Origin of the sequence: Chelativorans composti, from assembly GCF_039541695.1 — a bacterium.
GTDB classification, from domain to species: Bacteria; Pseudomonadota; Alphaproteobacteria; order Rhizobiales; family Rhizobiaceae; genus Chelativorans; species Chelativorans composti.
Genome location: NZ_BAABGS010000012.1, coordinates 113,196 through 168,207, shown reverse-complemented (window position 1 = coordinate 168,207; position 55,012 = coordinate 113,196). Strand labels below are relative to the sequence as shown.

The following is a 55,012-nucleotide window of genomic DNA, read 5'->3' as shown; positions in this document are numbered from 1 at the left end:
CCGATGAACAGGCCATGCTCCACGACTCCAGGGATCATGTTCAGTTCGTCTGCGAATGCTTTTGTAGCCGGAATACGGCCAAAAGATGCGTCGACAATGAAATGCCCACCGTCCGTAACAAAAGGCTTGCCATCCTTCATGCGCAGGCGGATCTCGCCGGTGAGGCCAAACTGGCGGCCAATGTGCTCGATCGCCAGAACCGTGGCCTTGAGACCAAAGGGATTGACCTCGATGGGTAGCGGGAAGGCTCCAAGCGTCTCGACCACCTTGCTCTCGTCCGCAATGACGATCATCCGGGAAGACGCCGCGGCAACGATCTTCTCGCGCAGCAACGCACCGCCGCCGCCCTTGATGAGAGCCAGGTGGGGGCCGATCTCGTCGGCGCCGTCGACGGTGAGGTCAAGGCTCGGCTCGTCATCCAACGTGGCTAGCGGAATACCGAGGCTGCGGGCCAGTTCCTCGGTGCGCACCGAGGTCGGCACGCCGACCACCTTCAGGCCGCCGGCCACCTTCTCCGCAAGAAGACGCACGAATTCCTCGGCCGTGGAGCCGGTGCCTAGACCAAGCTTCATTCCATCCTGGACATAGTCAAGCGCAGCACGGGCGGCCGCGATCTTCAACGCCTTGGGGTCAGCTGCCATCGTTCCGTTCCTGTTGTTCGGCTGGATCACTATCTTTTTTCACCGCTTCGGGCAAATGGTTCCACCCGCTGTTGCGCATTTCCCCCATCGGGGCTATCGCCTTCCACAGCTAAGATGCGCAGAAGGATCCGTCATGACCAAGCCGATCATCGTCTTCGACCTCGACGGGACGCTGGTGGAAACCGCGCCCGACCTGCTCGACAGCCTGAATCATTGCCTTCGCCATCTCAAGCTCCGGGAAGTCGACCCGGCCGAAGTCCGCAACTATGTCGGCAACGGGGCGCGGGTGATGATCGAACGCGCCTGCGAGGCACACGGTCACCGCCTTGGCCCGGACGAGCTCGAAGACGTCTTCCAGATCTTTCTGGAGCACTACCGGGCGAACATGCCCGGGAGGTCATATCCGTTCCCCGGCGTCATCCAGGCGATCGAAGCTTTCCAAGGAGCGGACTATCTCGCCGCCGTCTGCACCAACAAGCTGGAGGGCCTGTCACGGCGGCTGCTCGAGGGCCTTCGCATCGACCACTATTTCAGCGCCATCTGCGGCGCCGACACGTTCGCGCACCGGAAACCGGACCCGCGGCACCTGCTTGCAACCATCGCCATGGCTGGCGGAGACCCGGAACGCTGCGTGATGGTTGGCGATTCGCGCACCGACATCGATACCGCCAAGAATGCCGGCATTCCGGTCGTGGCCGTGGACTTCGGCTACACCGACCAGCCGGTGCACATGTTCGGGCCGTCGAAGGTGATTTCGCATTTCGACGAGCTGACGGTTGAGCTGGCCGAGCGGCTCATCCAGTCCGTCCGATCCGAGACGGCCTGACGGTCCGCCCTCCCCGCGATCAGGCACGCACGGGGCCAGCCGGCGCGCCTCCCTCCCCAACCAATCAAACAGAAAAGCCGCAGACCTTGCGGTCTGCGGCTTCGATCTGCAACCCGACTGTCCGGATCAGAACTTGTAGTTCACGCCGGCGCGGACGGTGTGGGTCGGGAACTTGATGTCGACGCCATCAACCTTGGTCTTGCCCAGGTCGGTGTACAGGTACTCGGTCTTGACCGACCAGTTGTTGTCGACGGCGTACTCTACGCCAGCACCGGCCGTCCAACCAACCTTGGTCTTGTTGAAGCGCACATCGTCACCGATGCTCTTGATGTTGCCGTAAGCAACACCACCGGTCACGTAGGTCAGAACCTTGTCGGTCGGCGTGAAGCCAACGCGAGCGCGGGTCGTGCCGAGCCACTTGTGCTTGACGCCACCCTTGTCATCCGGATCCTTGACCTCGGCCTTGGCGTTGGTAGCCTGAATATCAGTCTCGACACCGTAAACGAAGCTGCCGGACTGGAAGTTGTAACCACCCTGGGCACCGCCGATGAAGCCGCTGCCGGTGACATAGGCCGACTCACCCTCGAAGGAGCCCTTGGCCTTGCCACCGGTGTAGCCGGCGTTCAGACCGACATAGCCACCGGTCCAGTCATGCTGTGCCTGAATAGCAGGCGCCGCCGGAGCGGCGTCATAAGAATAAACGGCATCCGCCGCATAGGCAGCCGAAGAAGCAAGCGCAACCAGCGCAGTGGTAATTACGAGTCTCACGGGAACCCCCACTGAATGTTTGATGACCTGTAGTTACTACCTCTGCTGATTTTTTCCACCCCCAGATGGAGTAGGATTACCTACAACCTGGGAATGTGGTTATTTATATGTAAATCACCTGAAAAATCCAAGAAGATCGATGGTCCAGCCGCCCCTCTCTGGCAGCAAAATGAGGGAGTACCAGCAGGTTGCGAACATCGCCGCGTCAGGCCATCCAGCCGCCTGGCCATGTCTTTCAGAGAGCTTCGGCGCGGAGGTGCATGTGTTTCTCATGCGGTGAAACTGCAGACGCGTCTCTCGCGCGGAAAATAGCAGAAGGGCGGAACCTTGGTTCCGCCCTTCTGAAGATCGTTGCGAGATGCAGGATCCCGGTTTCCCGGATCCGCTTAGTTGCAGCGCGCCGTGTAGATGCGGCCGTGGCGATCGCGATACTCGCAGTAGCCGTTGCGGAGGTTGCGAACCAGCAGGCCGCCGAGCGCACCGGCGCCCGCGCCGATCACGGCACCGCGTCCACCGCCAACGATTCCGCCAACGACCGCGCCCGTGGCGGTGCCAATCGCGACGTCCTTCTCGGTGGTCGTGCATCCGGTCAGGGCCAGAGCAGCGACGGCTGCGATCACGATACTACGCATTTTTTCCTCTCTCCTTCGTGGATCGGTGACGCCAGCCCATCCCGACGCCACACATCATGCAGTTTCTTGCCAATCCAGCAGGCCGCCCGGTCACCGACAGCCCGCATCCGGAAAGACCACCGGCAGTCCAGCCGTTCAAGCGCCACAGGTGTCACCGGATATTTCCGCCGAGCCCCTCCGTGGAAAGACTGCCAATAGAATCGGCAGCGGACGACGCGTGCGCAAAGCTTTCCGGCGAGGCCTGCGCCCCGATGTCGGGAGCATGCTTTCGCACCTGAATGATCGTCACAGCGAAGCTGGCCCACACAAGCGCGACAAAAACAAACATCGCCACCTGCCGGCCAAGTCCCGTGTGTCTTTCCATCTCAGTGCCCCCACGCGTCGGCTAACAAATATATTAGCAAATGATTTATGTCCATCGCGGCCGCCCTTCCTGTCCTGACAGAATCGGCGCCAGGCACCCCTCCCCGGGCATCCCGTGCGCCGAGAGCGGGCAGCCCTGAAGACGGAAAGTCTGCGAACCGGGGAGCGCACATGGACCTGAGCAGCGGTCCGACAGCCGTGATTCCCGTGCGAGACCAGCGCTCCGCCATGTGATAGCACCGCGGCAAGGGCCCGGGGACAAAGCCGTTTCCGGCAACAAAATCCACAGCGTTGCGAAGGGCCTTGACTTGGACGGAACCGAAGCACTATATCCGGGCCGTTCCTGAAACACGGAACGCCATCACACGATGGTTCGTGGGGGATTAGCTCAGAGGGAGAGCGTCCGCTTCACACGCGAAAGGTCACTGGTTCGATCCCAGTATCCCCCACCATTTCCTCCTCTCCTCCTCAAGCATTCCTGACCTCCCGCAAAGCAGATGTGCTTTCACGCTTTCCTGCGTCCGCACGCCCTCGCCGCCCGCGCCATGACCACCTAGCACGGTTTCTTTCGCACGGGCTGGAATAGATTCGCGCAAAAGGATTCGGCTGCCGCCCTTCCGGAGGGAGGCCTATCTGCGTTTCCGGGTATCAGCGTTCCAAGGCATTCACACCGAAGGCGTAGCAGCGCAACCGCAAGAAATGAAAAGGCCGGAGAACGCGTCCCCGGCCCGGCATTCCCATCCCGCGGGCAACCGATCCGTCAGGAGCCCGCCGAGCGCAGGTCCGCAACCGCGGTCAGCGCCTTGGCGAGATGCGCGTCGCGGCCGTAGATATCGTCGAAATACCCGATGTTTCCCGAGGCATCCGGCCAGGCGGTGAAATAGGCCACGTAGACCGGGATCTTCACCGGGACGTTGCGGCGGCTGTTTTTGCCGCCGGCGATCATCTTGCCGACCTCTTCCTTGCTGACGCCGAGCACGGCCGCGGCCATCGCACGCGGGTCCTCGAGCCGTACGCAGCCGTGGCTGAAGGCGCGCACGTCACGGCTGAAGAGATGCTTCTGCGCTGTGTCGTGCATGTAGATGTCGTGGCTGTTGGGGAACATGATCTTCAGTTCGCCCAGGGAATTGCTCGGTCCCGGCTTCTGGCGCACGCTGAAGGGCACGTTGCTGCCGTACTGGTTCCAGTCGATCGAGGCGGAGGACACGCGCTTGCCGTTCCGGTCGAACACCTCGTAGCCGGCCCGGTCCAGGTAGCCCGGATCGCTGCGCAGGCGTGGCAGCTTCTCGTTGACGAGGATCGAGCGCGGAACGCCCCAATAGGGGTTGAATTCGACGTACTCGATCTCGTCATGGAAGAAATAGGTCTGGTTGGTCGTGGAGCCGACCACCGTCCGCATGTTGAGCTTTTCCTGGCCGTTCTCAAAGAATACAGCCGTGAACGACGGGACGTTCAGCACCACCCGCGTGGAACCCAGATGGGACGGGTGCCAGCGCAGGCGCTCCATGGACAGGAGAATCTTCTGAATCTTCGCTGAGCGGTTCTCGCCGGCCAACATCGAAACGGTGCGACGGCCGATGATACCGTCGGGGTTCAGGTTGTGCTGGCGCTGGACGGCCTTGATGACCGGCACCAGCTCGCTCGAATAGGTGTCCGATCCGGCCAGGGCTGCCAGCACGGCGCCGTGCTCTTCGCGAATGTTTTCGTCGGCGCGGCGGTCGATGAGACGGAGAAGCTTGGGAAAGTCCGGATGGCTGCCGCCCGGCTTCAGCAACAGGTTGGCATCGACGACCACCTCGTCGTCATCGGCCGCCTCGGCGCGCAGACGGGCGAGTTCTGCCTTCAGGGCGGCGAACTCCTCATTCTGCGGATGCAGGGACTGCAGATAGCGCTCCGGCGAACCCGATCCGGTCAGGATTCCGAGCACGACCCCGGGATCCATCGCCTTCGGCTTGAAATCGTGGAAGCCGGAGAGCTTGTTCGGGTCAACCCGCCCCACGCGGGCGTCGCGGGCATAACGCAGGGCCTTTGCCGACAGCGCGAGCTCGAAGCGCAGCATTTCCTGGAGTCGGCGCGAGCGCCCTTCCTCGTCCGATGCCTGCGCGAGACGCGGCTTCGAGACAGAGTAGTCGGACCCGTTCAGGCCGTATTCCTCGGCGCGGTCGAGCAGGTCCAGGACTCGCCCTGCCCGTTCGGTCGGCCCGTTCGCATCCACCCAGACGAACTGCGGATGCTTGGCATAGTGGGAAACGACAGCCTCAGCGACCGCCTTCTCGACGCGCAGGTCGAATGCCTGCAGAGCGTCCAGGGCGGCGCGGAACTCCTGCTCCGCCTCGCTCGCCGCGCCTGTTTCCGGCAAAGGCTTGAGCGCGGCCTTCAGGGACGCTAGGTCAAGGGCGACCAGCGCTGCAGGCTTGTAGTTGTAGAACGACGGGGCGGAAACCTTCTTGACAGGCACGGGCTTCATCGCCCGGGTGGCTCCGGCAGGGGTGGCAGGCGGCGAAACTTCCGCCTGCGGCTGAACCGTCCGTTGCTGCTGGGCGCGTCCGCCGAACAGCCGGTCGAAGAAGGTCTGGGAACTGGCCGGAAAAGCTACAGCAGAAAGGACAGCGGCCAATGCCAATACCGACGCCGCGCCCTTCATTCTAACCGTCCTTGTCATCTATTGCGCCCCTGCGTGTCGCCGACCTGCCCGCGAAGCACGCCGGCCGGCATGCACGTCAGGCTGATCCATCGGACGTTAACTACGAGTCTAAGGTGAATGAACAGTAAGCGCCCCCGCGCCTTACGGCGTTCTCCAGTCACAATTTCGTGACAACGATCAACTTTTGCGAGCCAATCCCTTTTCCTCGAGCTCCCGCAAATATTCGGCCCAAAGCTCATCGCGCTTGCGGGCCAGTTCCTCCAGATAGGCCCAGGTGTAGAGGCCGGTCGAGTGGCCGTCGCTGAAGACGATGCGGATAGCGTAATTGCCGATCGGCTCGATGTTCGTGATGGTGACGTTTTCCTTGCCCGTGACCAGGACGCGCTGTTCCGGGGAGTGCCCCTGCACCTCGGCAGACGGCGACAGAACCCTCAGCATTTCCGCCGAAAGCCCGACAGGTTCCTCGCCCGGAAAGGCCACGGTCAGGACATTTCGCTCCCTTGATACCCTCAGCTCGCTCGGCGCTCTCACAATCCCGCAATCCTTCAAGACTCGTGCTGGCAACATGTGCAAACAATGATAGAACATCCGCACCCGGTTGAAAAAGCCGGTGCAATGGCCACATTGGGCTGCGGAGGAAAAACAAGGGCCGGCTGCGAAGCCGGCGAACGGCGGTTGGGAGGAAAGAAGGCGGCGCCATGACAGAAGTGAAGCCCGGAAGCAGCATGATCGACCCGTTCGGACGGGCGATCACCTATCTGCGCGTTTCGGTCACCGACCGGTGCGACTTCCGCTGCGTCTACTGCATGGCCGAGAACATGACCTTCCTGCCGAAGAAGGACCTGCTCAGCCTCGAGGAGCTCGAGCGACTGTGCACCGTCTTCATCGAGAAGGGCGTGCGCAAGCTCAGACTCACGGGCGGCGAGCCCCTGGTGCGCAAGAACATCATGCACCTGGTGCGCCAGCTCTCCCAACATCTGAAGACCGGCGCCCTGGAGGAACTGACGCTCACCACCAACGGGTCGCAGCTTGAACGTTTCGCGGAAGAGCTCGCCGATTGCGGCGTCAGGAGAATCAACGTGTCGATCGACACGCTGGATCCGGAGAAGTTCCACGCCATCACCCGCTGGGGGCACCTGGACAAGGTGATGCGCGGGATCGACGCGGCGCAGGCGGCGGGCATCCAGATCAAGATCAACGCCGTTGCCCTCAAGGGCTTCAACGAACTCGAACTGCCGGACATGTTGCGCTGGGCGCATCGCCGCGGCTTCGACATGACCATCATCGAGACGATGCCGATGGGCGACATCGACGGCGACCGGACCGAGCAGTACCTGCCGCTTTCGCAGGTGCGGGCGCAGCTCGCGCGCGAGTTCACGCTGACCGACATCGACTACAAGACGGGCGGCCCCGCGCGCTATGTTCGCGTCGAGGAAACCGGCGGACGCCTCGGGTTCATCACCCCCCTCACCCACAATTTCTGCGAAAGCTGCAACCGCGTGCGGCTCACCTGCACCGGCACGCTCTACATGTGCCTCGGCCAGGAGGATGCGGCGGACCTCAGAACGCCGCTCAGGATGTCGGAAAGCAACGAGCTTGTCTCGCAGGCGATCGACGAGGCGATCGGTCGAAAGCCCAAGGGCCACGACTTCGTCATCGACCGTCGCACCAAGCGGCCTTCAATCGCCCGCCACATGAGCGTTACCGGCGGTTAGAACAAGGGCTTCGGCACCGGCTACCTTACCCTCTTGCAAGAGTCCTGAGAGCACCGCCGCGATCCGCATCACGGCCGCGCTTCAGGATGAGACCGCGCGCCACGCGCACAACCCGTTCCCAACCACGATGCCATCGCCGCCAGTGTCTTGCCGACCCTGCGGCCCCTTCGCTTCGGCTTGCTTCCGCGCCTCGGGTAGAGTCCGGTGCATAATCCTATTTGCCGGTTCATGGCCCCGCTTGCCGAGTCACGGACAGAAAGATAAGCATTGCTTATCATTTCGGTTTGGAGCTTCCGCCTTGTCAGCCAATGTTCGCGGCGCACTGTTCCTGTGCATTGCAATGGCTTGCTTCTCGATCAACGACACTCTGGTCAAGGTGGCGCTGGGATCGCTGACGCTCGGGCAGATCATCTTCCTGCGTGGCATGATGGCGACGGCCATGCTGGTGGCGGTGTTCCACCGGTCGCTCCGGCTAGAACAGCTCCGGCTGATGCGGCACCCGGCCGTGGTTCTGCGCACCATCGGCGAGCTCACCGCAACCTTCTTCTACCTGATCTCGCTGATCTATCTCACCGTCGGTTTCATGACGTCGATCTTCCAGGCGCTACCCCTGGCGGTCACCGCGGGCGCCGCACTGTTCTTCGGCGAGCCGGTCGGCTGGCGGCGCTGGCTGGCGGTCACCGTAGGCTTCGTCGGCATGCTGATCATCGTGCGGCCGGGTCTCGAGGGTTTCAACGTCTGGTCACTGGCGACGCTTGCCTCGGTGTTCTGCTCGGCGCTGCGCGACCTCAGCACACGAAACGTACCGAAACAGCTCAGCACGGCCGTGCTTTCGACGGTCACAGCATTCCTGGTCGCCATCGCCGGCTTCATCGCCATCGAGCCGCTGGGAGGCTGGCAGCCGGTATCGGCGGAAGTGTTGGCGATCGTGTTCGCCGCGGCCGTTTTCCTGATCGCCGGTTATCACTATCTCATCGTGGCCATGCGCGAGGGTGAAATCTCATTCATGGCGCCGTTCCGCTACACCGGCCTCTTGTGGGCGACGTTCCTCGGCTTCGTGGTCTTCGGCGATATTCCGGATCGCTACACGATCATCGGCGCGGCGATCGTCGTCGGGTCGGGCCTCTACGTCATCTACCGCGAGCGCATCACCAAGAGAGCCATGGCGGTAGTGAAGTCCACCAGCACGAGCGTGGTTCCCGATGGACTCTAGGACCGAACAGACACGCGGCGCCGCAGCCGCAGGAGAGGTGCGCTTTCTCGATGCCTCGACCCCGCCGCACATCATCACGCTGATCTGCGCCACGGCGACGGCGGCGCTGTCGACGAACCTGTTCCTGCCTTCGCTGCCGGGCATGGCTGCCTATTTCGGAACCGAGTACAGCGTCATCCAGCTCACGGTGTCGCTCTATCTGGCGGCGCAGGCGGTGCTGCAGCTTGGGATTGGGCCGGCGTCGGACCGGTTCGGGCGGCGGCCGGTGATGCTGTTCGGCTTTGGCGTGTTCCTTGTGGCGACGCTCGCGGCGCTGTGGGCGCCCAACATTCACGTGCTCATCGCCTGCCGGCTGTTCCAGGCGTTTGCCGTCTGCGGGATGGTTCTGGCGCGGGCGATCGTGCGCGACACATCGGAGCCGGCCGATGCGGCGAGCAAGCTTGGCTATGTCATGATGTGCATGACCGTCGCGCCCATGGTGGGCCCGATGATCGGCGGCTTCCTCGACGAGATGTTCGACTGGCGGGCCTCGTTCTGGCTGATGGCTGCAATCGGCGTCCTCACGATCGCGATCGTTTACAAGGACCTGGGCGAAACCAACGCGAACAAGATGCCAAGCATGCTGGCCCAGATGAAGGCCTATCCGGAGGTGATCCGGTCGCGCAGGTTCTGGGGCTACTCGATCACGGCCGCCTGCTCGTCGGGCGCGTTCTTTGCCTTCATCGGCGGCGGACCGTTCGTCTCCACGGAGGTGCTTGGCCTGTCGCCCACCCAGTACGGCATGTATTTCGCCAGCATCAGCATCGGCTATGCGTTCGGCAACTTCCTGTCCAGCCGGATCACCCGGCGGGTCGGCATCAACCGTATGATGCTTGCGGGCAACAGCCTGGGCTTCAGTGCCATGCTCCTTTGCGTCGGCCTGTTCCTCGCGGGGCTCCACCATCCGCTTTCGCTGTTTGCCCCGATGATCCTGGTCGGCCTGGGCGCGGGCCTGACGCAGCCCAGCGCGGCAACCGGCATGGTGAGCGTGCGCCCGCGCCTCGCCGGCTCGGCCTCGGGCCTCGGCGGAAGCATCCAGATCGCCGGGGGCGCGGGCTTTGCGACCATCGCCGGCACCATGCTGGACAGGGACGCCGGGGTCTACCCGCTGCTCACGGTCATGACCGCGGCGCTTTTCATGGCTATCCTGTCGACGCTCTACGTGATCCGTGTATCGCGGCAGGTGGGCGAGGAAATGTGAACCGTTCGAGGGTGAACCATCGAGGGGCGAATGCCGATGCGGGTTGCAGGGGTCGTCATAGCCGGCGGACAGTCCACCAGGATGGGCGGCGGCGACAAGTGCCTGAAACTGCTCGATGACCGGCCGTTGCTCGCGCATGTGGCCGAACGGCTGCGAGGCCAAAGCGAAGCGCTGGTTCTGAACGCCAATGGCGACCCTGCCCGCTTTTCGCCCTGGATGACGCAGATCGTTCCCGATGAAATGCCCGATCTCGGGCCCCTCGGCGGGATCCACGCCGGCCTGAAGTGGGCTGCAGCACATCCCTCCGGCTTCACCCATATCGTCACCGCCGCCGCCGACACGCCATTCTTTCCCCTGGACCTCACGAACCGGCTGACGGAGACGGCCGCAGGCATGGATCGCGTCGCGCTGGCAGCCTCGGCCGGACGGGTGCATCCTGTCTTCGGGCTGTGGCCGGTGACCATGCTCGAGGCGCTCGGGGCGTTCCTGGCGCGGGCGGGCGCCGCCTCCGTCCGGCGTTTCGCCGAGGGGGAAGGACGGGCTGCCATCGCCGAGTTTCCGCTGGAAGATGGGTTCGACCCCTTCTTCAACGTCAACACGCCTGGCGACCTCACCCTCGCCAGGGAGATTGCGGCAAGAAGGAACACAAAGCTTTGAACAGACGCATCTTCGGCATCACCGGCTGGAAGAACTCCGGAAAGACCACCCTCACCGAGAGGCTCGTCAGCCATTTCGCGGCCCGCGGCCTCAGGGTCGCCACCGTGAAGCACGCCCATCACAGTTTCGACATCGACCACGAGGGAACCGACTCCTGGCGGCACCGCCATGCGGGCTCCGTGGAGACGGCGATCGTCTCATCGGCGCGGTGGGCGATCGTGCATGAACTCAGGGGAGCGACCGAGCCCGGACTGGATGAAATCATTTCAAAATTAAGCCCTTGCGATCTAATTCTCGTCGAGGGGTTCAAGAATGACGGTCATCCCAAGATCGAGTGTCGCCGCGCGGGAGCAAAGGAGCGGACACCGATGGCGGGACGCATCTCGAACATCGTCGCCATCGCGAGCGACGATCCGCTGGCCGAGCCCGCCGACCCGCCTGCATTCTCGCTCGACGACATCGAAGGCATCGCCAAATTCATTGCGGATTTCCACGGAATCCCGAGGTAGTCCCTCATCTGGGCTTTGCACGATTGCATTTCCCGCTTAAACGTTAGAGGTATCACTCTCTACGCCAATAATCGGAATGATCTGGCGCGGGAGCTACATGGGGAATGCAAATGAAAATGATAAAGTATTCTATTGCCGGTCTGATGGCAGCGGCCACTCTACTGGGCGCGAATATGGGTAGTGCTCAGGAAAAGCTGAAGATCAAGATCGGCACCGAAGGTGCCTATGCGCCGTTCAACTATCTGGACTCGGGTGGGGAGCTGAAGGGCTTTGACATCGACATCGCGAAGGCACTCTGCGAGGAGATGGAGGCCGAATGCGAGTTCGTGACCCAGGAGTGGGACGGCATGATTCCCGCCCTGCAGGCGGGCAAGTTCGACGCAATCATCGCCTCCATGTCCATCACGGAGGAACGCAAGCAGCAGGTCGATTTCACCGACAAGTATTACAACACCCCGCCGGCGATCGCCGTGCCGGTGTCTTCGGACATCAAGGGCGTGACGAAGGAAGACCTGGCGGGCAAGGTGATCGGCGCGCAGGCGTCCACCACGCACGCAGCCTTCGCCGAGGCAACCTACACGGACAGCACCATCCAGCTCTATCCCACGGCCGAGGAATACCAGCTCGACATGGCCAATGGCCGTCTCGACGCCGTAGTCGATGACGTCATCGTGCTCGACGAGTGGCTGGATTCCGAAGGTGGCGAGTGCTGCCACATCCTCGACACCGTGACGCCGCCGGTCGAGATCTATGGCGAGGGCATCGGCATCGCGCTGCGCAAGGGCAGCGACGAGCTGCGCGAGAAGTTCAACGCCGCGATCAAGGCCATCCGCGAAAACGGAAAATACAAGGAAATCAACGATAAGTACTTCGCATTTGACGTTTACGGCGGTTGATTTCAATGGCGGCCCGACGGTAGTACCGGTCCGGGCCGCCATTTCATTTGAGTATTCTATTGAGCCGCGCTTGCCAAAGTCGCGGACCAGGCGATTGTAGTTTTTGACGGAACGGACAATGGAGCGCGTGCTTGAATTGGTCAGCTTTGGCTCCTCGGGCTGGGGGGATGAGATTGCATCCGGCGTATTGGTCACAGTCTCGCTGGCACTTGCCACCCTGCCCTTCGGCCTGGCCCTGGGCTTCCTCATCGCGCTCGCGAAGATCTCGGGCGACCGCTACCTCAAGCTCTCGGCCGACATCTTCACCACCATCTTCCGCGGGCTGCCGGAGCTGCTGACACTCTTCCTCGTCTATTACGGCGCGCAGATCGCGCTCCAGCACATGCTCATCTATGTCGGTGTGACGGGAGGCTTCGAGATCAACGCCTTCGTCGCCGGCATGGTCGCGCTCGGCGTCGTCTTCGCGGCTTACGCGAGCGAAGTGTTCGTCGCCGCCTTCACCGCCATCCCGAGAGGGCAATACGAAGGCGCGGCCGCTCTCGGTCTCGGTCGCCGGCAGACGCTCCGGCTGGTGATCCTGCCGCAGCTCATCCGGGTGGCCCTGCCCGGTCTCTCCAATCTGTGGCTGATCCTGCTCAAGGAAACTTCGCTGGTTTCGGTAATCGGCCTGTCGGATCTGCTCCGGCAGTCCAGCATTGCCGCCCGCGTATCCCGCCAGGCGTTCCTGTTCTACCTGATCGCCTGCCTGATCTACCTGGCGCTCGCGATGCTGTCATCCATCGCCTTCAACCGCATCGAGCGCAAGGTCGCCACTCCGGGGATGACGCGATGATCAGCACGCACTACATCCCGCCGCAGCCCGCTCCGCCCGCCGTTCGAGCAAAATGGAAAGGCAAGCGTATTGCCGGGGTGACCGTGCTGTCACTCTGGATTCTGGGCGCGATCGGCCTTGCCGCCTTCCTCATTGCCTCGTGGGATCCGGAACTGGTGCGGCGCTACGGCCCCAACTATCTTTCCGGTCTCTGGATCACCGTCCAGCTGGTCGTTCTGTCGGCGCTTGCGGGCGCCGTGCTTTCGGTGCCCATCGCGGTCGGGCGCAACTCGCACAACAGGATCGCGCAGGCGCTCAGCTACGGCTATGTCTATTTCTTCCGCGGCACGCCGCTGCTGGCGCAGACGTTCCTGATCTACTACGGCCTCGGATCGTTCCGGCCGCAGTTCGAGGCGGTGGGACTTTGGTGGTTCTTCCGCGACGCCTGGTACTGCGCGCTGCTTGCCTTCACGCTCAACACGTCGGCCTATCAGGCCGAGATCCTGCGTGGGGCGATTGCCGCGGTGCCGCGCGGCCAGTGGGAAGCGGCAGCCGCGCTGGGCCTGCCACGCAGCCTGACCATCCGCAAGATCATCCTGCCGCAGGCGATGATCGTCGCGCTGCGCCCCTACGTGAACGAGATCATCCTGCTGCTCAAGGGATCGGCAATCGTCGCGATCATCACCGTGTTCGACCTTATGGGCGAGACGCGGCGCGCCTATGCGCGCACCTTCGATTTCCAGACTTACATCTGGGCCGCCCTGATCTATCTTTCGCTGGTGGAGCTCCTGCGCATGAGCACGGAAAAGATCGAGGCGCGGCTCACGCGCCACCTCAAGCGGTCGTAAGGCAGGTCGAGGCGCGCGACCGCCCTGCCCGGCCCTGCGCAGGAACGGCCGGATCGGATCTGGGCATTCCGGACGGGAGAAAGCCTTCCAGCGGACTGCCCTTCGCAAGTGAAGAATGGAAGAATCAATGGCGAAAGTTGCTTTCATCGGTCTGGGTGTAATGGGCTATCCGATGGCCGCGCACCTCAAGAACCGCGGCGGACACGAGGTTACCGTCTACAACCGGACGCAGGCCAAGGCGGCCAAGTGGGTGGAGGAGCATGGCGGATCGTTTGCCGCCACACCGCGCGAAGCGGCCGAGGGCAAGGACTTCGTGTTCTCCTGCGTTGGCAATGACGACGACCTGCGTGAAGTGACGATCGGCGAGAACGGTGCCTTCCATTCGATGAAGCCGGGGTCGGTCTATATCGACAACACGACGGCCTCTGCCGAGGTGGCGCGGGAACTCGCGGCAGAGGCTGAGAAGCGCGGGTTCCACTTCATCGACGCGCCGGTCTCCGGCGGCCAGTCGGGCGCGGGAAACGGCATCCTCTCGGTCATGTGCGGCGGCGACCCGGAAGCCTTCGAGCGCGCCAAGCCGGTGATCGAATGCTTCGGCCGAACTGTGCGGCTGATGGGCCCCAACGGCAACGGCCAGCTCACCAAGATGGTCAACCAGATCTGCATCGCCGGCCTGGTTCAGGGCCTGTCGGAGGCGCTGCACTTCGCCAAGAAGGCCGGACTCGACATCGACGGGGTGGTCGAGGTGATTTCGGGCGGCGCGGCCGGCTCATGGCAGTTGCAGAACCGGTACAAGACCATGGTCGAAGGCAAGTTCGACTTCGGCTTCGCGGTGGACTGGATGCGCAAGGACCTTGCCATCTGCTTCGAGGAAGCAGCCCGCAACGGCGCCAAGCTGCCCGTCACCAGGATCGTTGACGAATACTACAAGGAAATCCAGGAGATGGGCGGCGGCCGCTGGGACACGTCCTCGCTCATCGCCCGGCTGGACCGGTCGTAGTTCCGGACGAACAGCGGCCGGTACCATGCTGCAGCCGGCCGCTCCCACCCGCGCAATTTTCCGTAACGGGGGCTTGCCCCAGGTCCGCGAAGCCCTTTCTTTCCGCCGACCTCTCTCCCACGCCCTGCAAGACGATCTGGCTCGTTCGCCGGTCCCGCGCGCAGGTCCTCCAGGGAAGCGATGCGAATCTTCGGCCGAGCGTTGCAGCGAAGACGCTTGCACTCGGTCCGCGGCTGTGATGGAAACGAACGGTTCTCCTCCTTTCCGGCAGTCCTCCCATGATATTTGAAGTGTCCGTCCAGATCCTCCTGCTGCTCGCGCTTGCGGGGTTCATCGCCGGCTTCATCGACGCGATCGCAGGTGGCGGCGGCCTCATCACCGTTCCCGCTCTTTTGCTGGCGGGACTGCCGCCGGTCGAGGCTCTGGCGACGAACAAGCTGCAGGGCATGTGCGGATCCGGCTCATCCGTCCTCGCCTACGCATCCAACGGACATGTCGACATCCGCAAGCAGTGGCTGTCGGCGCTGGCTTCGGGGCTCGCTTCGGTGGCGGGGGCGCTGCTCGCCACTGTCCTGCCCGCCGATGTGCTGAACGCCCTGCTGCCGATCCTGCTCATCGGCATCGCGATCTATTTCCTGATCAAGCCAAACATGGGGGACATCGACCGGGCGCAGAGGATGGGCCCCACCCTCTTCGCCCTCACCATCGTGCCGCTGATCGGGTTCTATGACGGCGCTTTCGGCCCCGGAACCGGATCCTTCTTCATGCTGGCCTTCGTCTCGCTGGCCGGATACGGCGTGCTGAAGGCCACCGCTCATACCAAGACACTCAACTTCGCCTCAAACGTCGGTTCGTTCCTCACCTTCGCATTCGTCGGCGCGATCCACTGGAAGATCGGCTTGATCATGGGGGTGGCGCAGTTCGCCGGCGCGCGGCTCGGGGCCATGTTCGCCATGAAAAAGGGCGCGACCCTCATCAAGCCGCTGCTCGTGGTCGTGTGCATTCTGCTGGCGGTGCGGCTGCTGCTCAATCCGGAAAACCCGATCCGGACCTTTATTGGCATATAAGCCGCGCCGCTTCGTAAACTGCCTCTTGTTCAACTATAGCCAAGAGGCCGACATGAAATTGAACGCACCAACCCAGGTCATGTTCTTCGTTGCGCTGGTCATAGCTGTTGTTGCCCTGCTGGCCGCATTCGCCGTCCTGCCGGCCCTGCCGGTACAGCCGTTCTGGATCATGACGGCGGCCTACGTCGTGCTGGCCATCTCGACGATCGTTCCAGGTCTATAGTGAGGAGTGACGTTCTGCGCCGAATGCGCAGGTCCATTCGGTCGCTCAGCCCGATTACGCGTTGCCGCTTCATGTGACGGCGTTGGCCTGCACACGCCGTCGCGCACGCTCCTGAAGCGGAGCCCACCTCCCCGTCTCTTCGGGGAAACCGTGACCGCCTGTGCGGGGACACCGCGACCCCCGGTGTTACCGTCGCGGACGCTGGAGGCCGCGCGATGATATGCGGCAGCCTCGCCTGAGCGCAGGTTCTGGTCAGACGGCCATCCCGCATGTTCTTCATCAAACGGCCCTGTGTCTGGCTACAACAGGCTCATGCCCGAGGCATCGTCGTGCCCCGTGCGTCAAGCCGTTTCGCCCGGCAGGTTCAGCCCATTCCGAAGCCCGGACAACGCAGATTACGGCGACCGGCTCACATTCGCCCGCAAAAAATCAGACAACGGATATCTTCCGCTAACCATCTGGTAACGCTGCCCCTTTATATCTGTGAACACGGCGGCCGATGAAGCCTCCCGCTCCGGATCAGGTCTCGCGTACCGGAGCAGAACGCCCTTCCATCGGCAGGTCGGCGTAAGCGTAAAAGTACATGCGTTCAGCGTAGCGGGGCCGTAAGGCCCCTCTCGCATTTCTGGCCTCGTTTCAACCTTTCGGAGTGATAAGGCCCTGATGTCGAGGCCGATCAGGCGGCTCCCGGGGATGCGGTAGCACCACTAGAGCAATTGTTTGTCGCAGTTCCAGGACCTGCTCTAGTAGGATGCCGCCTCGCCAACGTCTTCGCCTGCGGCTTGAGTCGCATCCACAACATTGGCCGTGTCGCGTCCCACGCCGCGAATCGTATTCGAGCAGCCGGCAATCAGGCCGGCAGCAAGTGCCAGCAAAATGACACGCTTGAACAACATCGAAACTCTCCTTCCGTTCGCTGGTGACGTCACTGGAACGCCGGCAAACGGAAAAGGTTCGCGGTCATTTCATTTCTGCACGATCATCTTCCGCGCCGATGACCGCGCACGCCCCGCGACCATTCATCGGCAGAAAAATCCGCTGGGTCTGACCAATTCATGCCTTCATCTGTCGATAACGGGTTCAACGATCCGGCGGATCGGGTGACACTGTCCAATGATCGAATCCGCAGCAGGTTCGCCCATGAACAAGATTCCGAGTTCCAAGATACGGTTCTGGATGGTGGTCATCCTGGCAGTGCTCACCGCGGCTCCCGCAGGTGCCGACGGCGAAATCCTCCGGATCATCACGCCATCCGACCGTGAGCGGCTGGACAGGCATGAGGCCGTGCGCAACGAGGCTCTCACGGAAGCCCGCGCCGGTGGCGCGCCGGAGGACGTGGCGGTGCTGGAGGCGCTGCTCGCAAAGCCTCACCTCTCCTTTTCGGATGCAGATCTCGCCGGCGAATGGGAATGCCGCACGATCAAGGCCGGCGGACTCGTGCCGCTCGTGGTCTATGGCTGGTTCCGATGCCGCGTGAACGACGACGGAGCGGGCTGGATGCTCGAAAAGCTCAGCGGCTCGCAGCGCACCAAAGGACGCTTCTTCACCGATGGTGACGACAGGCTGATCTATCTCGGCTCCTATTTCGTGGCGGGAGACAAGCCGCCACCCTACGGGGCTGGCGAGGATACGGATCAGACCGGATATGCCTTCCGCACGGGCGAGAACGAATGGCACATCGAATTTCCACTCCCGGCGCGCGAATCAAGGCTCGACATCCTTGAATTCCGACGCACTTCTGCCCCATCTAGGAAAAACGAGCGCTGACAACAGCGGGACAGCCGAAAGAACCACATTGAACATCCATGACAGCTCCATGGCCAGCCACGTGCCGGCGCAGTATTACAAGACGAACAAGCCACGCCGGCTCTCGACCATCGTCGAAGAACTGAGCGCACGAGCCATAGGCCCGGTTTCCGTGCAGCAGATCCGCGACGCGCTCGGCGACCGCAGCTTCTCGACACTTCTCCTTTTCTTCGCAGCGCTGAACCTGCTGCCGCTGCCGCCGGGAACCACACTCGTGCTGGGACTGCCGCTGATGCTCATCTCCATGCAGATGATCACGGGAAAGCGGGCGGTGTGGCTGCCCAGGTTCCTGCTGACAAAATCGCTCACGGCGGAACAGTTCCGCAAGCTTGCCGAGAAGATGCTGCCAAGGCTGCGCCAGCTCGAGGAAATCGTCAGGCCACGCTACTGGCCGTTCAGCAATCCGAAAACAGCGGAACGGGTGATCGGCATCGTGGCCCTCGTGCTCGGTACGCTGGTGACGCTTCCCATTCCCTTCGGCAACTGGTTCCCGGCACTTGCCTGCGCACTGCTCGGCATTGCGCTTTCGGAACGCGACGGACTGATGCTGATTGCCGCCGGCATCACCATTCTCATTTCGTTCGCCGTTCTTGGCGCGGTGTTCGGAACAGCCGGCTTCATGGCGAGCATGTTCTTCCGATAGATCGGCCGCGCAGAGCGCTTCCGCGAGGGCTGCGCCACCCACTCCGCAAAGCAATCGTTCGGATATTGTGGTCCATTTACACAGCCACGCTCAGCCGCCGTGTCCGCTCGGCGGCAGGCACCTCAGACATCATCTCGAAGGTTGCGCGGATATGGTCCGCCACTGCCCGGACCGGCGCCGAGGCTTCCGGCGCCACCAGCATGCCGATGTGGTAGTTCCCCATGGGCGGAAGGCCGTCGTCCTCCGTAAGCTCCACGAGCTCGGGGCCGAGGAACGACTTCGGGAGAGGCGCGATGGCAAGGTCGGCCAGAATTGCCGCCCTCTGGCCGGCGGCATGGGCGCTCATGTAGGCAATGCGGAAGGAACGGTTGGCTTCCGCCAGAGCCTTGAGGGCTGAAGCGCGCCAGGCGCACCCCTCCTCCCAGATCGAGATCGGCAGCGGATCGCGCAGGTGCGCGCAGCCGCCGCGCGCGCCAGCCCAGACGATGGGCTCGCTCAACAGTATCTCCGCCGACGGATCGGTCACGGCGTCGGTGCAGGTGATCAGCGTGATATCGAGCATGCGGGAGGCCATGCGGTGGCGCAGATTGGTCGAAGTGTCGATGATGACATCCACCGCGATCGCGGGATGCGAAATTGCGAAGCGCTTCAGCACATTCGGCAGGATCCGCTCGCCGTAGTCGTCGGGAGATCCCAAGCGCACTGCCCCGCTGATATCCGAGCGCACGAACTTCGATACCGCCTCGCGGTTGAGCGCCAGCAGGCGCCGGGCATAGGTCAGAAGAACCTCGCCGTCGGCCGTCAGCGTCACCGAGCGGGCATCCCGGTTGAAGACCGGCCTGCCGATCGTTTCCTCCAGCTTCTTGATCTGCATGGAGACCGCCGAGGGCGTGCGGAACACCGCAGAGGCGGCCGTCGTGAAGCTGCCGGTCTCGGCAATCGCCACGAAGGTGCGCAGGACATCAAGCTCCAGGAGCGGCATCGGCTGGGCGAACGGCGCGTTCATTTCTAACCTCTTCAATTTCATTGATCTAAAACATCAGATCGTTTCGTTTGATTGAATCTCCATGAACGCGCATAGTCAAGTCCATCCGATGTAACGAAAGGATACAGAGATGCTGGTGGTTCACTTCATCGCGCAGATCATCGAGCGTCACCGGCGTCGGTGGCGGCAACGGCAGACGGAATACCTTCTCGGGAGCCTGCCCCCGGAGGTACGCAAGGACATTGGGTGGCCGACGACAATTCCCTGGCCCACGGAGCAGCCGCGGGGCAAGGAATGCAGGGCGGACTGATCCATGCGCTGCCGACCGGTTCGGTCCGGGGCCTCCACCAAAATGCCCCGGACCGATTTCTCCTGCCGGAGCCGCCAGGTTTCATGGCAGCGTCCTGCCCGGCGGGCCGCACCCGATGGCATGACGGTCTTCCTGAACGTCCACGAAAACCGAGAGTGTGGAACGCTCCGCTCAGTCCGTCTCGCTCCTCAAGCTTCCGCCATACCTGCCAGTGCTGACGTGCCCGTGCGGCCACACAGCCTAAGGCTGCCAGCGCAGCATCCGGTTTTCCCAGATCTTCTCGCCGATCAGACAATCATAGGACGCCTTGGCCTGAACCTTCACGATTTCCGCCCTACGCCGTTCGCGTTCCGGTGGCTGGCCGGCAAGCTCGATGACCAGCTTGCGCCGAACGGCCTCAGGGAATTGCGTCCAGTCGTTGAGGGGAATCGTGAACGAGCCGGGACCGCCCACCACGCATTCCTTGTAGTAAAGATCGAGGTCCTCGACGTCATAACTCGACCGGTAGCCGGAGGACGTCATGAGCGGCAGACCGTTGATGGTGACGCCGGCGTTCAGAAGCCGCTCACGGGCCAGAAGCACGGGACGGCCCTCGTTGTTCGGCCCGTCGCCTGAAATGTCGACCACCCGCCGCAGGCCCGCGAAGGTGCTTTCACCGAAGAGATCGAGCGCGAAGTCCATGGCCGCTGAGATGGAGGTGCGGCGGGCACTGTTGGACGGATTGACCGTCAGCCGCTCAGCCACCGCCTTTGCATCCTCAGCGGAGCCGATGAGCGTCCAGGGCACCACGACGCGCTGTGACAGCGCGCCCGCCCATTCGAAATAGGCAAGAGCAATGCGTCCGTGGACACCGTTCTGTATGGCCCTGATCACGGTGTCGTGTGTCAGCGCTTCCGCATAGCCGCGGCGCTGGATCTCCAGTTCGCCGGGAGACATGGAGAGCGAAACGTCGACCGCCAGGATGAGCTCGACGTCGACAGGCTCCTGCGCCCTCGCCGGCGAGGCCGCCAGCAAAGTGCACAGAATTGCTGCCCTCCAGGCTGCTCGATACGACACCATGCCTGAAATCTGGTGCAAGCTGCGACCTGTGGCAATACGCCACAGCCGCGCACTCTCCGGAAGAGCGATCACTTTTTTGCTACCGCCGTAGCAGTCAATGATGGGAGGGTCAGACCTGGGGCGCCCGGCCGCGGCGCGTTTCGCCGAGACGCCTTCCACACCGGCATAAGAGACGAGAGCCGGCCCGGGGGCTGGGCCCGCCCCCGTTTGCTCGGCACGAAAAAGACCGCCCGCGGAGGCGGGCGGCAAGTGAATGAAGGTCAGAAATCGGAAAAGAGACGAGGAAAAGGACTTATTGCTCGGACGGAGCAGCGGCGGGAGCTTCATCCGCCGCCCCGCGGAGACCGGCAGGCGAGGCCTTGCCGTGCGGGCCAAACTTGCCGTGCGGCGCGAACTTGCCATGCGGACCATGCCAACCGCGATGATGGGCGCGCATGCCGTGGGGACCAAATCCCGGGTGGCGCGGCCCCATGAAGCGATGGGCGCGCTGGAGCTCCTCGGGGCTCAGCTTGCCGTCATCGTTGGTATCCATGAGGGCGAGACGCTTGGCATTCTGCTTCTCGAGCTCCTCGATGGTAACCTTGCCGTCGCCGTCGATGTCCAGCATCCGGGACATGGCGCGGGCACGGCGCTCCAGATCACGCTTCTGGATGTAGGCTGCGAGTTCATCCTGCGACAGCACACCGTCGCCGTCGGTGTCGGCGGACTTCAGCGCGTCAATGCGGCGCTTGGCAAACTCGTCGGGGGAGATGAACCCATCCTTGTTCGCATCCAGCGCCTCAAAGCCGCGCGGCAGGCGCTTCTCGGCGGCAGGTTTGTCGGCGGGCTGCTCAGCGTTTCCCTGCGCCAGCGCGACCGGCCCAGCAACCATCGACAGAGCGACTGCGGACATGAGGATCTTGCGAAGCATATGTGTCTCCAATTCTTTCCGCCGAACCCGGCGGTTTGGCGTCCCTATGGCTGCTGTTGTAGCGGGGCGAACATTACAGCGATGTGGCCAAATCATTACAATTATGTAAGATGCGCCCGGTCAGATGCGCCTTCCGCTACCGGACGCCACCTCGCGGATGCCTTCGTGTTGACACGGAGGCGGCCTATTCGGGGCCATCATCAAGCAGTATTAGAATGAGAGCATATTGATCATGCCCAAGCTTTCCACTCGCATCACCGGCATCATGCCTTCCGGAAAGGACGGTTGGGAGGTCCACTTCGCGGCGCTTGCGCGCAAGCAGGCCGGTGAGCCCATTCTCATGCTGTCGGTGGGCGATCACGATTTCGATACACCGGAGGGTACGGTCGAGGCGGGCGTCGAGGCTCTCCGCAAGGGGCATCACCATTACATCCAGCTTGCTGGCCTGCCGCGTCTGCGCACGGGCCTGGCGAAGCTTTCAACGCAGTGCACGGGTGTGGAGACCGCGCCGGAGGAGATCATCGTCACGCAGGGCGGCCAGGGCGCGCTTTTCGGCGCCTGCCAGGCGCTTCTCGACCAGGGCGACCATGCGATCATCATCGCGCCCTTCTACGCCACCTACCCCGGCACGATCCGCGCCGCCGGCGGAACTTTCACCGAGGTGCTGGCCCTCGCTGAGAACGGTTTCGAGCCGGACCCGAAGGACATCGAGGCCGCTATCCAGCCCAACACGCGGATGCTGCTCATCAATTCGCCAAACAACCCGACCGGCACCGTCTATTCGCGCAAGACCATCGAGGCGATCGCCGATATCGCGAAGCGCCATGACCTGTGGGTGGTGTCCGACGAGGTGTACTGGACGCTTGCCGCGGGCCGTGAGCACATATCGCCGCGCTCCATTTCGGGCATGAAGGAGCGGACGCTGGTGGTGAACTCGCTCTCCAAGAGCCACGGCATGACCGGCTGGCGCCTGGGCTGGCTCACCGCGCCGGAGGAAGTGATCCGCTACCTCACCAACCTCAACATTGTCTCGAGCTACGGCATGGCGGACTTCATCTCCCATGCCGCGGCGGAAGCGGTCGAAAAGGGCCACGGAGTCGAGGAGATCGCCGAGCGCTACAAGGCGCGGCGCAAGATCTTCATGGATGCACTCAAGGGGGCGAACAACATCTCCATTCGCGGGTCCGAGGGCGCAATGTATGTGATGGTCGACGTATCGGCCGTGGAGCCGGACGCGGAAACCTTCGCATGGGGCCTGCTGGAGGCGGAACAGGTGGCCGCCATGCCGGGCACCAGCTTCGGTGAGGCCGCGCAGGGCCACCTGCGCTTTTCCATGTGCCAGGAAGAAGAGGTGCTGAAGGAGGCTGCACAGCGCGTGCGCCGCTTCGCCGAGAATTACGTGAGGCGTCAGAGGGCGGCGGAGTAGCCCGGAGGCCACTCGCCCCGGCCGACGGCTGGGGCGGCCCTCCTATTCTTTCCACGGGCTTGGGCTGGCCCAAGTCCAGGAAGGTGTTTCCCCCGACGTTTGGAGGGAGATTACGCCGGCAACCCTGGGAGCAGATATCCGGCGCCAGTTAGTTGCAGAAGCGCCGGTTTCCTTCCCCCACGCCATTGATCCCCCCACCAGTAAAGATTGCGCAGGATGCCGTGCGCGCCCGCTTCTTCAGCCGAAGCCCTCAGTCGCGCCTGAACAGCGGAAAGCGCGGCGGCTCCGTCACGCAGGTGTAACCGATCCGGCAGGATTGCCCGTCCCTGGTGGAGACCCAGGCATCCTTGGTGTAGAGCCCCATCGGGCAGTGCTGCTGCCCGGAGACATAGCGGTCATAAGTGTATTGGCCGGTGGTCAGAACAATGGCGCCCGCCCGCTGCACCAGAGCTTTTGCCTCCTCGCAGGTCATCTGCCGCACGTCGGGACGGCGCCCCTGTGCCGCAGCCTGCAACGGCGCAAACAGCGTAACCGCCGCGAGGCTCAAGCCCGCAATTCCGAAAAGCCCCTTCTTCATAGCCTTCCGTCGCAAATTCCCACTCATGGACGGTCTCTCCTTCTTGGCTGCCGCGAGGCAGACACCTTGCGATGAAATCCCACGCCCCGACCGACAATTCAATCTTCCATGACGTGAACCCGGCGCCGTTGTTCCAGAGCAATCCGAAGCACGCCCTCGAGGGACGACTTGTCTGCCGGGCCTCGCATACCCATCTAAGAGATTGGACGTGTGCTCCTTCACGCCGGCCCATTGGTTCCCGACCGGAACCATGGACCGGTTGGAACGTTATGCTTCATAGCCGAGTTCCGTTCTTTTTTTGAGGCCAGCACAACCGGAAGCAATGTCAGAGACACCAAGCCTCCTTACTTCCCTCGCTCCCACTGCATTCCATCCGGACAGCATTGCGCTATTCCTCGACTTCGACGGAACTCTCGCTCCAATCGCCGAACATCCCGACGCCGTTGCCGTTCCTCCGAAGACCATGAAGGCCCTGGCGGCCCTGGCGGAGCAGGTGCCACTCGCCATCCTTTCGGGAAGGCCGATCCACGATCTCGACCGCTTCCTTTCGCCGCTCATGCTCCCCGCCGCGGGCGTCCACGGTCTGGAACGGCGCAGCGCCGACGGGACAATCCATCGCGTTCCGATCGCGGACGATGCACTCGAGGCCGTGCGCGAGGCGCTGTCGCCCTTCGTCATGAAAAATCCCGGCCTTCTGCTGGAGCACAAGCCGGGTTCCATAGCGCTTCACTTCCGCAAGCGGCCTGAGCTGGCGGAGGCCTGCGCGGAGTGCGTCCGGGAAGCCACCGCCGCCCACGGGGACGCGCTCACGGTGGTTCCCGGCAAGATGGTGCTCGACATCAAGGCCGGAGCCGCGACCAAGGGCGACGCACTTCGGGCCTTCATGAACGAGGCGCCTTTTGTTGGGCGCAGAGCTTTCTTTGCGGGCGACGACGTGACGGACGAAGCCGCCTTCTCGGCGCTTCAGGCGTCCGACGCGATTACCGTGAAGATCGGGCCCGGTGAAACCGCTGCCCGCTACCGCTGCGCGGGACCGGAGACCTTCGCCGAATGGCTGATGTCACTGGCCCGCACCATGCAATCGCTTGAAAGGGAGAATGAGCTTACTCATGGGAAAAGCAAGGGACGTTGAGCCTCAAGGATATAATCCATGTTTTCGCTTTGAGGAGACGATCCATGCCGGTCCGGAGGAGATCGCTCGATGAGCAGGCTTGTGATCGTCTCCAATCGCGTTGCGGATCTGACCAATACGGCCCAGGCGGGCGGACTTGCCGTGGGCGTGGGCGATTCCCTGCGTCAGCGCGGGGGTGTCTGGCTTGGCTGGGATGGTCAGCGGTTGAAGTATGAGGAACCGCCTGAACCCCGCATCCGGAAAATGGGTCCGGTAAGCCTCGCAACCATTCCCCTCACCCAGCAGGACTACGATGAATATTATCTCGGCTTTTCCAACAGCGTCCTCTGGCCCCTGTTCCACTACCGGCTGGACCTCGTCGACTACAAGTCCGAATTCCTGGAGGGCTACCGGCGCGTGAACGGCAAGTTCGCCGACGCGCTGATGACCATCCTGCAACCCGACGACGTCATCTGGATCCATGACTACCACCTGATCCCGCTGGCGTCGGAACTCAGGCGGCGCGGCTGCACGCAGCGGATGGGTTTCTTCCTGCACATCCCGTTCCCGCCGCCCGAAATCCTTGCCGCCGTGCCCCGGCACAAGTGGCTGGTGGAATGCCTGCTCGATTTCGACGTGATCGGCTTCCAGACCAATACCGACCTCGGCAACCTGCAGCATTACGTGGCCGACCAGCTCGGCTGCGAGATGAGCGGCAACGTGATCCGGACCGGAGAGCGGGAAGTCATTTCCGGCTGCTTCCCCATCGGTATTGATGTGGACGCCTTTTCGCAGATGGCCCAGCGGCCCAACGAGGAAGTACAGATCGAGACCCACCGACGGCGGGTGCTGCGACGCAAACAGATCATCGGCGTCGACCGGCTCGACTATACCAAGGGCCTTCCCGACCGGCTGCGGGCGTTCGAGCGGCTGCTGGAACTCTATCCCGAGCACGTGAAGAACGTGGCGCTGATCCAGATCGCCACGCCGACACGCGAGGAGGTGGAAGCCTACGCCGACATCCGCCGCGAACTCGAAGCCCTTTCCGGCGCCATTAACGGCCGCTATGCCGACTTCAACTGGACGCCGGTGCGCTACATGTACCGCACCGTGCCGCGCGACGCGCTGGCCGCCCTGTTCCGCGTGAGCCAGGTTGGATTCGTAACGCCACTGCGCGACGGCATGAACCTGGTCGCAAAGGAATATGTGGCGGCGCAGTCGATGGACGATCCGGGCGTGCTGGTGCTCTCGAAATTCGCAGGCGCCGCTGAAGAACTGCGTGAAGCCCTGATCGTAAACCCCTACGATAGCGACGACATGGCGCGCGCGTTGAACAGGGCGCTGACGATGTCGCTCGAAGAGCGTCAGGAGCGGCAGCAGGCGTTGATCGATCGCATTCGCGAGAAGGACGCCAACTGGTGGCTCAAGAGCTTCATGGACGCGCTAGAGAACCGGAACCCGGTGCCGGCCTAAGCGGCTGTCTCTCTCTATCCAAGACCCATCCGTGGAAGGGCTGCGCGAGCCCTTCCTTTCTTTCGTGACGGATGGCCGAATGAGGGCCGGGACCGGCCGCGAGCCGGTCCCGGCGCCGCGAGCCCCTGTCAGGACTTGTCCTTCTTGTCGGGCAAATGCTTGTGGCTCGTGGACGCAAGCTCCTCCAGCTCCTTCTTCGTCATTGATTTTTCCATTTCCTTCGAGGCGCCCTTCAGCTTCTTCTTCGGAATCTCGCCACGCTTGGCAGCCAATGCTGCCCCGGCGGCCTTCTGCTGCGACTGGGATCGTGCGGGCATGGTGTCATTCTCCTTTTCCTGTGCCCTCCAATCGCCGCGACAGACCAATGTTCCAAAGAGATCACTGGCGATCATTTCGCCAGCGGAACAGTCGAGCTGTCCGCGGATTGGGTCCGCAGATCCATTCCCGCCGAAAGGAGCCATCGATGAGCGAAACGACCCTGCCGCCCCAGCACCAGGATCACCAGCCGGGAAACGAGCATGAGATGCGTCCGAGGCCTGAATTCCACCCGCGCCACCCCGGATCCGGACGGCTCAAGGACAGGATCGCCGTCATCACGGGCGGCGACTCCGGCATCGGACGCGCAACGGCAGTGCTGTTCGCCCGCGAGGGCGCAAAGGTTGCCTTTCTCTACAAGGAGGAACGGGAAGACGCACTGGAAACGGAACGCCTCGTCCAGGAGGAAGGCGCGGATGTATGGTCCATGGCCGGAGACATCGGCGAGCCGGAAGTCGCCGAACGCTTCATCGCCGGGGTGGTCGAACGCTGGAGCCGGATCGACGTGCTGGTCAACAATGCCGGCGAGCAACACTACCAGGAGACGCTGACGGACATTACCGACGAACAGCTGGAGCGGACCTACCGGACCAATGTTTTCGGGACGTTCTACGTCACCCGTGCCGCCCTGCCCCACATGAGCAAGGGCTCGTCCATCATCTGCACCACCTCGGTGACGGCCTACAAGGGTCAGGAGGTGCTGATGGACTATGCGACAACGAAGGGAGCGATCCTCGCCTTCGTGCGGGCGCTGTCCGGCAATCTCGCCTCACGCGGCATCAGGGTCAACGGCGTGGCGCCGGGGCCGATCTGGACGCCGCTCATTCCGGCGTCCTTCCCGGCCGAACACGTTGCCTCCTTCGGCGCAGACGTGCCGCTCGGCCGCCCGGGCCAGCCGAACGAAGTAGCGCCCGCGATGCTGTTCCTGGCCTGTGAGGATTCCTCCTACATGACCGGGCAGGTGCTGCATCCCAACGGCGGAACGTTGCTGGGCGGCTAAAGGGCCACGAAGCGCACAGCCGCTCGGATCCGCCTGTCGGGGATCGCGGCTCCGGACGGAAAACCGGGACCCACTTTTCGAGGAACCGCTTTTAACGGATACGCACGTTCACGAAGCGGGTGTCGCCGTTGGGAGAGACAATCAGGAGATAGGCGTTGCGACGTCCCTGGTTCTTGAGATCATTGATCAGGTCAAGGGCCTCGCCGGGGCTGGAAACCGACTGCTGATCTACCTCGGCGATGACATCGCCCACCGTGATGCCCTGCTCGGCAGCCGAAGAGCCCGCCTCCACCTTTGCAATCACGACGCCGGTCACGTCTTCGGACAGGCCGAATTCAGCGCGCGTCTCGTCGTTGATTTCGCGGATTTCCATGCCGAGTACGGTCACGGATGTGAGCTGCTCTTCCGTGTCGCCGGACTGATCGTCCGACGAATCGCTGGTCTTCGCCTCGCTTTCCTCGAGCTGTCCTAGAACGACCGTGACGGTCATCGGCTGCCCGTCGCGGAGGATCTCGACCGTCACCTCCTCGCCTGCCGGGCTGTCGGCGACGACGCGGCTCAGGTGGCGGACATCCCTGATTTCCTTTCCATTGAAGCGAAGAATTACGTCGCCCGCCGCAAGGGCGCCGCCATCGGCGGGCCCGCCCTTCTCGATGCCGCTGATGAGCGCCCCGGCGGCCCGCTCGAGGCCGAGACTTTCAGCGATCTCGTCGGTGACGGACTGGATGCGCACGCCCAACCAGCCGCGCCGCGTCTCGCCGAACTCGCGCAACTGTCCCGCCACGTGCTGGGCAAGGTTGGACGGAATGGCGAAGCCGATGCCGATCGACCCGCCGCTCGGAGAGACGATGGCCGTGTTGATGCCGATCACCTCGCCCTTCATGTTGAACAGCGGACCGCCGGAGTTGCCGCGATTGATGGCGGCATCGGTCTGGATGTAGTCATCATAGGGGCCGGAACCGATCTGGCGGTTCTGGGCGGACACGATGCCGATCGAGACGGAACCGCCAAAGCCGAAGGGGTTGCCGATCGCCAGAACCCAGTCGCCAATCTTCATCTGGTCGGAGTCGCCGAAGGGAACTGCCACCAGCTTCTTGCCCGACGGGTCCACCTTCAGGACGGCGAGGTCCGTCTTGGTGTCCACGCCGACCAGCTCCGCGGTGCGCTTCGAGCCGTCATGGAAATTGATGACGATCTCATCCGCGTCGGCGATCACGTGGTTGTTGGTGACGATGATGCCCTCTTCCGCGTCGATGATGAAACCGGAGCCGAGCGAAGAGCCCGGTCCCGGAATGCGCGGCTGGCGGTCGCCATCGCCGAAAAACTCCTCGAAATACTGCTCGAACGGGGATCCCTCCGGCACGCGGGGCCTTGGCACCCTGCCCTGGCCGCGACGCTGGGCCTTCTGGGTGGTCGAAATGTTGACGACGGCCGGAAGCAGGCGCTCGGCCAGCGCGGACACAGACTGCGGGCCGGCAGGGGTGACGGTCTGCTGCTGCTGCGACGGAGCGGCCCGCTGCGCCAGAGCCGGACACGACACCGCCACGACCACCGCGGCAACCATGGCGATTGCACAGTTGCTGGAACGCGACTTGAAGCACTTGGTCGTCAGCATGTGGCAACTCCGTTGAGCGACAAACCCGAAGTATCGGCGCAAACTGCGTCAGCGCAAGGATAAATCGCAATGATAAAGCGGGGATGACTCCCGCGCCAGAAGGAACGGGAGCCATGCGCCGTGCATGAACATTACACGGGAAATGCGGAAAAACATGAGGCCGTGATGGCGAAAATCAACCGCGCACGAGCCAAACGATGAAAACGCCGAGCGCCATCACCGTCAGGCCGACATAGCGCATCACGTTTTCGGGCATGCGCAGGATGTCGATCGCCATGCGCTTCACCAAACCCGGAAGGCCCCCGTAAAGGAGGCCTTCCAGAACCAGAACAAGTCCAACTGCGGTGAGAAAGTCGTTCACGGACGAACGCCCCTCTCGCGCCTGACCGAGGCGGACAGCATCGCCATCCTTTACTGCTGCGGCGCCTGGGCCGGAGCCGCGGTGCCGCCCTGCGGCTGCGGTATCAGAAGCCCTTCCGGCGTCCTGAAGTAGCGGAAGAACTCGCTGTCCGGGCTCAGGAGCATGGTGGTGCCGCTCGGATCCAGCGCCTGGCGGTAGGCCGACATGGACCGATAGAACTCGAAGAAGTCCGGATCGCGCTGGAAGGCATCGGCGAAGATGGCGTTGCGCTCGGCTTCACCCTGACCGCGGATGATCTCCGATTCACGCTGCGCGGCAGCCAGGATCTCCACCACCTCGCGGTCGGCACGGGCGCGGATGCGGGCGGCAGCCTCACGGCCGCGGGCACGCAGGCGCTCGGCCTCAGCCAGACGCTCGGCCTTCATGCGCTCGTAGGTCTGCTGAGAGACTTCCGCGGTGAGGTCCGTGCGGCGGATGCGGACGTCGACGATCTTGATGCCAAGCGTCGCCGCGTCGGGCCGGAGCTGGTCGGCCACCTCGCGCATCATCGACGCACGCTCCTCCGACAGGGCCGCCTCGAAACCGCGCAGACCGTAGACCCGGCGCAGGGCCGCGTCGAGACGGGTGCGCAGGCGCTGCTCGGCTAGCTGCAGACTGCCGGAGACCGTCTGACGGAACAGGCGCGGATCGTCGATCGCATAGGCGACGAAGGCGTCCACCTCGTAGAACTTGCCGCCCGAGACCTGGACGCGGATGTCATCCAGATCAAAGCGGAGAATGCGCTTCTCGATGATCTGGACATTATCGGCGCCCACGAAGGAGAACGGCAGCTTGAAGTAGAGGCCCGGCTCGCGGATCACGCGGACGATCTCACCGAAGCGGAGAACGATCGCCTGCTGGCGCTCGTTGATCACGAACACCGAGGACCAGGCCAGGAACAGGACCACGAAGAGCGCGATCAGAAAAGCTGGAAGACGATTGCTCATCAGTTATTTCCCCCAGTGCTCTGCGCTCCGCCGGCCTGACCGTTGGCGCGCGGCTGCTGCGCGGGTGGGTTGCGCCGCAGTTCGTTCAACGGCAGGTACGGGACCACTCCGGGCGTTCCCTCGTCCATGATCACCTTGTTCGAGCCCTTCAGAACTTCCTCCATCGTCTCGATGTAGAGACGCTTGCGGGTGACTTCCGGCGCCTTCGCGTATTCCTCGTAGACCGAGATGAAGCGCTGCGCCTCACCCTGCGCCTCCAGAACGATGCGGCTCTGGTAAGCGGCAGCGGCTTCGCGGATCTGAGCCGCCTCGCCACGGGCCTGGCCGAGTTTTTGGTTGGAGTACTGGTTGGCTTCCTCGACGAAACGGTCCTCGTCCTGCTCGGCACGCTGCACCTCGTCGAACGCGTCGGCCACTTCGCGCGGCGGCGCAGCGTCCTCGATCGAGATGGCATTGATGGTCAGGCCCGCACCGTAGTTGTTGAGGGCCGTCTGGACCGTGGCGCGGACGTCATCGGCGATGCCCTGACGGTCATCGCGGAAGATGTCCTGGGCCGGACGACGGCCAACGACCTCACGCATGGCGCTTTCAGCGACCTGCCGCAGCATGCCGTCCGGATCGTCCACATTGAAGAGATAGGCAATGGGGTCGTCCACCTGATAGGCGACCGAGAACTTGACCGAGACCAGGTTCTGGTCGCCGGTCAACATCAGGCCGGAGGTGGAGCCGCCACGCGCCTCGCCGATCTCGATCAGGCGCTCGGCAATGGTTGCCTCCTCGACGGTCTCGATCGGCCACCAGTGGAAATGCAGGCCCGGTTCGGACAGTTCAGGCTTTGGCTTGCCGAAAAGCATCTCCACGGCAACCCGGTCAGGCTGCACAGTGTAGATGGCCTTGAACAGCCACAGAACAATCACGGCCAGGACAACCAGGCCGAGCATCGCGGGGCTGAAGCCGCCGCCCCCGGGCAAGGCCTGTTTCAGCCGGTCCTGCCCGCGGCGAATGATTTCTTCCAGATCAGGAGGTGTTCCCTGCGGCCCAGAAGGGCCCCTTGGCCCCTGATCCCAGGGACCGCCTCCACCGCTTCCGCCGCCCCACGGGCCGCCACTTTGATTATTCCAAGGCATTCAGCTTCCTTTATTGCCAGGGCAGTGCGCCCTCCCGACGTTGAGCATGAGGCCTTTATAGGAAGCCGGAGGCCCGCTTTCAACGCGGCGAAGGACGCGAAAGCCGTTTAAGGACAAGATTCTCGCTCTTCAGCCTCGTATCCCGCATGAGGCGGAGGATAACGCGAAGCCCTCCCGCGAAATGCTGTGACCTGCAATTCCTTGCAGAGCGGCGGAAAAGGGAACCTCAGGACACTCGGGTTCCCGCGACGGGCCGGGCTGTTCTAACGCTCGTAGATCACGTAGCGGGTGGGAAAATCGTCCTTCTCGCCGGCGGGGACGCGCTCCTCGTGGACCGGCTTCCACTCCGGCCCTATCTCCGGAAAGACCGTATCGCCCTCAACCTCCGCCTCGACATGGGTGACGTGCAGGCGGTCGGCTTGCGGTATGGCCTGACGGTAGATCTCGCCGCCGCCGATGATGAAGACATCCCCCTCTCCCGCGAGCGCGCGGGCGCGTTCGAGCGCCTCATCGAGGGAGCTTGCCACCTCGGCGCCGGGAGCCGTGAAATCCGGCTGCCGGGTGATGACGATGTTCTGACGTCCGGGCAGCGGGCGGCCGAGGCTTTCCCACGTCTTGCGCCCCATGATGATCGGGCGCCCCATGGTGATCGACTTGAACCGTTTCAGGTCCGAGGACAGGCGCCAAGGCATGTCTCCATCGCGTCCGATCACGCCATTGCGTGCCGCTGCGACTACCAGGGCGATGGCCATATTTCCCGTCCCTTCCCGAACTTCAAGCGTCAAACCGCGATGGGCGCGCGGATGGTCGGGTCCGCGACATAGTTTTCGAGGCGGAAGTCCTCGTAGCTGAAATCCTCGAGCGCGCGGACCTCGGGATTGATCCACATGCGCGGCAAGGGCTTCGGCGTGCGGGTCAATTGCTCGCGCGCCTGGTCGAAATGGTTGAGGTAGAGATGCGCGTCACCCAGCGTGTGGATGAACTCGCCCGGCTGCAGGCCCGTCACCTGCGCCATCATCATCGTGAGCAGCGCGTAAGACGCGATGTTGAAAGGCACGCCGAGGAAGATGTCTGCCGAACGCTGGTAAAGCTGGCAGGAGAGCTTTCCATTGGCCACGTGGAACTGGAACAGGCAGTGGCACGGCGGAAGGGCCATCTCATCCACCTGCGCCGGATTCCAGGCGGTCACGACATGACGCCGCGAGTTAGGATTTTCGCGCAAACTCTTGACAACATTGGCGATCTGATCGATTGAGCGACCATCTGGCGCAGGCCAGGACCGCCACTGCGCCCCGTAGACGGGACCGAGTTCGCCGTTCTCGTCCGCCCATTCGTCCCAGATGGTGACACCGTTCTCGTTCAGGTAACGGATATTGGTGTCGCCCTTCAGGAACCACAGGAGCTCGTGAATGATCGACTTCAGGTGCAGCTTCTTAGTGGTCAGGACCGGAAAGCCCTCGGACAGATCGAAGCGCATCTGGTAACCGAAGATGCCGCGCGTGCCCACGCCGGTGCGGTCAGGCCGGTCGACTCCATTCTCGAGAACATGCGAGAGAAGGTCCAGATATTGGCGCATCGAAGCGTGCTCCCGTCTGATCATGCAGCTTCCGAATGAACGGTCGCGGCGGTCCGGCCACACGCATGCGAGGCAGTCCCGTTATCCCCCAGAGGGTCCGAACCGCCCGACACTGACTCGCACTCCAGGATGGATGTCCGGTGCCCACCGTTCAAGGGACCGCTCTGTAGCCCGGAGACGCGTCAGTTCGCAAACCGGAAAACGCCCCCGTCCCCAGCAATCTTCCACCGTACCCGAGCTGACAGGTGGAACGGCCCGACGGGCGGGCCGCAATCCATGCGCTACCGGGCCGGATCAGGCCAGCGCGTCGAGCTTTCCCAGTTCCTTGGCGACGAGGTAGTAGAAGGTCACGCGATCCTTGGTCCTGTCGCCCGACATCGCCTGGCAGACCTTCTCGATGGCTGCGTCGGCCTTGGCGTCGTCCGTCACGCCGAGCTTCTTCTTGCACCAGCTCTCCCGGACGCGTTCCAGCTCCGCCGGATCCGAACACGACACGAGGGCCGAGTCACGATTGCGGAGGGCAATGCCCAAATGCTTCACAATGCTGGACACCACCGCTTCCTTCGCCGAAGCGTCGTATTTCTGCACATCAGCGAGATAATCTGCCATGCAAGCCTCCCATTGACAGATGGAACAAGAGCTTCGCCCTGACTTGAAGGTTCCCCACCGACGTAGACATGTCAATCGAAATCGGGCTTATCCCCCGCTGGCTCTCCCTGCTCCCGGCGGCGCGCAAGGATCATCAAACTCCCCTCTTCCATTGCGAAGAGGACACCCCTATATATGCGGCGTCAGCCTCGAGCTGACTATGGCGATAAATGGACGATGGATTAAGCCTATCGGACCCGGGGGCAGGACCCGGCGCCTCCACCACAAACCGCCGGCGGCACGCCAAGGGCGGCTTGTGATGGGGGCGAAACAGGATCGACGAGGGTGTAAAGATCGTACTTTCGCCCGGTATGGTACCGCCGTTATCGGACCGAACACTATAGTTGCCAACGACAACTATGCGGAGGCTCGTCTCGCTGCTTAATGCAGCGCGACTGCTTCAAATCAAGTCCTGAGGGTTCGCTCCTTTAGGCGGGGTTCGGAGGTACCTGGCAACAGAAACCTCCACCTTCCTTTCCTTGCCTTTTCTTTCCTTTCTTTCCTTTCCCATCACCTTCCCACACGGCAGTCGGTACGCGCGACCGCTTTGCCTGTCTGGAGCGCTTGCGCGGCCGTCGTGCACGCTGTTCGTTTGCGCGCGGATCGTTCACCGCCGCAGCCAATCCGTTCGCGCCAAATCCTCCCTTTCGCACCCGCCCGCCATGCGGTTACAGTGCAGGTTGGAGGAACAAGCCCCTTGGAGGGCAGTGGGAGGACGGACCGACATGTCAGGCATCTGGATCATCCTCGCCGGGTTGATCGCGGCAGGCGTTGGGTTCCTCATGCTCAAGAAACGGAGTTCGCAAGACGGCCCACGGGCCCTTCCGGTCAGCGCGAGCAACCCGCCTGCCGGGACGGGCGGCGCCGGCACGACGGCCGGACCAAACGGCGAGCACGTGACGGAAACGTTCCACATCGGCGCGCAAGGCTTCACCATCACGCGTGGCAGATCGGCCGGCGAGGAACGGGACACCGAGACGTAGGGCCTTCCCTGCCCGCCAAACAGAAATTCTGTCGCGAACTCCCCTTTGAAACGCGTCCCCTTGAAACAGCAACGCGCCCGTGTTGGGCGCGTGCGATCTCCTCGTCAGGATGGCGCCAAGCCCCTCCCCTGAAGGGCGCGGCAACCGAAGCTCAGCCGATGCGAAGGGAATCGTCGTCGAGTTCGGCGCCGCCACGGACGCGGCGGAACATGTCGACGAGATCATCCACGGTCATGGTCCGGCGCCGTTCGCCGGATATGTCGAGCACGATCTGGCCTTCATGCAGCATGATCGTTCGAGTGCCGTGATCCAGCGCCTGGCGCATGGAGTGGGTCACCATCAACGTGGTGAGCTTGTGCTCGACGACCAGCTTCTCCGTTAGATTTGCCACGAACTCGGCCATGCCGGGGTCGAGGGCAGCCGTGTGCTCGTCAAGAAGCAGCACCTTCGCGTCGGCAAGCGTGGCCATCACCAGGGCCAGCGCCTGGCGCTGACCGCCCGACAGAAGGCCCATGCGGTCGCCCATGCGGTTCTCGAGGCCAAGGCCAAGCTCGGCGACGCGGTCCCGGAGGCGGGCCCGGCGGGCGCCGTTGAGCGCCAGTCCCAGGCCGCGGCGTACGCCGCGACAGGCAGCAAGAGCCAGATTCTCCTCGATCGAAAGGTTGGCGCAGGAGCCGGCAAGCGGATCCTGGAACACGCGCGCCACGCGACGGGCGCGCAGCGCCGGCTTCTCGCGGGTCACGTCATCGGCGCCGACGCGGATAACGCCCTTCTCGGGCGTGACGTCACCGGCAATCGCGCCGAGGAGCGTGGACTTACCCGCACCGTTGGAACCGATGACCGTCACGAACTCGCCATCGGCAAGCGTGAGGCTCACGCCGCGCAGGGCCTTGTGTTCCAGCGGCGTGCCGCGGTTGAAGGTGACGTGGATGTTTTCGGCGGCGATCATCAGGCAGCCCTCCGGCGAGCCTTGAGCTTCGGCAGGATGAGCGCCAGAGTCACAAGCACTGCGGTCACGAGGTTGAGGTCCGAAGCCTTCAGGAAGAGGAAATCGGCGGACAGCGCCAGCTGCACGGCGACGCGGTAGACGACCGAGCCGAGAATGCAGGCGAACAGCGCGATCAGCATGGAGCGGTTGCGGAACAGCGTCTCGCCAACAATCACCGAGGCAAGGCCGACAACGATGGTGCCGACGCCGGAGGTGACGTCCGCAAAGCCGGCGATCTGGGCGAAAAGCGCTCCTGCAAGGCCGACAAGGCCGTTGGAGAGCGCCATGCCGACATAGATCTGGCGGCCGACGTCGACCCCATTGGCCTGAGCCATGCGCGGGTTAGCACCGGCGGCCCGCATCGCAAGGCCGAAGTCGCTTGCCAGGAAGCGGCCGAGCAGCAGCGCCACGATCACCACCAGTACCAGAAGCACAAGCGGGCGGACGATGTGGTCCGGAATGCCGAGATCGTAGAAGGGCGTGACGATCGTATCCTGATTGAGGAGCGACATGTTGGGCCTCCCCATGACGCGCAGATTGACGGAGAAGAGCGCGATCATGGTCAGGATCGAGGCGAGCAAGTTGAGGATTCCGAAACGCACGTTGAGGAAGGCGGTCACAAGCCCGCAAACGGAACCGGCCGCCGCCGCGATCAGAAGCGAGGTCCAGGGATCGATGCCGTTGCTCAGCGCCACCGCCGCCGTGGCGGCTCCAAGCGGGAACGATCCGTCAACCGTGAGGTCCGGAAAATCCAGCACGCGAAACGCCAGGAAGACACCGAGCGCGACGAAGCCAAAAATCAGGCCAAGCTCGACGGCTCCCCAGAAGGCAATAGCGGACATAAAACTTTGCTCCAGAATAACTGCACGCCTGCCCCCGTTGCGTGACCCCAAGCTGGAGCTCAAGGCAAGCGAAAAAACGCAGTAACGGGCAGAAATACTCGGAAAAATGCCGCTCCGGCGAGCCGGAGCGGCTGGAATGGCTATTCGATGACCTTGTTGGCGCGCTGCAGGACGGAGTCGGGCAGCGTCACGCCCTGTGCCTCGGCCGCCTTCTTGTTCACGACGAGGTCCGAGCCGGAGGCGAAGGTTACCGGGATTTCACCAGGGTTTTCGCCCTTCAGCACGCGCAGGACCACGTCTGCGGTCTGACGGCCGACCTGGTAGTAGTCGAAGCCGACGGCGGCGATGGCGCCGCGGCCGACGGAGTCTGTATCGCCGGAAATCAGCGGCAGATCGTTCTCATCGGCCACACCGACGAGTGCCTCGAAGGCGGAGACGACCGTGTTATCGGTCGGGACGTACATGGCCTGAACCTTGCCGACCAGGCTGCGGGCGGCATTCTGGACGTCAGCGGTCTTGTTTGCCATGGCCTCGACCACCGTCAGGCCCTCGGCTTCCGCGGCCTTCTTGAACATCTCCAGCAGGACGACCGAATTGGCCTCACCGGGGTTGTAGACGAAGCCGATGGCCTTCACGTCCGGCACGATCTCCTTGATCAGGGCGACGTGATCGGCGACCGGCGTCAGGTCGGACACGCCGGTGACATTGGCGCCCGGCGCCTCATTCGACTTGACGAGACCGGCAGCGACCGGATCGGTCACGGCAGAGAAGACGATCGGAATGGTACGGGTCGCAGCGGCGGCAGCCTGGGCCGACGGCGTGGCAATCGGAACGATCACATCGGGCGAGCTGCCGGCGAATTCGCGGGCGATCTGGGCGGCCGTTGCCGGATTGCCCTGCGCGGATTCATAGATGAACTCGAGATTGTCGCCGACCTTGTACCCCGCCTCCTCGAGGCCATCCCGCACGCCGTCGCGCACAGCATCCAGCGACGGGTGTTCGACAATTGCGGTGACAGCCACTTTCGCCGACTGTGCAATTGCGCTTCCCGACATGAGAAGGCTCGCGACCGCAATAACGAGAAGTTTACGCATGTGAGATTACTCCGATGACTGTTGCCCAAGACAAGCCCCCCCCCCGAAGGCAACCAGACCGCGGCTGACGGCGGCCAACTTCAGGAACGCCTCCCGATCGAGCAATCTTTTCGATAGGCCCCCAATTGTCAATGCAGCCCGCCACAGAGATGCGCGCGGAAGTGCCCATCGCCCGGGAAAGGCTGGCGGTAGGTGAGGCCCCCTCGCCTTCGGGCGCGGCCACGCGGATCGAGATACGCCGGAAAACAGCCGCTGGGAGCGCAGCGCCGACACGCGCAGCGGCGACCACTGTGGGCGCCCTCCAGGTCAGCAGCTCCGACCCGCCGCCCGCCAGGATGACCGATCAATTCTGAAGGGCACGCCAAACCGATGCCTCATCGCGGCGGTGCGCGCCGCTCCCTGGTCACCGGACTTTGGCAGGCGCCGCCTGCCCGCCTTGGCACTCCGCGCTGCCGGACGAGACAGACGGGATCATAAGAAAAAAGAAGCCCGGCAGAGGGGTCCCCGCCGGGCTTTCTAATGGGAGACTTACTATCACACGTCGTCGCGATAGACTTTTTCGCGGCGTTCATGGCGCTCTTGCGCCTCAATGGAAAGCGTCGCGATCGGGCGAGCCTCGAGACGTTTCAGAGAGATGGGTTCGCCGGTTTCCTCGCAGTAGCCGTAGGTCCCATCCTCTATCCGTTGTAATGCCGCATCGATCTTCGCGATCAGCTTCCTCTGGCGATCACGGGCTCTCAGCTCGATTGCGCGATCAGTCTCCGAAGATGCCCTGTCAGCGATATCGGGATGATTTGCGCTTTCTCTCTGAAGTGCCTCCAGCGTCTCACGTGCTTCCTTGAGAATCTCCTCCTTCCACTTCAGCAGCTTCCGGCGGAAGTACGCCCGCTGGCGCTCGTTCATGAAAGGTTCGTCCTCTGAAGGCACGTAGTCAGCATCGACGAGATCGGTCATTAGCAACCCCACTGCTTCAAAGCCGATGCTATATATTCTGGCAGACCGGTCGGTACAAGCATAAACCTTTCGCCTTAGTGCAATTATAATCCCCCCTTGCGGATACATCCACAATTTCGCCGCAGATCGGCCAAAAGTTCGATCAGCACCAGCGAAGCAAATGTTTGATATTTCACAGTATAATCACGCGCTTGAAACAAATCATATAAAACTAGTCCGACCGTGACTTGCCCACACAGCGATGGGTGCGGAGAAACAAGCAGCACCAGGAAGCAGAGAATCACCGGCATCCACGGCGGCGTTCCAGACACCACAAAACAGGCGTGGCGGGTCTGGGACAGGCAGGCCGTAGAAACAGGCCTTCCCCGGAAAGCATGGCGGCTCCACCGGCCGAAGCCATCTCCACGTCAGTGTGTCCTCACGCCACGCATTGACCACCCCGCATCACGCGGCCGGGCCGACACGCCAGCCGCTTGCGGAGACCCAGCCGTGCGCTGCGGCGTTGCTCCAAGACTGCCGCGTGGCAAGCCAGCCTTCCACCGGAGGCGTCGCCCAAACCGGCTGGTTAAGCGAGCCCTCTTCTTTTGATTTTGAGCGGCATTCGTCGCCCCAAAAATCCGGCTGGAGACGCTGACCGCCCTCTTCTGAGCGTCACTCATCGCCCCAAATCCGGCCGGAAACGCACTCGCGTCCGCTTCTGCGAGACACATTCGCGCCGCGCACATCCGGCCGGAGCGCACTCCTCACCTCAGCCCGGTTTTCTCGGCACGGTTTGCCCTCGGACAAACAACACCTGGCAAGAGTGGTGTAAGGGCGGGCGCATCACCGCTGACAACGGTAGCCCGTCCATGCGCCTGGCAGGGCAACTCGCCGGTGCGGCTGTCGAGGCACCGCCCTGACGCGCCCCGAGAAACGTTTCACACGCGGTCAGTGAATGACGCTGATCCACGAGGCCACGGCAATGACAAACGAGCTGATCGCCAGCAACGAAGCGAGATCGCGAAAGAGATCTGCCATGGAATCCTCCTCAGAACATCCGTTGATCTTGATATGATCTTTGTATGTTCTTTTTTTGTTCACGTCAACCGCATAGCCGCGAATCCGATTCCCGCTTGAAGAAGGGGTAAAGAAAGCGTTACCGGCAGTTCGGATGACAACAATCTGGGCGGAACGTTCAGCCGGGATGATGCCGAGCGACCGCCTCCGGGGGCTGGCCGCATCGGTAACGGTGGCCGGGGGAGATGTGAGGCTTTCCGCTGACGGCTACCGAGATGCCCACCGCGGGCGCGTCAAAGGGCGAGCGATCAGAGGATGCCGCAGGCTCCTCACCTTCCCACGACAGACGCGGGATGCGGCGAAGAAAAGCCATTGCCCGGGAAGTCATGCGGCCCCTGCCCTCCCCAACAGGTTCGCTGCCCGCGTTCGCCACGCCCTGCGTATGTTCTGGCGCTAGCCATTGTACGCGGAAGGAACGAACGGAGATCTGGCAGCTCAGGCCGATCGCTGCCGTTACTTGGCCGACGACGTGCCGGTGGAAGAAGCAGCAGCGGCGGGCGTGCCGGCAGAGGCGGCGGCCGAAGTGCCCGAAGACGCTCCTGCAGCGGGAGCGCGGGAAAGCTCCACCACCTTGCCGTCGCGCAGGGTCACGCGGCGGTCCATGCGCGCGGCAAGCTCCTCATTATGGGTAGCGATGAGAGCGGCAAGGCCGGACTGGCGCACCAGCGCCTCCAGGGCCTCGAAGACGTATTTCGCCGTTGCGGGATCGAGGTTGCCGGTGGGCTCGTCTGCCAGAAGCAGAAGCGGCGCGTTGGCGACCGCGCGGGCAATGGCAACGCGCTGCTGCTCGCCGCCCGAAAGCTCCGCCGGGCGGTGCTCGGCCCGCTTGCCAACCTTCATATAGTTCAGCAGCTGGGCGGCGCGCTCGCGCGCCTCGGAGGGCTTCAGGCCCGCGATCAGCTGCGGCATCATCACGTTTTCCAGCGCGGTGAACTCCGGCAGGAGGTGATGGAACTGGTAGACGAAGCCGATGTCGCGGCGACGGATCTCGGTGCGGCGGTCATCGGAGAGGCCGGCGCAGGGCTGGCCGTTGACGATCACGTCACCGCCATCGGGGTATTCCAGCAGGCCCGCAATGTGCAGCAGGGTCGACTTGCCCGTGCCCGAAGGCGCCACAAGCGCAACCATCTCGCCGCGCTTCAGGGTGAAGCTGGCGTTGTTCAGGATTACCAGCTCCTTCGAGCCCTGAATGTAGCGGCGACTGATGGATTTGAGTTCGAGGATGCTGTCAGCCATTCTATTCGTATCTCAGGGCGTCGACGGGATCGAGACGGGCAGCGCGCCAGGCCGGGAACAGCGTGGCCAGGAACGACAGCAGCAGCGCCATCAGGACCACCGCCACCGTCTCACCCGACTCCATGTCGGCCGGAAGCTTGCTCAGGTAGTAGATCTCCGGGTTGAAGATCGTGGTTCCCGAAAGCCACGAGAAGAACTGGCGGATGGAATCCACATTGAGGCAGATGATGGTGCCGAGGATCAGACCCGCGAAGGTTCCCGCAACACCAATCGAGGCGCCCGCCATCATGAAGATGCGCATGACGGAGCCGCTCGTGGCGCCCATGGTGCGCAGAATGGCGATGTCGTGCCCCTTGTCCTTCACCAGCATGATCATGCCGGAGATGATGTTGAGGGCGGCGACCAGAACGATCATGGTCAGGATCATGAACATGACGTTCCGCTCCACCTCCAGCGCCGAGAAGAAAACCTGATTGCGCTGGCGCCAGTCGGTGATCTGCACCGGACGCTGCGCGGCCTCCTCGATCAGCGGGTAGAATTCGGCAACGTCGTCAGGATCGTCGATGAAGACTTCAATCTGCTGCGCCAGCCCTTCGACATTGAAGAAGAGCTGCGCCTCCGTGAGCGACATGATCACGAAGCTTGCATCGTAGTCCGAGATACCGACCTCGTAGATGCCTTTCACCGGATAGGCCTTGACGCGCGGCGTTACACCGAAGGGCGTGACGTCACCTTCGGGCGAGAAGAGGGTGATGTTGTCACCGAGGCCGATGCCAAGCCGCTGGGCCATGCGGGAGCCGATGAGGACCCCCTCGCCCGTATCGAAATTCTCAAGAGATCCCTGGCGGATGTTCTGGCCCATGGACAGTTGGGCCAGATCCCGGGCACGGAAGCCGCGGATGATGGCGCCGGTGCCCGCACCGCGCGGGCCGGAGGCGAGCACCTGCCCCTGCACCATCGGCACGGCGAGGCGCACACCCGGCACTTTCGCCAGCCGATCGGCGAGTTCCTCGTAATCGTCCAGAGGCAGGTCGATGGGCAGCACGGTCATGTGCCCCTCGATGCCCAGCAGACGCGTCAGGAGCTCAGTGCGAAATCCATTCATGACGGCCATCACGACGATGAGCGTCGCCACGCCCAGCATGATGCCGATGAAGGATATGGCCGAGATGACGGAAACCGCGGTCTCCTTGCGCCGCGAGCGCAGATAGCGCCACGCTACCAGCCGCTCATAGTAGGAGAACGGTCCCGCTCCCTTCGCCCTAGCTCCCGCTTCGCTCATTTGCCCTTGCCAAATCTGTCGATTGCAGCCTGTACGGACATGGTCTCACGCTCGCCGGTGGCGCGGTTCTTGACCTCAACCTCGCCGTTGGCGATGCCGCGCGGGCCCACAATGATCTGCCACGGCAGGCCGATCAGGTCGGCAATGGCGAACTTCGCGCCGGCGCGCTCCTCGGTGTCGTCATAGAGCACGTCGATGCCGGCGGCGGTGAGCTTGCTGTAGAGCTCGTCGGCCGCGCCGTCGCAGGCGGCGTCGCCCGCCTTCATGTTGATGAGCGCGACGTGGAAGGGAGCAACCGCCTCCGGCCAGATGATGCCGGCATCATCGTGGCTCGCCTCGATGATCGCGGCAATGAGGCGCGACGGACCAATGCCGTAGGAGCCCATGGAAACAAAGTGCTCCTTGCCGTCTGGTCCCATCACGGCCGCCTTCATCGGCGCGGAGTACTTGGTGCCGAAGTGGAAGATATGGCCGACCTCGATGCCGCGGGCCGACAGGCGCTGCTCCTCGGGAACGGACGCCCACTGGCTCTCGTCGTGCATCTCTTCGGTGGCCGCATACGGCGTGGTCCACTCGGTGACGACGCGCGCGATCTCCTCATTGTTGAAGAAATCGATGTCCGCCGGCGGCACCTGCAGATCCAGGAACTTCTTCTCGCAGAAGACGGCGCTCTCGCCGGTGGAGGCGAGGATGATGAACTCGTGCGACAGATCACCGCCGATCGGGCCGGTGTCGGCGCGCATCGGAATGGCCTGCAGGCCCATGCGGGCGAAGGTGCGTAGATAGGCAACGAACATGCGATTGTAGGCCGCCTTGGCGCCCTCGTAATCGAGGTCGAAGGAATAGGCGTCCTTCATCAGAAACTCGCGCGAACGCATGACTCCGAAGCGCGGGCGCACTTCGTCGCGGAACTTCCACTGGATATGATAGAGATTGAGCGGCAGGTCGCGGTAGGACTTTACATAGGCGCGGAAGATCTCCGTGACCATCTCCTCGTTGGTCGGACCGTAGAGCATCTCGCGCTCGTGGCGGTCCTTGAAGCGGAGCATTTCCTTGCCGTAATCGTCGTAACGGCCGCTCTCTCGCCAGAGTTCGGCCGACTGGATGGTCGGCATCAGGATCTCGATGGCGCCGGCGCGGTTCTGTTCCTCGCGGATGATCTGGCAAACCTTGTCCAGCACGCGCTTGCCGATCGGCAACCAGGAAAAGCTGCCGGCGGCCTGCTGCCGGATCATGCCGGCGCGCAGCATCAGGCGGTGGGACACGATTTCCGCTTCACGCGGGTTTTCCTTGAGAATTGGCAAAAAATAGCGCGACAGTCGCATAGGTCAGTCCAGCACGAGAGGAAGCGCGGAATCATAACCGCGCACTGTGGATTTGCATTGCTTCTTAGCCAGTTCGGGCGCGATTGAAAACCCGCGGGCACCCCGCACTGCCGTTTTGGCGTCCCTTCCAGCGGTCATGAACGATTTCAAGCCAATAACTCACCAGATGGTGAAAATTTGTCGTGACATGACGACAGAAATTAGTCTAAAGTGTGCGCCACATAACAAGAACATGGACTAGCAATCCAGTTCGTAACGCGGTCAATTGTCTTGGGAGGAAGTTGGTCCCGGCGCGTTCATCCGCAGCCGCCGTCCGAGGACGGAGAAGGGATCAAACGCGTTAAGCTGCAAGGCCTCGTGCCTTGCTTTTTTTTTGCCTGCAAGTCTGGACAGGACGATGAGCTGCCTTGCAAGGGACAAGGCGTATTTGCTCTGGCAGAACCAGGCTAGCGACAAGCAGCGCAGCACAGGTGGCTGAAGCGTCACTCCGAGTTGCGCCGCCGAACGAGCGAAGCTCGGCGGCCTGCGTCTCCGTCGAAATCAAATCCCGCTTGAAAAGCTGGGCGCTGGGCTGTGCCAGGATGCCGGCCTTTCATTCTCCCTAAAGAAGGGGAGATAATGCTTGCCTCACCCTCGGTGCAGAACGCCGGCATTGTTGGTTGCGGAAGCATTGACGCGACGCCCCTATCTCTCCCCTTGCGGGAGAGAATGCCCTTTCGGCGTCCTGGTCGAGCAGAGCGGAGGGCCCGAGTGCCTGGATGCAAAAGCGGAGACATCATTTCTCCGTGAAGCCGACCGTACTGGCCCACGAAGGCTCGACCCTCGACAGCTCGCCCCCGACAGGCTCGCGGTGAACTCGCCTGCAGTGCAAGCGATCAGCGGTTGCGGGCGCCGAACCCGAAATCCGGCATGATGTTCGGGATGTCGTCGAACGAATAGCCGAGCACGCGGGTGACAAGCAGAAAAAGGCCCATCACGACGAAGGACAGGAGCGTGGTGATGATGATGGCGCGCAGCATGTGCCTGCCAGCGGGAGCGCTCGGGGTCGTTCCCATAACAACCTCCTGCTCCTCGTCCTGCGTCCGCAATCCCAGTGGCAGCGACACGAACAGCATGATCCACCAGATGATGAAATAGACGGCTGCAAAGGATACCCAGGTCATGTGCACTCCAATCGCAATTTCAGCGGTCCCCTGGCGCCGGTCCCCTCACCTCACCCACGGGCCGGGGACGGGGCGCGCAATCGGGCCCGCACAGATCCGGAGCGGACACTTCCCATCTTCCTTCCGTCCGGAATCCGCCCCACTCGTGGCACCGCGGCGCGAACTTGTCAAAGGGCCATGCCGCAATCGTGACCGGCCTTGTGCATTCCGGCTTCGGACGCGCACGCGGTGTCAGGCCCGCCCTCCGACAGGCTTCACCCATCGACAAGCTCAGTGTGAGCGATGGCGGCGGAACGAGTGGCGCGGTCAGATCTGCTCGAGCTCGACGAGCGTGCCGTTGAAATCCTTCGGATGCAGGAACAGCACCGGCTTGCCGTGGGCGCCGGTCTTCGGCTCGCCGTCGCCCAGGATGCGCGCGCCCTTTTCCTTCAGATGATCGCGCGCAGCGATGATGTCATCCACCTCGTAGCAGACATGGTGGATGCCGCCGGACGGGCTCTTATCAAGGAAAGAGGCAATGGGCGACTTCTCGCCCAGCGGCTCCAGCAACTCGATCTTGGTGTTGTCGAGCTCCACGAAGACGACCGTCACGCCATGCTCCGGCAGAGACTGGGGCGCCGAGACCTTCGCGCCCAGCGTATCCCGATAGATCGCCGCAGCCGCGGAAAGATCCGGCACGGCAATCGCCACATGATTCAGTCTCTTCAGCATAGCTCCCCCTTACTGAGTGACGAAGACGGTCACGATCGGCTTCTTGCCCCAGGCCTCGTTGGCCGAGGCGCGCACGGCGCGGCGGACGGCCTCCGCCACCAGGTCCAGATTGCGGCGGCCCTTGCGCGGAATGCTCTCGATCGCGCCGATGGCCGCATCGAGCATGACCTGTTCCATCAGACGGCCCTGCGGATCCTTCTCCGCCACGCCGATGGCGACAAGGTCCGGATCACCGGCGAGATTGTAATGGTTGTCTAACACGACGTTCACCGCCACATGACCGGCATAGGAGAGCTTGCGGCGGTCGCGGACGCCCACCTCCACGTCATTTCCGATAACCTTGCCGTCCTTGAAAATGCGGCCGAAGTGGACGCGCTCCAGAATTTCGGCAGGTCCCGGCGCGAGCCGCAGCATCTCGCCGTCACGCACCTGGGCCACCTGAGGAATGCCGCACATGGCGCCGAGCGAGCCGTGGGCCACCAGATGGGCGGCCTCGCCGTGGACGGGCACGAGAATCTCGGGACGGACCCACTCGTACATCTTCCGCAACTCGTTGCGGCGGGGATGGCCGGAGACGTGGATGAGCGCGTCGGAGTCCTCGATGACCTTCACGCCCTGCTCGATCAGCAGGTTCTTGATGCCGATGATGGCCTTCTCGTTGCCAGGGATGACGCGGGAGGAGAAAACAACCGTGTCGCCGGGAGCAAGCTGCACGTTGCGCAGCTCCTGCCGCGCGAGCTTGGCCAGCGCCGCCCTCGCCTCGCCCTGGCTGCCGGTGCAGAGCACCACCACATGCTCACGCGGAATCTGCTCATACTGGTCTTCCGTGAGGAACGGCGGCAGCCCGTCTAGATAGCCCAGTTCAGCCGCAACATCGATCACGCGCTGAAGCGAGCGGCCGAGCACCAGCACGGACCGGCCGACATCGCGCGCCGCTTCGGCGATCGCGCGGATGCGGCCGACATTCGAGGAGAAGGTGGTGATGGCGACGCGGCCAGGCGCCTGCTCGATCACCTCGCGGATCCCCTTGCCCACATCCTGCTCAGAAGGCGAGTCCCCTTCCCGCAGCGCGTTGGTGGAGTCGCAGATCAGAGCCAGAACGCCCTCGTCGCCCAGCGCGCGGAAGCGCGCCTCATCCGTGCTGGGCCCGAGAACGGGAGCCGGGTCTATCTTCCAGTCGCCGGTGTGGATCACGCGGCCGAGCGGCGTCGTAATGGCAAGCGAAACCGGCTCCGGTATGGAGTGGCTGACGGCGATCGCCTCGATCCCGAACGGGCCGATCTCAAACCGGTCACCAGCCCGGAATACGCGTAACGGGATCTCCGGCGCGTCGACCTCGCTTTCGCGCTTGGCCTCGATCAGGCCGGCGGTGAACGGGGTTACCCAAACCTCCGTGCGCAGCATCGGCCAAAGATCGAGCAGCGCGCCGAAATGGTCCTCATGGGCATGGGTGATGACGATGCCCTTCAGATTGGGCAGATGTTCGGTAATGAAACGGATGTCCGGCAGGACGAGGTCGACACCGGGAAGCTCCGGTCCGGGAAACGACACGCCGCAGTCAACCAGAAGCCAGCTGCGATTGTTGGCCGGACCATATCCATACAGGGCCAGGTTCATGCCGATCTCGCCGACACCACCCAAAGGACAGAACACCAATTCCTCTTGCCCCAATGCCACGTCCGGAATTCCTCTCCAATTTCGTTAGCAGATTATTGATTCGATCAATCAACAACTGCGCCTAACTCGTTGTTCTCTAATACTACCAATCATTTATCGGGCGCGCTCGGATGCGACCGCGCCAAAGTGGACATCGCCGGCGGTAACGTACAGCCGGTTGCCATCGTCCTCGCGGATCACCAGCCGTCCGGCGTCATCAATGGTCTCAAATAAGCCGGAAGCGACCCGTCCGTCTACCCTCACGGCGACCCTGCCGCCAAGCCCTGACGCGCGCTTGAGCCATCGTTCGCGTATCAGGGGCAAGCCGCGCGCCCCGTTCCACAGACGCATGTTGTCGACCCAGGCGTCGCTCAGGGCCAGGAACAGACCGCCCGCATCGGCCTTGCTGCCAAGGGCTGCCAGCGAAGTCGCCGGATACGGAAGATCCGGTGGATAGGCGACCACGTTCACGCCAATACCAATGGCCAGTGCCAGGCGGCCATCAGGCAGCAAAGTCGACTCCAGCAGAATGCCTGCGAGCTTCGCGCCGCCGGCGAGCACGTCGTTCGGCCACTTCAGCTCGAAGCGGTGGCCGGAGCCGGAACCGTGATCGAGTCCGATATCGATCCGCGCATCCGGTGCCGTTGCGTCGAGGGCGTCGGAAAGCGAAAGCCCCGCAACGAAGCCCAGCGTTGCGGCCGTTGCGGGGTCGAAGCTCTCCACGAGGAGGACGGTGGCGGCAAGGTTTCCGACCGGCGTCTCCCAGGCGCGCCCCCGCCTTCCGCGCCCCCCGGTCTGGTGCCGCGAAACGATCCAGAGACGGCCCGGGTCACCCTCACGCGCCCGCTCGAGAGCGAGCGCGTTGGTGGAAGTCACAGACTGGTGCGCCTCCAGCCGGTAGCCGTCCGAGAGAGCCGAAGGCGCAAGCGCAAACATCGATCAGAACAGGCTCTGCGCGGCCGCCTGGGCGAGACGCCCGACGGGAGCGGCAAACAGAACGTAGAGGGTGATGAACGCACCGCTCAGACCCAGCACCAGACGCAGCTCGCCTGCCATGGGCTGGAAGCCGCCAACCGACTCGTCGAACCACATGATCTTGATGATGCGCAGGTAGTAGTAGGCCGACACCACGGAAGCCAGCACACCGATGACGGCAAGCGTCACCAGTCCGACCTCGATCGCGGCGAGGAAGACGTACCACTTGGCGAAGAAGCCCGCGAGGAACGGAATGCCCGCAAGCGAGAACATCATCAGCGTCAGGATCACCGCCATGACCGGATTGGTCGTGGCAAGACCGGCCAGATCATCGATCTGCTCGACGTTCTCGTCGTTGCGGCGCATCGCCAGAATGAAGGCGAAGGTGCCGAGCGTCATGACGAGATAGATCAGCATGTAGATGATGACGCCGCGCACGCCAGCCTCGGAGTTGGCGGCAAGGCCCACCAGGGCGAAGCCGACATGGCCGATCGACGAATAGGCCATCAGACGCTTGAAGTTGCGCTGGCCGATGGCCGCGAAGGAGCCGAGCACCATCGAGGCGATCGAGATGAAGACGACGATCTGCTGCCAGTCGCGCGCAACCGGCTCGAAGGTCTCCATGGTGACGCGGACCAGCATGGCCATGGCGGCCATCTTGGGCGCGGCGGCGAAGAAGGCCGTCACCGGCGTCGGAGCACCCTCGTAGACGTCCGGCGTCCACATGTGGAACGGAACGGCAGAGATCTTGAAGGCAATGCCGGCTAGGATGAACACAAGGCCGAAGATCAGGCCGAGCGGACGCTCACCGCCGGCAAGCGCCGCCGAGATGCCCTCGAAGCCCGTCTGGCCCGTAAAGCCGTAGACCAGCGTGATGCCATAGAGCAACATGCCCGAAGCCAGCGAGCCGAGCACGAAGTACTTGAGGCCCGCCTCGGTCGAACGCACGCTGTCGCGATTGATGGCGGCGACGACGTAGAGCGCGAGCGAGGAGAGCTCGAGGCCCAGGTACAGCGTCAGCATGTTGTTGGCCGAAACCATGAGCATCATGCCGACGGTCGAAAGGATGATCAGGACCGGATACTCGAACTTGTCGAAGCGTTCGGCACGGGCAAAGCCCACGGACATGACCAGCGTGACGACAGAACTCGCCAACGTCAGCAGCTTCATGAAGCGGGCGAAACCGTCGCTGATGAAGGCGCCACCGAAAGCCTCGCCTTCCGACGGGAAGACCAGGATCCAGGCGATGACCGCCAGGAACAGCGCCACGGCCAGGCCGGTGACCGTGGTGTTGGCCCGCTCGCCGGAGAACACCCCTATCATCAGCAGCACCATGGCGCCAACGGCGAGCGCCAGTTCCGGCAGGGTTAGAGCCAAGCTCGAAGTGAGATCAAACGTCATGGAATCCACTCTTCCGTTCAATTGGCTCCGGCCAGCAAGGCCACATCAAGCGACGCATTCAGATGGTCGAGCAGTGCGCCGACCGAGGCGTTCGTCACGTTGATCAGCGCATTGGGATAGACGCCGAAGAAGATGACGAGCGCGACCAGCGGGTACAGGATCGCCCTCTCCCGCGTGGACAGATCGGCAAGCTGCTTCAGGCTCTCCTTGGTCAGCGCGCCGAAGATCACGCGGCGGTACAGCCACAGCGCATAGGCCGCGGAAAGGATCATGCCGGTGGCGCCGAACAGAGCGACCCAGGTATTGACCCGGTAGACGGCCAGAAGCGTCAGGAACTCGCCCACGAAGCCGCTGGTGCCCGGCAGACCCACGTTCGCCATCGTGAAGATCATGAAGACCACGGCATACTTCGGCATGTTGTTGACGAGGCCGCCATAGGCCGCGATCTCGCGGGTGTGCATGCGGTCGTAAATCACGCCGATGCAGAGGAACAGCGCACCGGAGACCAGACCGTGCGAGAGCATCTGGAAGATCGCACCCTGGATGCCCTGCTCGTTCATGGCGAAGATGCCCATAGTCACGAAGCCCATGTGGGCGACCGACGAGTAAGCGATCAGCTTCTTGATGTCGGTCTGCATGAGCGCAACCAGAGACGTGTAGACGATGGCGATCACCGACAGGGCGAAGACAAGCGGAGCGAAGTCGGCCGAGGCGACCGGGAACATCGGCAGCGAGAAACGCAGGAAGCCGTAGCCGCCCATCTTCAGGAGGATCGCGGCCAGGATCACCGAGCCCGCCGTCGGTGCCTCCACGTGGGCGTCAGGCAGCCAGGTGTGGACCGGCCACATGGGCATCTTCACCGCGAAGGAGGCGAAGAAGGCAAGCCACAGCCAGTACTGCAGGTGCGCAGGGAAGGCATAGGTCAGCAGCGTCGGAATATCGGTCGTTCCGGCCTGCCAGTACATGGCCATCATGGCCAGCAGCATCAGCACGGAACCGGCGAGCGTGTAGAGGAAGAACTTGAAGCTCGCGTAGACCCGGCGCGGACCACCCCACACGCCGATGATGATGAACATCGGGATGAGGCTCGCCTCGAAGAAGATGTAGAACAGCACCATGTCGAGGGCGCAGAACACGCCGATCATGAACGTTTCCAGCACGAGGAAAGCGATCATGTATTCCTTGACGCGGCTCTGCACCGACTCCCAGCTGGCGAGAATGCAGAACGGCATCAGGAAGGTGCTGAGGATGACGAACAGCATCGAAATGCCGTCGACACCCATGTGATAGGAGATGTTGGCGTCGAACCAGTCGTGCTTCTCGACCATCTGGAAGCCCGGCGTCGAATAGTCGAAGCCGGCCCAGACGAAGATCGACAGCACGAAGGTGAAGACCGTCGTCAGCAGCGCAACGTTGCGGATGTTGCGTCCGGCGCTCTGGCCATCATCCCGGATCAGGAAAATGAGGAACGCACCTACCAGCGGCAGGAAGGTGACCGTGGAAAGAATGGGCCAATCCGTCATGGTTTAGAACGAGCTCCCGAGCATCATCCAGGTCACAAGTGCTGCGACGCCGATCAGCATCGCAAAGGCGTAATGATAGAGGTAGCCGGTCTGCATTTTCACAACGCGGTTGGTGATATCCACGACGCGGGCGGAGATGCCGTCAGGACCGAACCCGTCGATCAGCCAGCCGTCGCCCTTCTTCCAGAGGAACTGGCCGAGGCGCATCGCAGGCCGGACGAACAGGAAGTCATACAGCTCGTCGAAATACCACTTGTTGAGAAGGAAGGCGTAGAGGCCGCGGTGACGCTCGGCGAGACGCTTCGGGCTCTCCGGCGACTTGATGTAGAAGCGCCAGGCAACCAGGAAGCCGAGCAGCATGGCCACGAAGGGCGACCACTTCACCCACAGCGGCACATCGTGGAAGTCGTGCAGGATGTGGTTGTCCGGCAGGACGAACAGCGCACCCTTCCAGAAGTCGGTGAAGTGGTGGCCGACGAAGTACTCGCTGAAGACCCCGCCCGCAAAGACCGCGCCGACGGCCAGCACATAAAGCGGCGCCAGCATGACCAGCGGCGACTCGTGGACGTGGTGCATCACGTCGGCGGAGGCGCGCGGCTTGCCGTGGAACGTCATGAAGATCAGACGCCAGGAGTAGAAACTGGTGAACACGGCGGCAATCACCAGCAGCACGAAGGCGAACTGGCCGATCGAGGTGTGCGTCGCAAAGGCGCCCTCGATGATCGCATCCTTCGAGAAGAAGCCGGCCATGCCGATGAGCGTGCCGGGGATGCCGACGCCGGTGAGCGCCAGCGTGCCGATGACCATCATCCAGTAGGTCTGCGGGATAAGCGTGCGCAGGCCGCCCATCTTGCGCATGTCCTGCTCGTCGGAGACGGCGTGGATGACCGAGCCGGCACCGAGGAAGAGCAGCGCCTTGAAGAAGGCGTGCGTGAAAAGGTGGAACACGGCGGCGCCGTAGAAGCCGCTTCCCAGGGCCACGAACATGTAGCCGAGCTGCGAACAGGTCGAATAGGCGATCACGCGCTTGATGTCGTTCTGCACCAAGCCGACCGTCGCCGCGAAGAAGGCGGTGATGGCGCCGATCAGGGTGACGACCATGAGCGCGGTGGACGACAGCTCGAAGATCGGCGACAGGCGCGCGACCATGAAGACACCGGCGGTCACCATGGTAGCAGCGTGAATGAGGGCCGACACCGGCGTCGGGCCTTCCATCGCGTCAGGAAGCCAGGTGTGCAGCGGAACCTGGGCCGACTTGCCCATGGCGCCCACGAAGAGCAGCAGGCAGACGACCGTCAGCGCGTCATGGGTGGTGAGCGCGTAGCCGAGGAAGGTCAGCACCGGCTCGGCCGAAGCGGGCGCATCCGGCAGGAAGTTCTGCGTGTTGGCGAAGATCGTGTCGAAATTCACCGAGCCGAAGAGGATGAAGACCCCGAGGATGCCGAGCACGAAGCCGAAGTCGCCGACGCGGTTGACGATGAAGGCCTTCATGGCGGCGGCATTGGCGGAGGGCTTCTTGTACCAGAAGCCGATCAGCAGGTAGGAGGCCAGACCCACGCCTTCCCAGCCGAAGAACATCTGGACCAGATTGTCCGACGTCACCAGCATCAGCATCGCGAAGGTGAAGAGCGAGAGGTACGCGAAGAAGCGCGGCCGCTGCGGATCGTGATGCATGTAGCCAATGGAGTAGATGTGAACCAGCGCGGATACCGTGTTCACGACCACCAGCATGACAGCCGTCAGCGTGTCGATGTGCAGCGCCCAGTTCACGTCCAGGCTGCCGGAGGAGATGAACTGCAGCAGCGGCACCGTGAACGCCTGCTGGTCGCCCAGGGCGACAGAGAAGAACGCCACCCAGGACAGCACGGCCGAAACGACCAGCAGCCCGGAGGTAATGAGCTCCGCTCCCCTCGCCCCGATGGCGCGGCCGAAAAGCCCGGCAATGAGGAAGCCGGCGAGAGGAAGGAATACGATCGCCTGATACATGAAAGTCCCCTCTTCAGCCCTTCATCGTGTTGATGTCTTCAACGGCGATGGAGCCGCGGTTGCGGAAGAAGACAACAAGGATTGCAAGGCCGATCGCGGCTTCAGCCGCGGCGACTGTTAGTACGAACAATGCGAAAACCTGGCCGACGAGATCCCCGAGCACCGAGGAGAACGCCACGAAGTTGATGTTCACCGAGAGCAGGATCAGCTCGATGGACATCAGGATGATGATGACGTTCTTCCGGTTCAGGAAGATGCCGAACACGCCCAGCGTGAAGAGCACCGCCGAGACAGTGAGAAAATGTGCAATACCCACTTCCATGATCAAATTCCCTCGCCGGTCTTCACCTTGCGGATCTCAATGGCGGTCGCAGGCGTGCGGGCGACCTGCTCGGCAATGTTCTGGCGCTTGACGTGCGGACGGTGACGCAGGGTCAGCACGATGGCGCCGATCATCGCAACCAGCAGGACCAGGCCAGCGATCTGGAAGAAGAAGACGTAGTCCGTATAGAGGATGTCACCGAGCGCGGCCGTGTTCTGCCTCTCGGCGAGCGACGGCATCGGCTCCGCGACCGTGGAGGCAAGCTGCGGGGAGAAGCCGTAGCCGCCCAGCACGATGATCAGCTCCGCAGCGAGGATCAGCCCCACCAGGGCGCCCACCGGCGCGTACTGCAGCGCGCCCTGCTTCAGCTCGGCGAAGTCCACATCCAGCATCATCACCACGAACAGGAAGAGCACCGCCACAGCGCCGACGTAGACGATCAGCAGGATGAGTGACAGGAACTCTGCCCCGGCCAGCAGGAACAGGCCTGCGGCGTTGAAGAAGACGAGAATGAGAAAGAGCACCGAGTGTACCGGGTTGCGCGCGGAGATGACCATTAACGCCGCCGCGACCGCAACGAAGGCGAATAGGTAGAAAAAGATCGCCCCTAGTCCTGTCAGCATCGATTACCTCGATTCTTTCCCGGCCCGTCCTCGCGGAGCGGGCCGCCGCCGTCCCCATGACGGCTCTTGCCTGTATCGTTTCGGCGGGGCCTCCCCCGCCGCGTCAGAGCGTTCCAGCCCCTCACGGCAATTCCAAAACGCTCCCACCATTCATCTTTTCGCGCCCCGGTCGGAAACCGTTTCCCTTCCCGGGACCGCTTCACCCTGCTGCCCCCCGCCTCAGCGGTAAGGTGCATCCAGCGCAATGTTGCGGGCCAGCTCACGCTCCCAGCGGTCGCCGTTCGCGAGAAGCTTCTCCTTATCGTAGTAAAGCTCCTCGCGGGTCTCCGTGGCGAACTCGAAGTTCGGCCCCTCGACGATCGCATCCACCGGACACGCCTCCTGGCAGAAACCGCAGTAGATGCACTTCACCATGTCAATGTCGTAGCGCACCGTGCGGCGCGTGCCGTCATTGCGGCGCGGGCCGGCCTCGATGGTGATGGCCTGCGCCGGGCAGATCGCCTCGCAGAGCTTGCAGGCGATGCAACGCTCCTCGCCGCTCGGATAGCGGCGCAGCGCGTGCTCGCCGCGGAAGCGGGGCGAGATCGGGCCCTTCTCGTAGGGGTAGTTGATCGTGGCCTTCGGCGCGAAGAACTGCCGCATCGACAGCACGATCGCTCCCCAGAACTCCTTCAGGAGCAGTGACTTGGCGGCCTGTGCAAGCGCGGACATCGTCATTCTCCTGCAAATTCAAACAGTTGCGACATCTTATTCATGTTCATGCCAGACCCGTGATCTTGAGGAACGCTGCCACGATCACGACCATCGCCAGCGAGATCGGCAGGAACACCTTCCAGCCCAGCCGCATCAGCTGGTCATAGCGGTAGCGCGGCACGAAAGCCTTCACCAGCGCGAACATGAAGAAGACGAAG

At 63.0% G+C, this 55,012-nt stretch carries 56 protein-coding genes, 1 tRNA gene and 1 other RNA gene (2 of these 58 only partly in view); 22 read left to right on the top strand and 36 right to left on the bottom strand.

Going from position 1 to position 55,012, the window contains the following annotated elements; genetic code table 11:
* Positions 1–641, bottom strand: the 5' portion of a protein-coding gene (gene rpiA / locus ABD906_RS03310) for a ribose-5-phosphate isomerase RpiA (protein ID WP_345098191.1). Its footprint begins 64 nt before the window's first position; only the first 641 of its 705 coding nucleotides appear in the window; its start codon is at positions 639–641; its stop codon lies off the left edge, out of view.
* Between the two features lie 133 nt (positions 642–774).
* On the opposite strand from rpiA, the gene ABD906_RS03305 reads away from it, so the two are divergent.
* Positions 775–1,467 carry an HAD family hydrolase gene (locus ABD906_RS03305; RefSeq protein WP_345098190.1) on the top strand — a complete coding sequence of 231 codons (693 nt, stop codon included), beginning with the start codon at positions 775–777 and terminating at the stop codon, positions 1,465–1,467.
* Between the two features lie 126 nt (positions 1,468–1,593).
* On the opposite strand, the gene ABD906_RS03300 is transcribed toward ABD906_RS03305, so the two are convergent.
* A complete protein-coding gene (locus tag ABD906_RS03300) occupies positions 1,594–2,235 on the bottom strand; it encodes an outer membrane protein (RefSeq protein WP_345098189.1) in 642 nt (213 codons plus the stop codon).
* A 386-nt stretch (positions 2,236–2,621) separates the two neighbouring features.
* On the bottom strand, positions 2,622–2,867 hold the full coding sequence (locus ABD906_RS03295; protein WP_345098188.1) for a YMGG-like glycine zipper-containing protein: 246 nt from the start codon (positions 2,865–2,867) through the stop codon (positions 2,622–2,624).
* Between the two features lie 740 nt (positions 2,868–3,607).
* Here ABD906_RS03295 and ABD906_RS03290 point away from each other — a divergent pair.
* A tRNA-Val gene (locus ABD906_RS03290) sits at positions 3,608–3,682 on the top strand.
* A gap of 308 nt (positions 3,683–3,990) precedes the next feature.
* Here ABD906_RS03290 and ABD906_RS03285 read toward each other — a convergent pair.
* Positions 3,991–5,874 carry a L,D-transpeptidase family protein gene (locus ABD906_RS03285; protein ID WP_345098187.1) on the bottom strand — a complete coding sequence of 628 codons (1,884 nt, stop codon included), beginning with the start codon at positions 5,872–5,874 and terminating at the stop codon, positions 3,991–3,993.
* 177 nt (positions 5,875–6,051) lie between these two features.
* Positions 6,052–6,405, bottom strand: a complete 354-nt coding sequence (locus tag ABD906_RS03280) for a gamma-butyrobetaine hydroxylase family protein (RefSeq protein ID WP_345098186.1) — start codon at positions 6,403–6,405, stop codon at positions 6,052–6,054.
* Between the two features lie 167 nt (positions 6,406–6,572).
* Here ABD906_RS03280 and moaA point away from each other — a divergent pair, with 167 nt between their 5' ends.
* The 11 genes from moaA to ABD906_RS03225 all read left to right on the top strand — a co-directional run bounded on the left by moaA (position 6,573) and on the right by ABD906_RS03225 (position 16,053).
* Positions 6,573–7,589 carry a GTP 3',8-cyclase MoaA gene (gene moaA, locus ABD906_RS03275; protein ID WP_345098185.1) on the top strand — a complete coding sequence of 339 codons (1,017 nt, stop codon included), beginning with the start codon at positions 6,573–6,575 and terminating at the stop codon, positions 7,587–7,589.
* A 298-nt stretch (positions 7,590–7,887) separates the two neighbouring features.
* A complete protein-coding gene (locus tag ABD906_RS03270; protein WP_345098184.1) occupies positions 7,888–8,802 on the top strand; it encodes a DMT family transporter in 915 nt (304 codons plus the stop codon).
* Positions 8,792–10,042: a multidrug effflux MFS transporter gene (locus ABD906_RS03265; protein WP_345098183.1), complete on the top strand. Its 1,251-nt coding sequence runs from the start codon at positions 8,792–8,794 to the stop codon at positions 10,040–10,042. Before ABD906_RS03270 ends, ABD906_RS03265 begins: the two co-directional genes overlap by 11 nt.
* Positions 10,043–10,078: 36 nt before the next feature.
* Entirely contained in the window at positions 10,079–10,699 is a 621-nt protein-coding gene (mobA, locus tag ABD906_RS03260) for a molybdenum cofactor guanylyltransferase MobA (RefSeq protein ID WP_345098182.1), read from the top strand.
* Positions 10,696–11,208: a molybdopterin-guanine dinucleotide biosynthesis protein B gene (gene mobB / locus ABD906_RS03255; RefSeq protein ID WP_345098181.1), complete on the top strand. Its 513-nt coding sequence runs from the start codon at positions 10,696–10,698 to the stop codon at positions 11,206–11,208. Before mobA ends, mobB begins: the two co-directional genes overlap by 4 nt.
* Before the next feature lie 143 nt (positions 11,209–11,351).
* Positions 11,352–12,104, top strand: coding sequence for an ABC transporter substrate-binding protein (locus ABD906_RS03250; protein WP_345098299.1), 753 nt, complete (start codon positions 11,352–11,354; stop codon positions 12,102–12,104).
* Between the two features lie 118 nt (positions 12,105–12,222).
* Positions 12,223–12,936, top strand: a complete 714-nt coding sequence (locus ABD906_RS03245) for an ABC transporter permease (RefSeq protein WP_345098180.1) — start codon at positions 12,223–12,225, stop codon at positions 12,934–12,936.
* The gene (locus tag ABD906_RS03240; RefSeq protein ID WP_345098179.1) at positions 12,933–13,763 is read left to right on the top strand and encodes an ABC transporter permease; all 831 of its coding nucleotides are present in this window, start codon (positions 12,933–12,935) and stop codon (positions 13,761–13,763) included. Before ABD906_RS03245 ends, ABD906_RS03240 begins: the two co-directional genes overlap by 4 nt.
* 127 nt (positions 13,764–13,890) lie before the next feature.
* On the top strand, positions 13,891–14,763 hold the full coding sequence (locus ABD906_RS03235) for an NAD(P)-dependent oxidoreductase (protein ID WP_345098178.1): 873 nt from the start codon (positions 13,891–13,893) through the stop codon (positions 14,761–14,763).
* A gap of 278 nt (positions 14,764–15,041) precedes the next feature.
* Positions 15,042–15,830, top strand: coding sequence for a TSUP family transporter (locus ABD906_RS03230; protein ID WP_378188826.1), 789 nt, complete (start codon positions 15,042–15,044; stop codon positions 15,828–15,830).
* Between the two features lie 52 nt (positions 15,831–15,882).
* Complete coding sequence (locus tag ABD906_RS03225) at positions 15,883–16,053, top strand: hypothetical protein (protein WP_345098177.1); 171 nt, start codon at positions 15,883–15,885, stop codon at positions 16,051–16,053.
* Positions 16,054–16,796: 743 nt separating this feature from the next.
* Here the strand turns inward: ABD906_RS03225 and ABD906_RS03220 are convergent.
* Complete coding sequence (locus ABD906_RS03220) at positions 16,797–16,949, bottom strand: entericidin domain-containing protein (RefSeq protein ID WP_345098176.1); 153 nt, start codon at positions 16,947–16,949, stop codon at positions 16,797–16,799.
* Between the two features lie 280 nt (positions 16,950–17,229).
* Between ABD906_RS03220 and ABD906_RS03215 the strand changes: the two genes are divergently transcribed.
* Together ABD906_RS03215 and ABD906_RS03210 are read left to right on the top strand one after the other, a co-directional pair.
* Complete coding sequence (locus ABD906_RS03215) at positions 17,230–17,820, top strand: DUF4893 domain-containing protein (RefSeq protein WP_345098297.1); 591 nt, start codon at positions 17,230–17,232, stop codon at positions 17,818–17,820.
* Positions 17,821–17,848: 28 nt separating this feature from the next.
* The gene (locus ABD906_RS03210; protein WP_345098175.1) at positions 17,849–18,502 is read left to right on the top strand and encodes an exopolysaccharide biosynthesis protein; all 654 of its coding nucleotides are present in this window, start codon (positions 17,849–17,851) and stop codon (positions 18,500–18,502) included.
* A gap of 76 nt (positions 18,503–18,578) precedes the next feature.
* Here the strand turns inward: ABD906_RS03210 and ABD906_RS03205 are convergent, their stop codons facing one another.
* On the bottom strand, positions 18,579–19,508 hold the full coding sequence (locus ABD906_RS03205) for a LysR family transcriptional regulator (protein ID WP_345098174.1): 930 nt from the start codon (positions 19,506–19,508) through the stop codon (positions 18,579–18,581).
* A gap of 109 nt (positions 19,509–19,617) precedes the next feature.
* Between ABD906_RS03205 and ABD906_RS03200 the strand changes: the two genes are divergently transcribed.
* Complete coding sequence (locus ABD906_RS03200; RefSeq protein WP_345098173.1) at positions 19,618–19,797, top strand: hypothetical protein; 180 nt, start codon at positions 19,618–19,620, stop codon at positions 19,795–19,797.
* Positions 19,798–20,037: 240 nt separating this feature from the next.
* Here the strand turns inward: ABD906_RS03200 and ABD906_RS03195 are convergent, their stop codons facing one another.
* Positions 20,038–20,856, bottom strand: a complete 819-nt coding sequence (locus tag ABD906_RS03195; RefSeq protein WP_345098172.1) for a DUF1194 domain-containing protein — start codon at positions 20,854–20,856, stop codon at positions 20,038–20,040.
* Between the two features lie 292 nt (positions 20,857–21,148).
* Positions 21,149–21,766 (bottom strand): EF-hand domain-containing protein, encoded by a 618-nt coding sequence (locus ABD906_RS03190; RefSeq protein ID WP_345098171.1) that lies wholly within the window; start codon positions 21,764–21,766, stop codon positions 21,149–21,151.
* 232 nt (positions 21,767–21,998) lie between these two features.
* Here ABD906_RS03190 and ABD906_RS03185 point away from each other — a divergent pair, with 232 nt between their 5' ends.
* Positions 21,999–23,192 (top strand): pyridoxal phosphate-dependent aminotransferase, encoded by a 1,194-nt coding sequence (locus tag ABD906_RS03185; RefSeq protein WP_345098170.1) that lies wholly within the window; start codon positions 21,999–22,001, stop codon positions 23,190–23,192.
* Positions 23,193–23,442: 250 nt separating this feature from the next.
* On the opposite strand, the gene ABD906_RS03180 is transcribed toward ABD906_RS03185, so the two are convergent.
* A complete protein-coding gene (locus tag ABD906_RS03180; protein ID WP_345098169.1) occupies positions 23,443–23,769 on the bottom strand; it encodes a hypothetical protein in 327 nt (108 codons plus the stop codon).
* A gap of 322 nt (positions 23,770–24,091) precedes the next feature.
* On the opposite strand from ABD906_RS03180, the gene otsB reads away from it, so the two are divergent.
* Both otsB and otsA read left to right on the top strand, forming a co-directional pair.
* Complete coding sequence (gene otsB / locus ABD906_RS03175; RefSeq protein WP_345098168.1) at positions 24,092–24,901, top strand: trehalose-phosphatase; 810 nt, start codon at positions 24,092–24,094, stop codon at positions 24,899–24,901.
* Positions 24,902–24,970: 69 nt separating this feature from the next.
* A complete protein-coding gene (gene otsA / locus ABD906_RS03170) occupies positions 24,971–26,353 on the top strand; it encodes an alpha,alpha-trehalose-phosphate synthase (UDP-forming) (protein WP_345098167.1) in 1,383 nt (460 codons plus the stop codon).
* A 128-nt stretch (positions 26,354–26,481) separates the two neighbouring features.
* Here otsA and ABD906_RS03165 read toward each other — a convergent pair whose 3' ends face one another.
* Positions 26,482–26,670 carry a DUF3008 family protein gene (locus tag ABD906_RS03165; protein ID WP_345098166.1) on the bottom strand — a complete coding sequence of 63 codons (189 nt, stop codon included), beginning with the start codon at positions 26,668–26,670 and terminating at the stop codon, positions 26,482–26,484.
* A gap of 146 nt (positions 26,671–26,816) precedes the next feature.
* Here ABD906_RS03165 and ABD906_RS03160 point away from each other — a divergent pair, with 146 nt between their 5' ends.
* Positions 26,817–27,668: an SDR family oxidoreductase gene (locus ABD906_RS03160; RefSeq protein ID WP_345098165.1), complete on the top strand. Its 852-nt coding sequence runs from the start codon at positions 26,817–26,819 to the stop codon at positions 27,666–27,668.
* 91 nt (positions 27,669–27,759) lie between these two features.
* Here ABD906_RS03160 and ABD906_RS03155 read toward each other — a convergent pair whose 3' ends face one another.
* The 7 genes from ABD906_RS03155 to ABD906_RS03125 all read right to left on the bottom strand — a co-directional run bounded on the left by ABD906_RS03155 (position 27,760) and on the right by ABD906_RS03125 (position 33,942).
* Entirely contained in the window at positions 27,760–29,232 is a 1,473-nt protein-coding gene (locus ABD906_RS03155; protein WP_378188871.1) for a DegQ family serine endoprotease, read from the bottom strand.
* 226 nt (positions 29,233–29,458) lie between these two features.
* Positions 29,459–29,644, bottom strand: coding sequence for a DUF2065 family protein (locus ABD906_RS03150; protein ID WP_345098163.1), 186 nt, complete (start codon positions 29,642–29,644; stop codon positions 29,459–29,461).
* Between the two features lie 50 nt (positions 29,645–29,694).
* Positions 29,695–30,630 (bottom strand): protease modulator HflC, encoded by a 936-nt coding sequence (gene hflC, locus ABD906_RS03145; protein WP_345098162.1) that lies wholly within the window; start codon positions 30,628–30,630, stop codon positions 29,695–29,697.
* The gene (gene hflK / locus ABD906_RS03140) at positions 30,630–31,757 is read right to left on the bottom strand and encodes an FtsH protease activity modulator HflK (protein ID WP_345098161.1); all 1,128 of its coding nucleotides are present in this window, start codon (positions 31,755–31,757) and stop codon (positions 30,630–30,632) included. Before hflK ends, hflC begins: the two co-directional genes overlap by 1 nt.
* Positions 31,758–32,020: 263 nt before the next feature.
* Entirely contained in the window at positions 32,021–32,509 is a 489-nt protein-coding gene (locus ABD906_RS03135; protein ID WP_345098160.1) for a dihydrofolate reductase, read from the bottom strand.
* Between the two features lie 29 nt (positions 32,510–32,538).
* Positions 32,539–33,333 (bottom strand): thymidylate synthase, encoded by a 795-nt coding sequence (locus tag ABD906_RS03130; RefSeq protein ID WP_345098296.1) that lies wholly within the window; start codon positions 33,331–33,333, stop codon positions 32,539–32,541.
* 294 nt (positions 33,334–33,627) lie between these two features.
* Positions 33,628–33,942 carry a DUF2853 family protein gene (locus tag ABD906_RS03125; protein WP_345098159.1) on the bottom strand — a complete coding sequence of 105 codons (315 nt, stop codon included), beginning with the start codon at positions 33,940–33,942 and terminating at the stop codon, positions 33,628–33,630.
* Between the two features lie 142 nt (positions 33,943–34,084).
* On the opposite strand from ABD906_RS03125, the gene ssrA reads away from it, so the two are divergent.
* Positions 34,085–34,451: a transfer-messenger RNA gene (gene ssrA, locus ABD906_RS03120) on the top strand.
* Between the two features lie 255 nt (positions 34,452–34,706).
* On the top strand, positions 34,707–34,964 hold the full coding sequence (locus ABD906_RS03115) for a hypothetical protein (RefSeq protein WP_345098158.1): 258 nt from the start codon (positions 34,707–34,709) through the stop codon (positions 34,962–34,964).
* A gap of 151 nt (positions 34,965–35,115) precedes the next feature.
* Here ABD906_RS03115 and ABD906_RS03110 read toward each other — a convergent pair whose 3' ends face one another.
* The 18 genes from ABD906_RS03110 to nuoH all read right to left on the bottom strand — a co-directional run.
* Positions 35,116–35,913: an ABC transporter ATP-binding protein gene (locus tag ABD906_RS03110; RefSeq protein WP_345098157.1), complete on the bottom strand. Its 798-nt coding sequence runs from the start codon at positions 35,911–35,913 to the stop codon at positions 35,116–35,118.
* A complete protein-coding gene (locus ABD906_RS03105; protein WP_345098156.1) occupies positions 35,913–36,794 on the bottom strand; it encodes an ABC transporter permease in 882 nt (293 codons plus the stop codon). The genes ABD906_RS03110 and ABD906_RS03105 overlap by 1 nt, the downstream gene beginning before the upstream one ends.
* A gap of 140 nt (positions 36,795–36,934) precedes the next feature.
* Positions 36,935–37,888, bottom strand: a complete 954-nt coding sequence (locus ABD906_RS03100; RefSeq protein ID WP_345098155.1) for an ABC transporter substrate-binding protein — start codon at positions 37,886–37,888, stop codon at positions 36,935–36,937.
* Between the two features lie 534 nt (positions 37,889–38,422).
* Complete coding sequence (gene dksA / locus ABD906_RS03095; protein ID WP_345098154.1) at positions 38,423–38,842, bottom strand: RNA polymerase-binding protein DksA; 420 nt, start codon at positions 38,840–38,842, stop codon at positions 38,423–38,425.
* A gap of 1,509 nt (positions 38,843–40,351) precedes the next feature.
* Positions 40,352–41,134, bottom strand: coding sequence for an ABC transporter ATP-binding protein (locus ABD906_RS03090; protein WP_345098153.1), 783 nt, complete (start codon positions 41,132–41,134; stop codon positions 40,352–40,354).
* Between the two features lies 1 nt (position 41,135).
* The gene (locus tag ABD906_RS03085) at positions 41,136–42,416 is read right to left on the bottom strand and encodes a lipoprotein-releasing ABC transporter permease subunit (protein WP_345098152.1); all 1,281 of its coding nucleotides are present in this window, start codon (positions 42,414–42,416) and stop codon (positions 41,136–41,138) included.
* Positions 42,413–43,741 (bottom strand): proline--tRNA ligase, encoded by a 1,329-nt coding sequence (gene proS / locus ABD906_RS03080; RefSeq protein ID WP_345098151.1) that lies wholly within the window; start codon positions 43,739–43,741, stop codon positions 42,413–42,415. The genes ABD906_RS03085 and proS overlap by 4 nt, the downstream gene beginning before the upstream one ends.
* 875 nt (positions 43,742–44,616) lie before the next feature.
* A complete protein-coding gene (locus ABD906_RS03075) occupies positions 44,617–44,904 on the bottom strand; it encodes a DUF1467 family protein (protein ID WP_345098150.1) in 288 nt (95 codons plus the stop codon).
* Positions 44,905–45,210: 306 nt separating this feature from the next.
* Complete coding sequence (gene mce, locus ABD906_RS03070; RefSeq protein ID WP_345098149.1) at positions 45,211–45,615, bottom strand: methylmalonyl-CoA epimerase; 405 nt, start codon at positions 45,613–45,615, stop codon at positions 45,211–45,213.
* 9 nt (positions 45,616–45,624) lie between these two features.
* The gene (locus ABD906_RS03065) at positions 45,625–47,232 is read right to left on the bottom strand and encodes a ribonuclease J (RefSeq protein ID WP_345098295.1); all 1,608 of its coding nucleotides are present in this window, start codon (positions 47,230–47,232) and stop codon (positions 45,625–45,627) included.
* 153 nt (positions 47,233–47,385) lie between these two features.
* Entirely contained in the window at positions 47,386–48,207 is an 822-nt protein-coding gene (locus tag ABD906_RS03060) for a biotin--[acetyl-CoA-carboxylase] ligase (RefSeq protein ID WP_345098148.1), read from the bottom strand.
* 3 nt (positions 48,208–48,210) lie between these two features.
* Complete coding sequence (gene nuoN, locus ABD906_RS03055; RefSeq protein ID WP_345098147.1) at positions 48,211–49,647, bottom strand: NADH-quinone oxidoreductase subunit NuoN; 1,437 nt, start codon at positions 49,645–49,647, stop codon at positions 48,211–48,213.
* Positions 49,648–49,664: 17 nt separating this feature from the next.
* The gene (locus tag ABD906_RS03050; protein WP_345098146.1) at positions 49,665–51,170 is read right to left on the bottom strand and encodes an NADH-quinone oxidoreductase subunit M; all 1,506 of its coding nucleotides are present in this window, start codon (positions 51,168–51,170) and stop codon (positions 49,665–49,667) included.
* 3 nt (positions 51,171–51,173) lie between these two features.
* Complete coding sequence (gene nuoL, locus ABD906_RS03045) at positions 51,174–53,156, bottom strand: NADH-quinone oxidoreductase subunit L (RefSeq protein WP_345098145.1); 1,983 nt, start codon at positions 53,154–53,156, stop codon at positions 51,174–51,176.
* A gap of 13 nt (positions 53,157–53,169) precedes the next feature.
* Positions 53,170–53,478, bottom strand: coding sequence for an NADH-quinone oxidoreductase subunit NuoK (gene nuoK / locus ABD906_RS03040; RefSeq protein WP_345098144.1), 309 nt, complete (start codon positions 53,476–53,478; stop codon positions 53,170–53,172).
* 2 nt (positions 53,479–53,480) lie between these two features.
* Positions 53,481–54,101: an NADH-quinone oxidoreductase subunit J gene (locus ABD906_RS03035; protein ID WP_345098143.1), complete on the bottom strand. Its 621-nt coding sequence runs from the start codon at positions 54,099–54,101 to the stop codon at positions 53,481–53,483.
* A gap of 219 nt (positions 54,102–54,320) precedes the next feature.
* Positions 54,321–54,812 (bottom strand): NADH-quinone oxidoreductase subunit NuoI, encoded by a 492-nt coding sequence (gene nuoI, locus ABD906_RS03030; RefSeq protein WP_345098142.1) that lies wholly within the window; start codon positions 54,810–54,812, stop codon positions 54,321–54,323.
* A gap of 46 nt (positions 54,813–54,858) precedes the next feature.
* Positions 54,859–55,012: the 3' portion of an NADH-quinone oxidoreductase subunit NuoH gene (gene nuoH / locus ABD906_RS03025; protein ID WP_345098141.1), read on the bottom strand. It continues 890 nt past the right edge of the window; 154 of the gene's 1,044 nt are visible here — the last part of the coding sequence; its start codon lies off the right edge, out of view; its stop codon occupies positions 54,859–54,861.

What these genes read in the sequence shown, in the direction of transcription:
- ABD906_RS03105 (WP_345098156.1), bottom strand. Translation starts at nt 36,794, where the DNA reads ATGTCCGCTATTGCCTTCTGGGGAGCCGTCGAGCTTGGCCTGATTTTT.
- ABD906_RS03200 (WP_345098173.1), top strand. Translation starts at nt 19,618, where the DNA reads ATGCTGGTGGTTCACTTCATCGCGCAGATCATCGAGCGTCACCGGCGT.
- nuoK (WP_345098144.1), bottom strand. Translation starts at nt 53,478, where the DNA reads ATGGAAGTGGGTATTGCACATTTTCTCACTGTCTCGGCGGTGCTCTTC.
- ABD906_RS03100 (WP_345098155.1), bottom strand. Translation starts at nt 37,888, where the DNA reads ATGCGTAAACTTCTCGTTATTGCGGTCGCGAGCCTTCTCATGTCGGGA.
- ABD906_RS03235 (WP_345098178.1), top strand. Translation starts at nt 13,891, where the DNA reads ATGGCGAAAGTTGCTTTCATCGGTCTGGGTGTAATGGGCTATCCGATG.
- hflK (WP_345098161.1), bottom strand. Translation starts at nt 31,757, where the DNA reads ATGCCTTGGAATAATCAAAGTGGCGGCCCGTGGGGCGGCGGAAGCGGT.
- ABD906_RS03250 (WP_345098299.1), top strand. Translation starts at nt 11,352, where the DNA reads ATGGCAGCGGCCACTCTACTGGGCGCGAATATGGGTAGTGCTCAGGAA.
- mce (WP_345098149.1), bottom strand. Translation starts at nt 45,615, where the DNA reads ATGCTGAAGAGACTGAATCATGTGGCGATTGCCGTGCCGGATCTTTCC.
- ABD906_RS03160 (WP_345098165.1), top strand. Translation starts at nt 26,817, where the DNA reads ATGAGCGAAACGACCCTGCCGCCCCAGCACCAGGATCACCAGCCGGGA.
- ABD906_RS03035 (WP_345098143.1), bottom strand. Translation starts at nt 54,101, where the DNA reads ATGCTGACAGGACTAGGGGCGATCTTTTTCTACCTATTCGCCTTCGTT.
- ABD906_RS03230 (WP_378188826.1), top strand. Translation starts at nt 15,042, where the DNA reads ATGATATTTGAAGTGTCCGTCCAGATCCTCCTGCTGCTCGCGCTTGCG.
- ABD906_RS03225 (WP_345098177.1), top strand. Translation starts at nt 15,883, where the DNA reads ATGAAATTGAACGCACCAACCCAGGTCATGTTCTTCGTTGCGCTGGTC.
- ABD906_RS03285 (WP_345098187.1), bottom strand. Translation starts at nt 5,874, where the DNA reads ATGAAGGGCGCGGCGTCGGTATTGGCATTGGCCGCTGTCCTTTCTGCT.
- ABD906_RS03295 (WP_345098188.1), bottom strand. Translation starts at nt 2,867, where the DNA reads ATGCGTAGTATCGTGATCGCAGCCGTCGCTGCTCTGGCCCTGACCGGA.
- ABD906_RS03205 (WP_345098174.1), bottom strand. Translation starts at nt 19,508, where the DNA reads ATGAACGCGCCGTTCGCCCAGCCGATGCCGCTCCTGGAGCTTGATGTC.
- nuoI (WP_345098142.1), bottom strand. Translation starts at nt 54,812, where the DNA reads ATGTCCGCGCTTGCACAGGCCGCCAAGTCACTGCTCCTGAAGGAGTTC.
- ABD906_RS03130 (WP_345098296.1), bottom strand. Translation starts at nt 33,333, where the DNA reads ATGCGCCAATATCTGGACCTTCTCTCGCATGTTCTCGAGAATGGAGTC.
- ABD906_RS03060 (WP_345098148.1), bottom strand. Translation starts at nt 48,207, where the DNA reads ATGTTTGCGCTTGCGCCTTCGGCTCTCTCGGACGGCTACCGGCTGGAG.
- ABD906_RS03085 (WP_345098152.1), bottom strand. Translation starts at nt 42,416, where the DNA reads ATGAGCGAAGCGGGAGCTAGGGCGAAGGGAGCGGGACCGTTCTCCTAC.
- dksA (WP_345098154.1), bottom strand. Translation starts at nt 38,842, where the DNA reads ATGACCGATCTCGTCGATGCTGACTACGTGCCTTCAGAGGACGAACCT.
- hflC (WP_345098162.1), bottom strand. Translation starts at nt 30,630, where the DNA reads ATGAGCAATCGTCTTCCAGCTTTTCTGATCGCGCTCTTCGTGGTCCTG.
- mobA (WP_345098182.1), top strand. Translation starts at nt 10,079, where the DNA reads ATGCGGGTTGCAGGGGTCGTCATAGCCGGCGGACAGTCCACCAGGATG.
- ABD906_RS03090 (WP_345098153.1), bottom strand. Translation starts at nt 41,134, where the DNA reads ATGGCTGACAGCATCCTCGAACTCAAATCCATCAGTCGCCGCTACATT.
- moaA (WP_345098185.1), top strand. Translation starts at nt 6,573, where the DNA reads ATGACAGAAGTGAAGCCCGGAAGCAGCATGATCGACCCGTTCGGACGG.
- ABD906_RS03065 (WP_345098295.1), bottom strand. Translation starts at nt 47,232, where the DNA reads ATGAACCTGGCCCTGTATGGATATGGTCCGGCCAACAATCGCAGCTGG.
- ABD906_RS03305 (WP_345098190.1), top strand. Translation starts at nt 775, where the DNA reads ATGACCAAGCCGATCATCGTCTTCGACCTCGACGGGACGCTGGTGGAA.
- ABD906_RS03165 (WP_345098166.1), bottom strand. Translation starts at nt 26,670, where the DNA reads ATGCCCGCACGATCCCAGTCGCAGCAGAAGGCCGCCGGGGCAGCATTG.
- ABD906_RS03195 (WP_345098172.1), bottom strand. Translation starts at nt 20,856, where the DNA reads ATGGTGTCGTATCGAGCAGCCTGGAGGGCAGCAATTCTGTGCACTTTG.
- otsB (WP_345098168.1), top strand. Translation starts at nt 24,092, where the DNA reads ATGTCAGAGACACCAAGCCTCCTTACTTCCCTCGCTCCCACTGCATTC.
- ABD906_RS03110 (WP_345098157.1), bottom strand. Translation starts at nt 35,913, where the DNA reads ATGATCGCCGCCGAAAACATCCACGTCACCTTCAACCGCGGCACGCCG.
- ABD906_RS03125 (WP_345098159.1), bottom strand. Translation starts at nt 33,942, where the DNA reads ATGGCAGATTATCTCGCTGATGTGCAGAAATACGACGCTTCGGCGAAG.
- otsA (WP_345098167.1), top strand. Translation starts at nt 24,971, where the DNA reads ATGAGCAGGCTTGTGATCGTCTCCAATCGCGTTGCGGATCTGACCAAT.
- ABD906_RS03185 (WP_345098170.1), top strand. Translation starts at nt 21,999, where the DNA reads ATGCCCAAGCTTTCCACTCGCATCACCGGCATCATGCCTTCCGGAAAG.
- ABD906_RS03075 (WP_345098150.1), bottom strand. Translation starts at nt 44,904, where the DNA reads ATGACCTGGGTATCCTTTGCAGCCGTCTATTTCATCATCTGGTGGATC.
- ABD906_RS03180 (WP_345098169.1), bottom strand. Translation starts at nt 23,769, where the DNA reads ATGAAGAAGGGGCTTTTCGGAATTGCGGGCTTGAGCCTCGCGGCGGTT.
- ABD906_RS03155 (WP_378188871.1), bottom strand. Translation starts at nt 29,232, where the DNA reads ATGGTTGCCGCGGTGGTCGTGGCGGTGTCGTGTCCGGCTCTGGCGCAG.
- ABD906_RS03215 (WP_345098297.1), top strand. Translation starts at nt 17,230, where the DNA reads ATGGTGGTCATCCTGGCAGTGCTCACCGCGGCTCCCGCAGGTGCCGAC.
- ABD906_RS03050 (WP_345098146.1), bottom strand. Translation starts at nt 51,170, where the DNA reads ATGACGGATTGGCCCATTCTTTCCACGGTCACCTTCCTGCCGCTGGTA.
- proS (WP_345098151.1), bottom strand. Translation starts at nt 43,741, where the DNA reads ATGCGACTGTCGCGCTATTTTTTGCCAATTCTCAAGGAAAACCCGCGT.
- ABD906_RS03265 (WP_345098183.1), top strand. Translation starts at nt 8,792, where the DNA reads ATGGACTCTAGGACCGAACAGACACGCGGCGCCGCAGCCGCAGGAGAG.
- ABD906_RS03220 (WP_345098176.1), bottom strand. Translation starts at nt 16,949, where the DNA reads ATGTTGTTCAAGCGTGTCATTTTGCTGGCACTTGCTGCCGGCCTGATT.
- ABD906_RS03245 (WP_345098180.1), top strand. Translation starts at nt 12,223, where the DNA reads ATGGAGCGCGTGCTTGAATTGGTCAGCTTTGGCTCCTCGGGCTGGGGG.
- nuoL (WP_345098145.1), bottom strand. Translation starts at nt 53,156, where the DNA reads ATGTATCAGGCGATCGTATTCCTTCCTCTCGCCGGCTTCCTCATTGCC.
- nuoN (WP_345098147.1), bottom strand. Translation starts at nt 49,647, where the DNA reads ATGACGTTTGATCTCACTTCGAGCTTGGCTCTAACCCTGCCGGAACTG.
- ABD906_RS03190 (WP_345098171.1), bottom strand. Translation starts at nt 21,766, where the DNA reads ATGCTTCGCAAGATCCTCATGTCCGCAGTCGCTCTGTCGATGGTTGCT.
- ABD906_RS03115 (WP_345098158.1), top strand. Translation starts at nt 34,707, where the DNA reads ATGTCAGGCATCTGGATCATCCTCGCCGGGTTGATCGCGGCAGGCGTT.
- ABD906_RS03240 (WP_345098179.1), top strand. Translation starts at nt 12,933, where the DNA reads ATGATCAGCACGCACTACATCCCGCCGCAGCCCGCTCCGCCCGCCGTT.
- ABD906_RS03135 (WP_345098160.1), bottom strand. Translation starts at nt 32,509, where the DNA reads ATGGCCATCGCCCTGGTAGTCGCAGCGGCACGCAATGGCGTGATCGGA.